Below are 43,647 nucleotides of genomic sequence, written 5' to 3'. Positions count from 1 at the left end.
CGGCTCTTCATCATGTGGACATGTCAACAAAGGTGAAATCCCTGCAACCCTGCCGTTTTGGACAAAACCCCTACAGGTAAATGGAAAATATATCGCGCCTTCAAGACAATCAGAGCGTGCAAGCTACATAGATATGGCTTGTAAACTTCCGTGTTGGCGACGCACAGCTATCTGTGATAAACGTATTTCAAAATTAAATCCATTTTTTGTATCATGCCTGCCTCTCCATGCACGCCTTCGAGCGCACATCTTCCGGCTTACTGCCGGCAGCGGCGGCCCATGGGCGGGCCTGAAGACCCCGGCCGCAACGAATGACTGCCATGACCAACCATCCCTACCCTGTCCTGACCCAGCCGAAGGCCAAAAAGACTGCCACCGGATGGATGGCCGAACCGCCTGCGGCGCTGCGCGCGCTGCTCGACCCGAAGGACTGCGCCGATCAGGTGCTGTCGATCTCCGGCACCTACCGCGACCGCATGCGCCGGCTGACCGTCCTGCTCGACATGGCCTTGCGGGCGGTGGTCGGGCGCTATGTCGCGGACGACCGCATCCGCGCCATCTATGCCCTGGCGCCGGAATTGGATGACATCCTGCGCCGGGCCGCAGCGCGGCCCTATCGGGTCGGCTGGTACCGGCCGGACGTGATCTTCGACCGTGACGGCACGACGCGGATCTGCGAGATCGGCGCCCGCTATTCGATGAACGGCTGGATGGTCAGCCGTGCCCTGTCGAAGGGGCACAGCGACTTCTGGGACGATCTGTGCGCGCCCTACGCGCCCGGCAGCACGCTGGCCCTGGTGCACCGCAAGGAGCCCGGCGGCGAGGTCGACTGCCTGTCGGATCATCTGCAAGGCACCGGCGTCCGCTTCCTGTCGGTGAAGCCGGAGGAGATGGAACTGCGTGACGGGCGCCTGACTGCCCGGGGCGTGGTGCTGGACCGCATGATTTTCCAGATGGACCGCACGGAACTGCTGTTCTTCGCGCCCGCCGTCCTCGACCGGCTGATGGAATCAGGCGACTATTTCAACGATGTCCGCACGCTGATCCTGGTGCATGACAAGCGCGTCCTCGCCGTGCTTTCCGACGAGCGGATCATGCGCGAGGCGATGCCAGCGGACCTGTACGAGGAATTGCGCCGGCACCTGATCCCCTCCGTCTGTCTCGAATCGGCCGAAGAGGCGGAGGATTTCCTGAAACTGGAAGGCGACTGGATCGCCAAGCGGAACAGCGGCGGGAGCGGCATCGGCACGCTGGTGCGGTCGCGGTGCAGTGACGACGATTGGAAGGAACTGGTCCGCCGCGACTGGCGGGAGATGATGTTCCAGCCCTATCTCGACCAGTTCGACTATAAGGACGAGACTGGGCGGGCCATCCACATGGTGGGCATGCTGCTGTGCCGCGACGACGTCTGCTACGGCAATGGCGTGTTCCGCGGCTCCGACGAGGCGGTGATCAACCTGCACCAGCAGCGCGGCAGGCTCTATGCATGCGAACTGGCGACATAAGCGGGAGGACCGCCGGCCTGACGGTCGGCGGTCCGCTCTATAACATGGAGGATCATGTCGGCCGAGCCCCGGCGTCGCCGGCGTGCCGGACGCGCCTGCCAGCGGTCAGGCGGCGTTCTCGCTCAGCACGCCGCGGCGGATCTGGTCGAGTTCGATGGATTCGAACAGCGCCTTGAAGTTGCCTTCGCCAAAGCCTTCGTTGCCGATGCGCTGGATGATCTCGAAGAAGATCGGGCCGATGACGTTCTGGGTGAAGATCTGCAGCAGCAGACCCTGCCCTTCGGTCGGGGCGCCGTCGACCAGGATGCGGTTGGCCTGCAGGCGCTTCAGGTCCTGGTTGTGGCCGGGCACGCGGCTGTCGACGCGCTCGTAATAGGTGTCGGGCGTGTCCTGGAACGGGGTGCCCATGCCGCGCATCGTCTCCACGGTGTGGACGATGTCGTCGGTTCCGAGCGCCACGTGCTGGATGCCTTCGCCCTTGTAGTCGCGCAGATATTCGACAATCTGCGACTTGTTGTCGGCGGACTCGTTGATTGGGATGCGGATCTTGCCGCAGGGGCTGGTCATCGCCTTCGACCGCAGGCCGGTCAGCTTGCCCTCGATGTCGAAGTAACGAATCTCGCGGAAGCCGAACAGGCGGGTGTAGAAGTCGGCCCACTCCTCCATCCGCCCGGTGTGGACGTTGTGGGTCAGGTGGTCGATGTAGGTCAGGCCGGCGCCCTTCGGATGCTGGTCAACCCCCGGCAGCGGCACGAAATCGACCTCGTAGATGCTGCCGCGCTCGCCATAGCGGTCGACGAGGTAAATCAGCGAATCGCCGATGCCCTTGATGGCGGGGATGTTCAGCTCCATCGCGCCGACGCGGTTCTCGACACCCCAGGCGCCGAGATCGACGGCCCGGCGATAGGCGAAGGCGGCGTCGGCGACGCGGAAGGCGATGGCGCAGATCGACGGGCCATGCTGGGCGGCGAAGTTGCGCGGGAAGCCCGACGGCTCGGCATTGACGATGAAGTTCACGTCGCCCTGGCGGTAGAGCGTGACGTCCTTCGACCGGTGGCGGGCGATTGCGGTGAAGCCCAGCTGCTCGAACAGGCGGCCCAGCGCCACCGTATCCGGCGCGGTGAATTCGATGAACTCGAATCCATCGGTCTTCATCGGGTTTTCCCACATGTCGGCCATGATCGTCTCTCCCTTGGTTTGTTCTGCGATCAGTATGCCGGACTATCTGTGGAAATAGCTTTCAAAGTGGGGCAGGCACACCTATGATTTTGGCAGGATTTTCCGTGCTGATCAGCCATACCGGAGAAATTTGCCGTTGTCCGCCGCCCTGTCGGAAATCGACATCAAAATCCTGGTCGCTTTGCAGGAGGATTCGCGCCTGACCGTGCAGGAGCTGGCCGACCGGGTCGGCACCTCGCCGTCCTCCTGCTGGCGCCGTCTGAAGTCGCTGGAGGAAACCGGGGTGATCCGCCGCTACACGGCGCTGGTCGATCCCAAGGCGGCATCGGTCGGCGAGTGCGTCTTCGCCCATGTGACGCTGGACCATCATTCGGCCGAGACTGCCGCCCTCTTCATCGACGCGGTGCGCAAGCGGCCGGAAGTGCTGGAATGCTATGCGGTGTCGGGGGATGCGGACTATCTGCTGCGGGTCGCGGTGCGAGCCATCGCCGATTACAACCGCTTCCTGGAGGAGTTCGTCTTCCAGCTGCCCTTCCAGGTCCGCATCCGCTCCAACTTCGCCCTGAAGGAAATCAAGTTCGAGACGGCTCTGCCGCTGGGAAGCGGGGCGTAGCGCGCCGCCATTGCAGTCACTATTACAAGTTGTCATCCCCGCGAAGGCGGGGATCCAGGTTTCCTACTCAAGCACTTGAAACGCCTGGATTCCCGCCTTCGCGGGAATGACGGCCGAAAGAGGGGGCCTCCCCTACCCCGCCACGCGGCGCTTGGCCGGCACGGCCGCGGCGGCGGCTGTCGGATGCGGGCCGGCGATGCGGTCGAGCAGCAGGTCCAGGCCGGTGCGGCTGGTCTCGTAGGCGACTCTCGCACGGGTCAGCGTCTGCGCCGAGGCGGCGGCGAGCGCCTCGCGGTCGTCGGCCCAGGCCGCCAGAATCGGCAGCGCCGCTTTCACGAAGTCGGTGTTCTGGGGCACCAGCCCGTCGGCCGGAATGTCGGAGCCGATGCAGCCGCGCTCGTAGGCCAGCACCGGCACGCCGGCGGCCATCGCCTCGAACAGGACCAGCGGCTGCGCTTCGTTGCGGTACTGGGTGGGAAAGACGAAGACGTCGATGTCGCGGTAGAAGGCCTCCTTGGCCTCGCCATGGACCGGGCCGTGATACTCGACCGCCCCGTCGAAGGCCATCAACCCGGCGGCCACCATCGCATTGTCCCTTGGCTTCAGCCCCGGTCCGGCCAGCACCAGCTTGGCGTCCACCCCCTCCAGCTGCAGGGCGCGCAGCAGGGCGAACAGCGTGTCCAGCCCCTTCTCGCCGCACAGGTTCGACAGGTGGCCGATGCGCAGGGGGCCGTCGCGCCGCGGACGCGGGGCCGCGCCGGGCGTGGAGAAGATGGCGTTCGACATGGTCATGCAGGTGCGCGCCGCCGGATAGACCGACTGGAAGCGCATCTGCATCGCCGGGCACAGCAGCACATGGGTGCAGCCGGCGCCGGCCACCCGGGTCAGCAGCCGCATCCGCCAGGTCGGTTTGCTGATGGTGGCGAAGGAGTGATGGTGCAGCACCTGCTCGTAGCCGAACAGCCGCGCGGTCCCGGCGAGCGCGGCGGTGTAGAGCGTGCCCCAGCCGGAATCCACCGGCATGTAGAAGCGGCGGTCCGGCTTGCGCAGCCCGGCGGCGAGCCGGCCCATGGCGCCGAACACCCGCGTCATCTTGCGCAGATGGTAAGCGACACCACCACCGTTCCAACCGGGCGACAGGTCGGCGACCTCCACGCGGCCGCGCCCCCGCATGCGGTCCTGCAGACGCTCCAGCACCAGGGCCGTCACCCGGCTCATCCCGTCCACCGGAGGCGGCAGGCGCCCGGAGACGACCACATGGGTGCGCGCGTTCCGTTCCATCGTCAACTCCCGGTCAATGCCGCTCCGGTCGACCGGCCATGCTGGCCACCCTCCGGATCGGCGGAATAGTCGGACACATAGTCCGTGTCCGCGCTGCGCTCCGCCTTCGGGCCGCCCAGCGCCACGACGGCCTTCTCCACCGACTGGGCGAAGAAGCTGGCGTCGGCCAACGCCTGGAAGGGCCGGCCGTTCAGGCTCAGGCGGCGCCACTCGTCCTCGTCCGCCGCGACCGACAGCATGTAGCGCGCCAGCCCCTCCGGGTTGTCCGGCTCCACGATGTGGCCGTTCAGCCCGCTGCGGATCAGCACGTCGCGCGCGCCGCACTGGTCGGACAGGATGGTCGGCACACCCATGGCCAAAGCCTCGTTCACCACCAGACCGAACTGCTCCTCCAGCGACGGCAGAAGCAGGCAGAGCGTCGATCCCAGCGTCTCGGCAATCCCCTTCTCCTGCAGGAAGCCACGGAAGATGATCGACCCGTCCAGCCCGCGCCGCGTCACCTCGGCCCGCAATTCCGCCTCCAGCGGACCGGAGCCGCAGAGGTGGAGCGGACGGGCGGCCGGACCGGCCAACTTCCGGTAAATGTCGTAGGCTTCGACCGCCCGGAACAAGTTCTTCTTCGGGACGAAGCGCGCGATGATGGTGAAGTGGCGGTCGGCGAAGGGTACTCCCCCAGGAGCCGGCTCCATCCCGGACAGTCGTCGGATGCGGTCCAGCGACAGCGTGTCATACCCGATATAGAGCCGATCCTTCGGGAGTCCCAACAGGCGGAAGTAATCCACCGTGCGGTGACTTCCGCCGATCCCCGCCTGATAGGGGGAGTAGAAGACGCTCTTGACCATCTCCCGCCACAGGATGCGCGGCTTGTCGTCGTATTTGGAGGCGTTCATGTTGATGACCTTGCGCCCCATCAGCCGCATGGTCAGAGCGAGGGCGAAGACGTCCGGATCCTCGTAATGGCACAGGAAGACATAGCGGGCGTCGACGCGCCGGCATTCGCGCAGCAGGGCGCGGTACACCGTGGCCGTCGACAGGTCGGCCTTCGACTGGCCGGGGAACAGGGTGATCTTGCGGAAATTCTGACCCGATCCGGTCGAATCCCAGGCGTAGGTGTGCGATTTCGACCCGACCTCCAGCCCGATCACGTCATAGACATGACCCAGCCGGCGGCCGACCGCTTCCAGCCGGTCCATGTGGTAGGGGCCGAACATCTCCCAGCTGAAGACCAGCGCGGGCTTCTTCATGCTGCCTCTCCCAACAGAAGGCGGGCGTAGCGGTCGAGCGCCACGGCACGGGTGGCGTTCGCCTCCACCCAGGCACGGCCGCGGCGTCCCATGGCGGTGGCGCGGGCGGGGTCCGACAGCAGGGCCGCCACCGCCTCGGCCATGGCGCGCGGTTCCTCCGGCGGGGTGCACAGGAAGGCGCCGACCTGCGCCTCCAGCGTGGCGAGCGCCGATCCGGGCAGGCAGGTGCTGACGAAGGGCCGGCCGGCGGCGAGGATGGTCACCGCCTTGCCGGGCATGGCGAAGGCCGCCCCTTCCGGCCGCTGGGGCACGAGATGGACGTCGCCCTCCGCCATCGCTTCGTTCAACTGGTCCTTGGGTGCCAGCGGCTGGAAGATCACGTTGCTGAGGCCCATGGCGCGGGCGCGCGATTTCAGCTCCTCCTCCAGGCCGCCCTGTCCGCGCAGCTTGATGCGCGCATTCGGCATCAGCTCCGCCAGATGACCGGCCATATCCAGCACCTGCTCCAGCCCCTGCTTGCGGGCGAAGGCGCCGCTGTACAGCGCCGTCGGCGGCTGGTCGCGGCGCGGCAGCGGATAGACCGCGTCGGCATCGACATGGGGCGGGATCACATGGATCGGCCGGGTGACGCCCAGCTCCTCCAGCACGCCGCGCATCGGCTCCGACAAAACGACGATGGCGTCGGCGCGGTTCAGCGCCCGGCGCTCCATGGCGCGGATCGCCTTGACAGCCGCCTTGCCGCCCATGCCCAGCGCGCCGGCAAGGCCGGACTGGATGTCGTGGACGATGGCGACGTGGCGCCCGCCCGGTGCCTTGAAGCGGTCGGCGATGCCCACCGACAGGATCGACGGGCAGAGCGACAGCACGGCGCTGTGCCGCCCGACCCGGCCGCGGGCACGGGCGGCGGCGAAGCCGGCATGCAGCACGCCTTCGTGGATCAGCCGGGCCTTCATGCCGCCGCCGGCCGGCGGAATGGTGTGCAGCCGCTCGACCAGCACCCCGTCCACCGTCTTGCTGTCCTGCGACCCGTCGGCGTAGCCGTCATAGACCTTGTTGCCGGGATAGTTGGGACGCGCGGTCAGCACGGTCGTTTCGGCCCCGGCCGCCGCGAAGGCGGTGGCGAGGTCGGTCATCATCGGCGCACTGCCGGCCGGTTCCGGCCAATAGCTCTGCGCCACGAGCAGCAGCTCTTCCGGCACGGGCACGTCCGCCAGGGACTGTGGGCCCGGTGATGCCTTGGACGCCGGCCGGTCGAAGACCGGCGGCCGCAGATGGATGGAATCGTCCGGCATCGGGCTTTACTCCGCTGCCTGCTTGGAGGTCTGGAGGCGTTCGGGGGCCGCGTTCTCCAGGAACCAGTCGTAGGTGCGGCGCAGCCCCTCCTCCAGCGACACCTTCGGGCGCCAGCCGGTGGCGAACAGGCGCGACACGTCCATCAGCTTGCGCGGATGGCCGTCGGGCTTGCTCAGATCGTGGGTCAGCGTGCCGGTGTAGCCGACGGTGTCGCGGATCATGGCGGCGAGGTCGGCGATGGCGATGTCGTCGCCGGGGCCAACATTGATGATCTCCTCGCTGTCGTAATGATCCATCAGATGCAGGCAGGCGTCCGCCATGTCGTCGACATAGAGGAACTCGCGCCGCGGCTTGCCGGTGCCCCACAGGGTGACGGTCGGATCGCCCGCCAGCTTGGCGTCGTGGAAGCGGCGGATCATTCCCGGCAGCGCGTGCGAGGTCTCCGGATCGAAATGGTCGCCGGGACCGTACAGGTTGGACGGCATGGCGCAGATGGCGTTGAAGCCGTACTGGCGCCGGTAGGCCTGGCACATGGTGATGCCGGCGATCTTGGCGACGGCGTAGGGCTTGTTGCTCGGCTCCATCGGGCCGGACAGCAGCGCCTCCTCCTTGATCGGCTGTTCCGCATGCTTCGGGTAGAGGCAGGAGGAACCGAGGAACAGCAGCTTTTTCACGCCGGCGCGCCAGGCGGCGTCGATGACGTTGTTCTGGATCAGCAGGTTGTCGCGGATGAAGTCACCGCCGAAGCGGTCGTTGGCGAGGATGCCGCCCACCTTCGCCGCGGCCAGGATCACATGCTCGATCCCCTCGCGGTCGAAGAAGGCGCGCACCGCCGCCTGATCGGTCAGGTCGAGCTGCGACCGGTCGCGGATCACGAGGTCGGTGTGCCCGGCCTCGGTCAGCCGCCGCAGAACGGCGGATCCGACGAGTCCCCGGTGTCCGGCGACGAAGATACGGCTGTTGCGGTCCATGCGGGCCGTCTCCTGATGAAGAGGTCTAGGTACAATCACTTGCCCCCACCCCGACCCTCCCCCGCTGGGCGGGGGAGGGAGCAGGCGCGTGTTCGGGAGGGCGGCGGCAGTCCCTCCCCCGCCCAGCGGGGGAGGTTAGGTGGGGGTCTAACTCCCCCGGCAGATGCCCCTACTCCGCCGCCTGCCCCATGCGCCCCAGATCGGCACGCGCGCGCTCGGCATACCACTCGACCACGCCGGGCAGGCCGGCGGAGAGCGGGATGCGCGGGGTGAAGCCGAGCGCGGTCAGCTTGGCGATGTCGGGGCTGCGGCGGTCGGTGCCGCCGGGAGCGGCAGGACCCGGCATCACCTGGGCCTCGCGGCCGAGGCAGGCGACCGTCTGGCGGGCGAGGTCGGCGATGGTGACCTCCTCCGGGTTGCCGATGTGGTAGATGCCGAGATGCTCGCCCTTGTCGATCACCGTCACGATGCCGTCGATGGCGTCGTCGATGTGGACGAAGGCGCGGGTCTGACGGCCGTCACCCTGGATCTTGAAGGGCACCGCCCCGCTCGGGTGGCTCGCGATGGCCTCCACCGCCCGGCGGGAGAATTCCGGCACCACATGCTCCCAGCCCATGTCGGGGCCGTAGACATTGTGCGGGCGGAAGATCGCCACGCGGTCGAAGCCGCTGCGGCCCCAGTTGATCGCCAGCAGCTCCGAGATCAGCTTGGAGCCGCCGTAGCTGTAGCGGGCGTTCAGCACGTCCGGCACGACCAGCGGCACCTCCTCCGGCGTCGGCACCATCGGCGGGGTCTGGTAGGCCTCCGAGGAGGAGGCGACGACGAGGTCGCCCACGCCGTCGGCGCGGCAGGCGTCCAGCACGTTCAGCATGCCGCGCACGCCGACGTCCAGAACCACCTCCGGCTTCTCGTAGAAATGCTTGGTGCCGTTGACGGCGGCCAGATGCAGCACGCCGTCGACGCCGCGCACCGCATCGCGCACCGCGGCCGCGTCGCGGATATCGCCCTGGACGAATTCGACATCGTCCAGCACGCCGGCCAGCCGCCCGGTATGACCGCGCGAGTTGTCGTCCAGAACGCGGACGCGGTGGCCGTCACGGACCAGCCGGTGGACCAGGGCGGCGCCGATGAAGCCGCTGCCGCCGGTGACGAGATAGTGTTTCATGTCGGTCAAATTCCTCTTCCCAAACCCCTTTGGCCGGCCCGACGCCGTCAGGCCACGTGCGCGTAGCGGGCGGCGCCATGGCTGCCGAGAGCCACGTAGGCGGTGCCTTCCGGCAGGTCGACATCGCGGCTGTTGAAGTTGTTCCAGAAGTCGTAGATCACGCCCGGCCGGTCCATCCGCTGGGCCAGATCCGGCAGCGGCATGGAGGTGAAGACCGGGTGGTTGTTCAGGATCACCGCCAGATTGGCGCCGGACACCGCCTCGGCCATGTTGGCCGCCGGCTCCAGCCCGAAGGAGCGGATGTCGTCCGGCCGCACCACCGCATCGAAGCCGCGCAGGCGGGCGGTGGGGAAGCGCTGGCGCAGCTCCTCCAGCACCGGCTTGGCCATGGTGCCGCGCAGGTCGTCGGTCGCCGGCCGGCCCTTGAAGGCGAGGCCCATCAGGCTGATGGTCGGCGCCTGGGGGAAGCCCTGCATCGAATTGGCGAGCTTGCCGAGGAAGTCGGCGACCTCGATCGGCTGGCTTTCGTTGACCAGACGGCCGGCGGCGGTGATCGCCATGTCGACGCCGACCTCGCGCGCCGCCTCGATCAGGATGTGGGGGTCCTTCTCCAGGCAGGGACCGCCGACCGGGCCGGGCAGCGGCAGGTTGGTGCGCGGATAACCCAGCTTGCCGGCGCGCGCCACCTCGACCGCCGAGATCTCCATGGCGTTGCACAGCTTGGCGATCTCGTTGGAGAAGGCGAAGGTGACGTCGCGGTAGGTGTTGTCGACCAGCTTGATCAGCTCCGCCGTCTCCAGGGTGGAGACCTTGACGGTGGTCGGCGTCAGGAAGCCGAAGATCTGGGCGGCGCGGGTGGCGACGTCCATGCTCTCTGCCCCGACGATCTGCGGCAGCTGGTTCAACTCCAGCAGCGCCTGGCCTTCCAGCGTGCGTTCCGGGCAGAAGGCGATGTCGAACTGCTTGCCGGTGGCGCGCAGGATCGGCGCCACGATGTTGCGGGTGGTGCCCAGCTTCACGGTGGAGCGCAGGATGACCAGGTCGCCGTCATGCAGGCAGCTGGCGACCTGACGGGTCGCCGCCTCGATCATGTCGGTGCGGACCCGGCCGTCCTTGCTCAGCGGCGTGCCGACCGTGATGATGAAGACGCTGGCCTGGCTGCAATCGTCCTGATTGCGGCTGAAGGTGAAGCGGCCGCGCGAGATGACGTGGCGCAGCTTCTCCGTCAGGCCCGGTTCGTGGAAGTGCGGGTTGCCCTGGCCGAGCTTGTCGAGCACGTCCTGCCGCACCTCGACCCCATGCACCTGGAAGCCGGCGTCCGCCATCGCCACCGCCAGCGTCAGGCCGACATAGCCGAGCCCGAGGACGCAGACGTTACGATCGGAAAAAGTCTTGGGAAGCATCGTCGCTCCTGCCGTTTGCTAAGGCCCCGCCACCGGCGGCGGGTTGCCGAGAGTTTGGAGACGCCCCGACTGCCCAGCCCTGTTGGCAAGGATGCAGACGGAGAAACCTCGAAATTCGAAATTGTTTTCTTATTGTGACTTCGCCGTGACGATGAAGTACCCCGTTACCGGCGTTGTGCAGCGCGAAGTGTTTCAGAAATCACCGTCGGATGAAAAGACTATGATTGCCGATCACCGACGTATTAAGAGTACTAACCCTCGCCGACGCCAAATGAATGCTTGGAGGCACCAACAGAGACGTTCGAAAGTGGTGCAATAGGCGCAATCCGCTTCAGCTGCCGGCATGGATCGGCCCGGCATTGCGAAATTGAGGGTTGCATCTGCCCGCCCTGCCACGACCCGCCCCTCTCAGGCCGTGGCGCTGGTCAGACGGCGCAACCGTTTCAGCTGTACCAGTCCCGTCAGCACCGCCATGGCCGCATAGACCGCGACCATCGCCACGCTGCCGATGACGAAATCCACCAGCGCCGGCATCCGGTCGAACAGCGGGGCGGCGAACCGGTCGAGTGCCAGTGCCGCGGCGACGGCGGCGCCGGCGCACAGCAACGCCTTCGCGGCGATCCCGCCATACAGCTCGCCGACCGTCTGCCGGTGGATCCAGGCGATGGCGACCGTGGCGGCCAGTTCCGCGGTGAAGGTCGCCATCGCGGCCCCCTCGATGCCGTAGCGCGGGATCCACCAGATGTTCAGCAGGGCGTTCAGCGCGCCGCCCGACAGCATGGCGATCATGTAGCCGGTCTGCCGGTGCCAGACGAGCAGCGGGTTGCCCAGGATCATGTTGGCGTAGACCACCGCCGAGGCCAGCATCAGCAGCCGCAGCGCCAGGGTCGCCGGGGCGTAGGCATCGCCGAACAGCGTTCCCAGGATGGACGGCGCCAGGGCGAGGCCGCCGGCGATGACCAGCCCGCCGACCGCCAGCATGACGGAGGCATAGGCCCGCATCCGGTCGCGCATCGGCCCCAACTCGCCATAGGCCGCCGCCAGCTGCGGCAGGAAGGCGTTCATCACGATGTTGCCGACCAGATTGGCCAGGGTCTGGATCTTCACCGCCGCGCTGTACCAGCCGACCTCGGTGTGCGGGGCCAGGAAGCCCAGCATGACCACGTCCAGATGGGTGAAGATCGCCCAGGCGAAGACGCCGACCGCCATCGGCGTCGCCGCCGTCAGGATCTCGCGCCAGACCTTCAGGTCGACCCGCGGGCGCAGCGTGCCGAAATCGCGGCGGAACCGGCCGATCATCACCAGCGCGTTGACGGTGATCGATCCGCCGGTGATGGCGGCTGCTGTGATGGCGTCCTCAGGCCCACGCACCAGCAGAAAGACGAGAAGCATCGAGCCGATGGAGGTGCCGATCTCGCGCGTGGCGATCACCCCCATCTTCTCGGTCGCCTGATAAACAAAGTCGAGCACCAGGGCGTTCCCGAGCAGCTGGACCGCCTGTACCAGAAGAACCGCCTTCACCTCCATTGGCTTATCCAGGGAAAGGATGAAGGCGGCATAGAGGACGCCCACCACCACAGCCAGGACGGTGCGCAGGGTCAGCACATGCTCCGACAGCTCGGCCGCCTGCTCGCGATCGCGGGCGATCTCGCGGATGGCGTAGGTGGACAGGCCCATGTTCACGAACAGCGCCGCATAGGCCATCAGCGAGGTGCCGAAGCCCAGCACGCCGAAACTGTCCGGCCCCAGCACCCGCGCGGTCCAGGCGGCGGTGACCAGACCGCTCGCCATCGTCGCCATCTTGGCGGCGGCAAGGGCGCGGATGTTCCGGAAGATGCGGTGTCCAGCGGACATTCATGGGCTCTTCAGTGGTTCAAAACGTCACGTTGCACGGCGCAAAAACTCCTCTCCCGCCTTTTCGGGGCGGGAGAGAAGGGTCTTCCTCAGTTCGCGTAGTAGCGGCGGTAGCCGTGATAACGGCCGCTGTCCGGGAACTCGTATTGGGCATGGCGGCGGGTATCGACCTGACTGAACAGGACGCCCACCACCTCGCCGCCGGCCTCGATCACCTCCTTCAGGCCGGCCATCGCGGTGCCCCGCTTGGTCATGCCCCAGCGGACGATGAAGACGGTCTGGTCGGCGAGCGCCGCCAGCAGCTTGCCTTCCGACACCGCCAGCACCGGCGGCGAATCCAGCACGATGCGGTCATAGTTGACCGACAGGCGCGACAGCAGCTGGTGCATGGCCGACGACCCCAGGGCATCCTGCGGCAGCGACGGACCATGGCCGGCGACGATGACGTGCAGCCCGGTGCGCGGATCGACCTGGATCGCTTCCTCCAGCGCCGCGGTGCCGGCCAGAACCTCCGACAGGCCACGGTTGTTGGACAGGCCCAGCATCTCGTGCAGGCTCTTCCGCCGCAGGTCGCAGTCGACCAGGATCGTCCGCTGGCCGGCGTTGGCGCAGGTGCGGGCGAAGGCCGCGGCGACGGAGCTTTTGCCCTCGCCCGGAACCGACGAGCTGAACAGGATCACCCGGTGCCGCCCGTCCGGATTGGCGAGCAGGAGCGAGGTGCGCAGGTTCTGCATTGATTCCGCGAAGGCGGAGATCGGCTTGTCGACCACATAGGCGGCCGGCGAGCCGCCGAAGCGCGGGATGCGCGGCACGATGCCCAGGCTGCGCACGCCGGTCGCCAGTTCGAACTGGTGCGGGCTGCGGAAACCGCCGTCGGAGCGTTCGCGCAGCATGGCCAGCAGCACGCCCAGCGTGCCCGACGCCACCAGCGCCAGCAGCAGGATCAGCTTGCGGTTGGGCTGCGACGGATCGAGCGGGATCGCCGCCTCCGACACCACGCGGGCGTCGGGCTGGCGCATATCGGTCTGCGCCGCGATCTGCTGCGAGCGGGTCAGCAGGGATTCGTACATCGCCTGGGCGGTGCTGGCGTCGCGTTCCAGCGTGCGCAGGCCAACGGTCGCCTGCTGCTGCTGGTTCTGCTTGGCCTCGGCCTGGTCCAGGCTGGCCTTCAGCGCCTGCTCGCGACCCTTCGCCAGTTCGACCTCGTTGCTGAGGTTGGCGACGATCTTGCCGACATCGGCCTTGATCTGGCTCTGCAGGTCGCGCAGCTGGCTCTGCAGGGCCTGGAGCATCGGGTGCTTGGCGCCGTAGCGGTTGGTGGCGTCGGCGATCTGGCGCTGCAGGTCGACCTCGCGCTCACGCAATGCCTGGATCAGCGGGGAGCCCAGCACGTCGCCGACCGCCGAGGCGCCGCGCGGCGAGTTCGCCATCGCGGTGACGTCACGCAGCTTGGTTTCCGCCTCCTGCCGCTTGGTGCGGGCCAGGATATAGTCGGTGTTGAGCTGGCTCAGCTGCTGGCCGACAACCGTGCTCTCGTTGTTGGACGAGGTGGTCAGGCCATGCTCGGTGCGGTACTTCTCGACCGCGTCGCCGGTCGTCTGCGCCTCCTTGCGCAGGTCGGCCAGCCGTTCCTCCAGCCACTGGGTGGCGCGCTTGGACGCCTTGAACTTCTCGTCCAGCTGGTCGACCAGATAAAGGTCGGCCATGGTGTTGGTGATCAGCGACGCCTTGCGCGGGTCCTCGCTGTCGAAGCTGACGGCGATGACATAGGAACGCCCCTGCGGCCGGACCGAGGTGTTGTCGAGCACCGCATTGACGACCGAGGTCATCTGGTTGCGCTCGATCTCCTCCGGCGACAGCGGCACGGTGCCGCCGCTCTTCCAGCTGTCGGGGATCCAGTTGCGCGGATTCAGCGCGGCGAGCCACCCCGGCGGCGGCGGACGCAGCGCCGAATTGAACTCCGGATCGTTCATCAGCTTCAGCTTCGCCACCACCTTTTCGGCGAAGGCCGGCGACTTCAGGATCGCGACCTCGCTCTGCAGCGCGCTGATGTCGGGGGTCATGTCGGACACCACGCCCTCGAAATTCAGGACGGTGTTCTTGCGGTGCTCGACCATGATGAGGGTTTCGGCGGTGTAGAGCGGCGTCATCCGGAAGGCGACCAGGGCCGCCAGCCCGGTGCCGAGCACGATCACCGTGCCGATCAGCAGCTTGTGCCGGCGCAGCAGGCCGGTTGTCCGGCGCACCGCACTGGCGGCGCTGGCCGACAGATCATAGGAGATGCCGGGGGAGGCGGAACCGGAGCCCCGCCGAGACTCAGGGGTATTGCGTCGGGGTTGTTCCTGAAGTTCCTGGGTGGCCAAAGGGTCCTCCTCGCGTAACGACCAGAAGCGCGGCCATAGGACCATCCGTTAGCCCGATCCTCCATTCCGGGCAGCTGATGCTGTCCGGCGGGCAGGCTCGGCGGTTCGTCCGATTGGCTGAAACGCAGTGTTAGTCCAGCCGTTGCATCGGCCATCCAGTGCATGAGGTGAGCAATGGGCGCGCAGTGGGTAGCCTTCCTGACCCTGTTGCAGTGCGGTATGGACCGTCGATGCAGGACCGGGGATAATGGGGGTTACTCGGAAGGACAGGTTCCATGACGTTCGATCGTACCGGCCGGTTGGCGGAAATCCCGGCACTTTTCCCGACATTGGCGAAGCTGGACGAGGACTCGGCGACCCTTCTGGGCAACGCCGGGCGGCGGGTGAACGTTCCGCGCGGGACCGTCCTGTTCCGTGCCGGTGACCGATGTCACACCTTCCTGATGGTTCTCGACGGCGCGGTGCGGGTGCAGATGGCATCGGAGACCGGGCGCGAGATCGTGCTGTACCGCGTCGGCCGTGGCGAGACCTGCATCGTCACCACCGCCTGCCTGCTGACCGACAAGCCCTACAGCGCCGAGGCGGTGGCGGAGACCGACATCGACGCGGTGGCGCTGGCGGCCGGCCCCTTCCACGAACTGGTGGCGCGCTCCGCCGCCTTCCGCGACTTCGTCTTCGCGTCCTTCGGCAACCGGCTGACCGGCATGATGATGCTGATCGAGGAGGTCGCCTTCGGCCGCGTCGACCTGCGCCTCGCCCGCTTCCTGGCCGACCGCCGCGACACGACTGGCAGGCTGGACACCACCCATCAGGCGCTGGCGGTGGAGCTGGGCACCGCGCGCGAGGTGGTGAGCCGCCAGTTGAAGGAGTTCGAGCGCCGCGGATTCGTGGCCCTGTCGCGCGGCCGCATCCAAGTGCTCGACCCGGCGGCCCTGCTGGCGCTGGCGGAGGAACGGTGAGGGGCAATCTTTTACCGGAGTCGGCCCCCTGTGACTCCGTCACAGACGCAAGCGGCGGCTCGGCATAAACCGGTGCGATGCGGGACGCGGGTCCCGTGGACATCGCTTCAATACCGGACAGGTGCCGCCATGAATTGCCGCAACATGGGCCCGGTGGATCGCGCGCTGCGCGCCATCGTCGGGCTGATCCTGATTTCGCTGACCGTCGTCGGTCCGCAGACCCTGTGGGGACTGGTCGGGCTGGTGCCGCTGCTGACGGCCGTCGTCGGCTTCTGCCCGGCCTACACGCTGCTGGGCATCAAGACCTGCCGGACGGAAGACCGCACCGCCTGACCGATGCGTTAGCCGGACATGCGAACGGCCCGCTCCCTTCCGGGGCGGGCCGTTCGCGTTTCCTGACCAAGAGCCTCGGCCGGAGCCGCGGATCGTCAGGCGCGCGGGGCGTGCTTGTTCAGGATGCGCTGCAGGGTGCGGCGGTGCATCTTCAGGCGGCGCGCGGTCTCGGAGACGTTGCGGTCGCACTGTTCGAAGACGCGCTGGATGTGCTCCCAACGGACCCGGTCGGCCGACATCGGGTTTTCCGGCGGCTGCGGCAGCGGCCGGCCATCGGCCAGCAGCGCCGATTCCACCGCGTCGGCGTCGGCCGGCTTGGGCAGGTAATCGACGGCGCCGGCCTTCACCGCGGCGACGGCGGTGGCGATGTTGCCGTAGCCGGTCAGCATGACGACGCGGGCGTCGGGGCGGGCGTCGCGCAGGGCCGATACCACGTCCAACCCGTTGCCGTCGCCCAGCCGCAGGTCGACCACCGCGAAGGCGGGGGCGGATTCCTGCGCCACCTCGATGCCGAGCTGGACGCAATCGACCGCGACGACGTTGAAGCCGCGCTTTTCCATGGCGCGGGCCAGCCGCGTGCGGAAGGGGGCGTCGTCGTCGACGATCAGGAGGCTGCGGGTGACGTCGCCAGTGAATGTCAGTTTGACGGCATCGCCCGACAGCAGGTCATCGGTTGTTTTGAGGGTGTCCACCGTGAAACCTCATTTCTTGGCGTTGATGGTCTTCCAGCGCACGGAAATCCGCGCACCCGTTCCGCCCTGGTTGGAATGCCCGCCGGCGGTCTGGTCGGCGGGCGGAGTGCCGGCCGGCGGATTGTTGGTGTAGCGCACGGTCGCGCCGGTCTTTTCCAGCAGCGTCTGCGCGATGAAGATGCCCAGCCCCATATGGCCGCCGCCCGTCTGCCCCTTCGGGCCGGACCGCTCGCCACGCACCGACAGGTACGGCTCGCCGATGCGGCCCAGCAGATGGGGCGGAAAGCCCGGGCCGTCGTCCATCACCGTGATGGTGACGCCGCGGCCGTCCCAGGCGGCGGCGACCGTCACCTTGTGGCGGGCGAACTGGTGGGCGTTCTGGATGAAGTTGCCGATGCCGTGGATGATCTCCGGGCTGCGGCGCAGGAAGGGCTCCTCCGCCTCGCCGACCGGGTGGGGTTCCACGACGAAGTCGATGTGGCCGAGACGATGCGGCGCCGCGGCAGCCTCGATCAGCGTGGTCAGCGGCAGCCGTTCGAACGGGTCGCCGCCATCGGCTTCCGGCTTGCGCGCCAGATCGGCCAGGATCTCGCGGCAGCGCATCACCTGGCTCTGCAGAAGCTCGACATCCTCGCCATAGGGGCTGTCGGGCGGCAGGTCGCGCGCCAGCTCCTTCGCCACCACGGCGATGGTGCCGAGCGGCGAGCCCAGCTCGTGCGCAGCCGCAGCGGCGAGGGCACCCAGCGCGCCCAGCCGCTGTTCGCGGGCGAGCGCCACCTGCGAGGCGGAGAGCGCGTCGGCGAAGCGACGCGCCTCGGCGGCGACGCGGAAGACATAGCCGGCGATGAAGACAGCCGACACCGACAGCGACAGCCAGACGCCGAAGGCATAGAGCGGCGCCATCGAGCGCACCGGCTCCTCCCACGGCAGCGGGAAGTGCCAGAGGGCGAGCGCGGTCAGGCAGATCAGGTTCAGCCCGGTCAGCAGCACCGTGCTGTAGCGCGACAGGATGGCCGCACCGACGGTCATCGGCGCCAGCAGCAGGATGGCGAAGGGATTGCTCAACCCGCCGGTCAGATAGAGCAGCAGCGTCAGCTGCAGCATGTCGTAGCTGAGATACAGCGCGGCGTCGCGGTCGGCCAGCCGGAGCCGGCCGCCGCGCTGGGCCATCGCCACCACGTTCAGCAGGGCCGACGCGCTGATGGCGGCCAGGACCGGCCCCAGCGGCAGCGGGAAACCCAGACCGAGATTGACGAAGGCCACCGCAGCCAGCTGCCCCAGCACCGCGACCCAGCGAATCAGGATCAGCGTGCGCAACGTGATGCGGCCGTCGGGCTGCGCCCAGTGCGGCGGCGAAGCGAGCGGGAGCGGTGCGGTCAGCGCGCTGGCGAAACTCACCATGATCCGTACCCCCGGCCTGCATGCATCTGGAGCGCATGCCCCTGGCGGTTGCGGCGGACACCGCCATATTCTGTGCCCATGACCGAACAGATCGCTGTCTTATCGCCCGCCATAAGGGCCGACGGATTGACCAAGCGCTTCCCGGCTCCGGACGGACGGGACGTGACGGCGGTCGACGCCATCACCTTCACCGTGCCGCGCGGCAGCGTCACCGGCCTTCTCGGCGGCAACGGGGCGGGCAAGACGACGACCATCTCGATGCTGCTGGGGCTTTTGCTGCCGACGGCCGGGACGGTGGAGATCCTGGGCGTCGACATGGCGCGCCACCGGCATGCCGTGCTTCCGCGCATGAACTTCTCCTCCCCCTACGTCGAACTGCCCCATCGGCTGACGGTGCGGGAGAACCTTACCGTCTATGCCCACCTCTACGGTTTGACATGCGTCAAAAAGCGCGTCCAAGAATTGGCCGAGCATCTTGACCTGTCGCGTTTTCTCGATCGCCCCTCCGGCGGGCTGTCGGCGGGGCAGAAAACCCGCGTTTCCCTTGCGAAAGCTTTGCTCAACGACCCGGAGCTTCTGCTGCTGGACGAGCCGACCGCCTCGCTCGATCCCGACACCGCCGACTGGATCCGGACATATCTTGAGCGGTACCGCCTTCGCACCGGCGCCACCATCCTGCTCGCCTCCCACAACATGCTGGAGGTGGAGCGGCTGTGCGACGGCGTGCTGATGATGCGGCAGGGCCGGATCGTCGACCGCGGCGCCCCCTCCGCCCTGGTCGCCCGCTATGGCCGCCAGACGCTGGAGGAGGTCTTCCTCGACATCGCCCGCGCGTCCGACGACGTTGCATCCGACGGCGGGATCCTGGCCGGGGAGGCCGCCGATGCAGCCGAATGAGGAGGCGATCCCCCATGCCATTCCAAGGGCCGACTTCTCGTTGCGGCGGGTCGGCGCCATGGTTCTGCGCTACTGGTATCTGCTGCGCGGATCCTGGCCGCGCATTCTGGAACTGGCCTATTGGCCGACCATGCAGATGATCCTGTGGGGCTACATCAACCAGTTCATGGCCTCGACCAACGGCGGCGGCAGCGGATGGGTGGCGCAGGGTGCCGGCGTGCTGGTCAGCGCGGTGCTGCTGTGGGACGTGCTGTTCCGCGGCCAGCTCGGCGTCTCCATCTCCTTCCTGGAGGAGATGTGGTCACGCAACCTCGGCCATCTGTTCGTCAGCCCCTTGCGCCCCGGCGAATGGGTGACGGCGCTGATGACCATGAGCCTGCTGCGCACCCTGATCGGCGTGCTGCCGGCGGCGGCGCTGGCGATTCCCTTCTTCGGCTATTCGGTCTTCGCGCTGGGCCTGCCGCTCGCCGCCTTCTTCGCCAACCTGATCGTGCTGGGCTGGTCGCTGGGGCTGCTGATCGTGGCGCTGATCCTGCGTTACGGCATGGGGGCGGAGGGGCTGGCCTGGATCGTCGTCTTCATGCTGGCCCCGGTCAGTGCGGTCTATTACCCGGTCTCGGTCCTGCCGGCCTGGCTGCAGCCGGTGTCGCTCGCCCTGCCGTCGGCCCATGTGTTCGAAGGCATGCGGGCGCTGGTGTTCGACGGCGTCCTGCGCTGGGACCATCTGGCCTGGGCGGTCGGACTGAACGTGGTCTACATGGCGGCCGGCATCGCCGTGTTCCTCTATGCCTTCCACCAGGCGCGCGTGCGCGGGGCCTTGCTGCAAACTGGCGAATAGCGGGCCGGCGAATAGCGGGTAGAGTGTCCGCCCAATTCCGTCAGCGACACCGGAGACCGCGCCCATGACCGCCCACACCCGCAGCCCCGACCTGTTCGACCGGCTCGTCGCCGAGGCGCGGCCGGACTGGTCGGCCTATGTCGACCACGCCTTCGTGCACGGGATGGGCGACGGGACGCTGCCGCAGGCGTGCTTCCGGCATTATCTGGTGCAGGATTACCTGTTTCTGATCCATTTCGCCCGCGCCTATGCGCTCGCCATCTACAAGGGCCGCGACCTGCGCGAGATGCGGGCGTCACTGAACGGCCTGAAGGCGATCCTCGACGTGGAGATGGACCTGCATGTCGGTCTGTGCGCCGGCTGGGGCCTGCCGGCCGCCGAGCTGGAACAGGCGGCGGAGGCCAAGGCGACGATGGCCTACACCCGCTATGTGCTGGAAACGGGCCTGCGCGGCGACCTGCTGGACCTGCATGTGGCGCTCAGCCCCTGCGTCATCGGCTATGCCGAGATCGGCCGCCGGCTGGCCGGGCTGCCCGGCGCGCTGGACGAGTCCAACCCCTACCGCGTCTGGATCGCGGAATATGCGGGGGAGGCCTATCAGGAGGTGGCGCAGGCGGCGCGGGAGAACCTCGACCGGCTGGCGGCGGACGGGATGACGGAGGCGCGCTTCCCCCGTCTGCTGACCGTCTTCCGTCAGGCCTGCCGGCTGGAAGCCGATTTCTGGGAAATGGGCATGACGCTGGCGGGGTGAAGGATCACCCCTGCTTGCCGGCCGCACCCTTCTCCCGGTCCACCGCTTCCAGAATCCGCTGCAGCGCCTCGGTGCTCAGCGGCGAATCCATGGTCAGGCCGTCGCCGAACTTGCGGAGGGCACCGATGGCGCGGCGGCGGGCGATGAACTCGTCGTCGCCGGCCTCGAACGGCTCGACCACCGGACCCTTGTAGTAGCTGCCGCGGAAGCTCCACTGGCGGCGCCCGTCGGCGCGCCATTCGCTGCCGTCGGACAGGACCATGCAGCGGCCGCCCTCTTTATAGCGCTCCACCGTTGCGATGGATTGCGGAATGGACTGGCCGCTGCGGATCGTCACGCGGTCGCCGACGCGGAAGCTGGCGGCAGTGAACATGCTGTCTCCCTGAATGGCGCACACCCCCGATGGGGCCGGAGCGCCGCAATATTCGTGAAGGCGCTGTTTTCCACCAGATGCCCCGGCAAATCCAGCGCCTAATCCAGCACCAAGTCCAATTCCCGACTCAGCCGGCCTTCTCGGCGGACGGGGGAGTGCCTGCCGGGGCCGGCGCCTTTTTCGTCAGCTGGGCGATGTAGATCCGGGCCAGCGACTTCAGGATCGGCGGCATCGCCGTCACCGCATCCTCGAAGCTGCGCTTGTCGATGACCTCGCAGATGCCGCCGGCGACTGCCACGGCGGTGACGTCGGGCTGGCGGCCGGTCAGCAGATAGATCTCGCCGAACAGCCGGCCCGGCCCGAGCGTCGCGATGTCGTCGCCCAGCGTGCCGCGGCCGGGGCGGAGCGCCACGCGGCCGGACTGGATCAGGTAGGCGGCGTTCACCGGCTCGTTTGGGCCGAAGAAGACATGCCCCTCGCGGATCATCCGGCGGTCGACCACTTTCTGAAAGGAGTTGGTGGAACGGAAATCCACCGCATTGCCGTACCGTTCGACCGCCGGCAGGCCATAGTCGCGGCGGATGGCGGCGATCAGGCTCTGCAGCAGGAACGACGCCAGCGGCGGACTGCGCTTCAGCAGCCCGCGGAAGGCGTCCCGCGTCACCTCGACGCAAGACACCTCGGTCAGCGAGCGCACGGTGGCGCTGCGCTCGCCATCGTCGATCAGCGCCATCTCGCCGACCACCGCCCCCTTGCCGACGACGCTCAGCCGCCGGGTGCCGCCGTCCGGCAGGGTCAGCAGCACCTCCAACTCGCCGGATTCGATCAGCCACGCCCGGTCGGCGCGCTCGCCCTGACGCATCATCACGATGCCGGGACCGATGGTGTAGCGCTTGGGGCCGATCGCTGCAGGCTGCGTCATGGAATGGCTCGGGACAGGCGGAAGGTCATCGCCGCACTCTACCCCAAGGCCAGGGGATCGTCAGCCGCCGGTCTTCATCACCCCGCGGCGGTCGCGCGCCGGACCGCCACCATGGCCGAGGAACTGGCGGAGAAAGGCGACGACCTCCGGCGAATCCCACTCCACCGCGCCTTCGACGCGGCCAAGCTCGCGCCCTTCCGGATCGACCAGGATGGTGGTGGGCAGGCCGCGCAGAGACAGCACCTTCATCGATTCCGATCCGGGATCGAGGAACACCGTCAGATGCTCCACCCCCGTCTTCTTATAGAAGGGCTCCACCGCCGTCCGCCCGCCGCGGTCCAGCGACAGCGCCACCACCTGGAAGGCGTCGCCGCCCAGCTGGGACTGCAGGCGGTCGAGCGACGGCATCTCCTTGACGCAGGGCCCGCACCAGGTCGCCCACAGGTTCAGCAGGATCACCCGGTCCTTGAAATCGGCAAGATCGACCCGCCGCCCTTCGGCATCGACGAAGGACAGCGGCGGCATCGGCTTCGGCTCCGCCCCCTTGAACTTCTCCAGCTTGTCGGCGCCGGTTGATGCGACCGGCGTGGCGGCATCCGCCGCGCCCAGCCGCACCACCTCGGGGGCGCCCGAGCCGGGGTTCGGCGCCGCACCGGCGCTCCACCACAGGCCGGCCCCGGCCATGCACACACAAACCGTTGCGACGGCCGCCAAAGTCCGCATACTCACGCTTCCTCGCTCCCCTTCACCCGAATGCCCCGGTATCCGTCCCCATGAGCGCCGATCAGACCCCGCCGAATTCCGCCGCCCCCACGGGCTCTGCCGCACCCGCCGCCAGCCAGATGTGGGGCGGGCGATTCGCGCGCGGTCCCGCCGCCATCATGGAGAAGATCAACGCCTCCATCGGCTTCGACAAGCGGCTCGCCGACCAGGACATCGCCGGGTCGAAGGCCCACGCCGCGATGCTGGCCAAGCAGGGCATCATAACCCAGGCCGACGCCGATGCCATCATCGACGGCCTCGACCGCGTGAAAGCAGAGATTGACGCCGGCAGCTTCACCTTCAAGGTGGAGTTGGAGGACATCCACATGAATGTGGAGGCCCGGCTGGCCGAGCTGATCGGCGAACCGGCCAAGCGCCTTCACACCGGCCGCTCGCGCAACGACCAAGTGGCGACCGACTTCAAGCTGTGGGTGCGCGACGCCATCGACCGGACCATCGCCGGCCTGACCGCGCTGCAGACCGCGCTGATCGATCTGGCGGAGCAGCACACCGGGACGGTGATGCCCGGTTTCACCCACCTGCAGGCGGCGCAGCCGATCAGCTTCGCCCATCACCTGCTGGCCTATGTCGAGATGTTCGGGCGCGACCGCAGCCGCTTTCGCGACGCCCGCTGCCGGCTGAACGAATGCCCGCTGGGCTCGGCGGCGCTGGCCGGCACCCCCTACCCCATCGACCGTTTCATGACGGCGGAGGCGCTGGGCTTCAACCGGCCGACCGCCAATTCGCTGGACGCGGTGTCCGACCGCGACTTCGCGCTGGAATACCTGTCGGCGGCGTCGATCTGCGCCATGCACCTGTCGCGCTTCGCCGAGGAGATCGTGATCTGGTGCTCGGCCCAGTTCCGCTTCATCAAGCTGACGGACGCCTTCACCACCGGCTCGTCCATCATGCCGCAGAAGAAGAACCCCGACGCGGCGGAGCTGGTGCGCGCCAAGGCCGGCCGGGTGATCGGCAGCCTGAACAGCCTGCTGATCGCCATGAAGGGCCTGCCGCTGGCCTACTCCAAGGACATGCAGGAAGACAAGGAGCCGGTGTTCGAGGCCGACGACACGCTGGCGCTCTGCATCGCCGCCATGGAAGGCATGGTGCGCGACATGCAGCCCAACGTCCCGGCGATGCGCGAGGCGGCCGACCGCGGCTTCCTGAACGCCACCGACCTTGCCGACTGGCTGGTGCGGGAGTTGAACATGCCCTTCCGCGAGGCGCACCACGTCACCGGCCGTGCCGTGAAGGCGGCGGAGGACCGGCGCGTCGGCCTGACCGACCTGACGCTGGATGAACTGAAGGCCATCGAGCCGCGCATCACCGAAGCCGTCTATCCGGCGCTGAGCATCGAGGCGTCGCTGAACAGCCGCACCAGCTTCGGCGGCCCGGCCCCCGTCCGCGTGCAGGAGGCGGTGAAGGCCGCCCGGGAGCGTTTCCTGTGAACCGCAGCCTCACCCTGACCATCCTCGCCCTGGCCGGCGCCCTGGCGCTGGCCGGCTGCGGCAAGAAGCCGAAATTCGTCGACAGCCCGGTTCCGGAGGGTCAGGTCGATCCCTTCCCGCGCACCTATCCCAACCCTTCGCAGGACCCGAAGCCCGGCAAGCCGGCCGGTTCCGGAGTCCAGTTCCCATGAACGCCGCCCGCACCGGTTCGCCGAATGGTTCCCCGATGAGCGTCTTCGCCTACCGCAACGGCATGCTGCATGCCGAATCCGTCTCGCTGGAGGATGTGGCGCGGGAGGTGGGAACGCCCTTCTACCTCTACTCCACCGCGGCGCTGGAATCGCACTACAACGCCTATGCCGGCGCCTTCGCCGGCCAGGATGCCGGCGTCTGCTATGCTTTGAAGGCCAACTCCAACCTCGCCGTCATCCGCACCCTGGCGAAGCTGGGCGCCGGCGGCGACGTGGTGTCGGTGGGCGAGATGAAGCGGGCGCTGGCCGGCGGCATCCCGGCCGAGCGCATCGTCTTCTCCGGCGTCGGCAAGACCCGCGACGACCTGCGCGCCGCGCTCGAGGCCGGCATCCACCAGATCAATGTGGAATCGGTGCCGGAGCTGGAGGCGCTGAGCCAGATCGCCACGTCCATGGGCGTGGAGGCTCCGATCGCCTTCCGCGTCAACCCGGACGTCGACGCCAAGACCCACGCCAAGATCGCCACCGGCAAGAAAGAGAACAAGTTCGGCATCGATTATGACCACGCGCGCGAGATCTACCGCCGCGCCGCGGCCCTGCCGGGCATCAAGCCGGTCGCCATCGCCGTCCATATCGGCTCGCAGCTGACCGACCTCGCCCCCTTCCGGGCGGCTTACGAGCGGGTCGCGGCCCTGCTGCACCAGCTGCGCGAGGACGGCCACGACATCCAGCGCCTGGACCTCGGCGGCGGTCTCGGCATCACCTACAAGAACGAGGCGCCGCCCGATCTGGCCGACTATGCCGCGATGGTGCGCTCGATCACCGGCAATCTCGGCTGCCGCATCACGCTGGAGCCGGGCCGCTCGCTGGTCGGCAACGCCGGCATCCTGGTCAGCCGCGTCATCTATGTGAAGCAGGGGCTGCACCGCCGCTTCGCCATCGTCGACGCGGCGATGAACGACCTGATCCGCCCGTCGCTGTACGACGCCTATCACGGCATCGTCCCGGTGGCGGAGCCGGCCGAGGGCGTCGCTGCCGAGCCCTACGACGTGGTCGGCCCGGTGTGCGAGAGCGGCGACACCTTCGCCGTGCAGCGCCCGCTGCCGCCGCTGGCCGACGACGACCTCGTCGCCTTCCTGTCGGCCGGCGCCTATGGCGCGGTGATGGCCTCGACCTACAACACCCGGCCGCTGGTGCCGGAGGTGCTGGTCAACGGCGACCGCTTCTCCGTCATCCGCCCCCGCCCGACGGTGGAGGAGATGCTGGCGGCCGAGCGCGTGCCTGATTGGCTTTAGAAAACGCTGGCTGTAACGGTCGGCGGCGCGAAGGGAGTATGCGGCTGGCCGCCGCGGTCGATGGCCCTAGGTCAGGCTCGACCGGTCCCCGCCATGGCGGCGGGCCGGTCCGACCATGACCAGCAAGGGGAGACATCACCATGGCGATGCGGCAATCGGATGCCGAATGGCGCGGCGACCTGAAATCGGGCAGCGGCAAGATGCGGCTGGGCAGCGGCGCCTTCGAAGGCAGCTACTCCTTTCCCTCCCGCTTCGAGAACGGCCAGGGCACCAATCCTGAGGAGCTGATCGCGGCGGCGCATGCCGGCTGCTTCTCCATGGCTCTGTCGGCCGGACTCAGTCAGGCCGGCCACACGCCGACCCGCGTCCACACCACCGCCAAGGTGCATCTGGAGAAGGCCGGCGCCGGCTTCGCCATCAGCCGGATCGAGCTGGAATGCGAAGCCGAAATCCCCGGCATCGACGAGGCCACCTTCCAGGAACAGGCGAACGGCGCGAAGGCCAACTGCCCGGTGTCGAAGGCGCTGGCCGGCACCCAGATCAGCCTGACCGCCAAATTGGTCTGAGCAAGCCGGTCCGATCGGCGCGCGCCGCCCACCGCCGGGTGGCGCGCGCCATGCGCAATTTTGGCTCCAACGATAATAATGAGCGCTGCCGGCGAGCGACTTGCCACAATGGCACTGGTCTTCCGTACCCGCCGCTCGGCCGAAGGGAAGATTGACCCCACCGGCCCCCCCACCCATAGTGCCGCGTTACGCATACGGGAGCCAAATCTTCCGTTTGCCGATCCACTTGAACGACGGCCAATGTTTTCCGCAGCCCTCCACCTGTTCCGTCCAATCCTGGTTCTGTTTGCCCTCGCGCTTTCGCTTGCGGCAGTGCCGGCTGCCGGGCAGACGGAGCGGGACCTTCCCGGGGAGCCGGTGGTGCTGGCGCTGGACGGCGAGTTCGGGCTGACCAACAGCACCTCGGCCGAATCCATCCAGCGCGGGATCCTGACCGCCATCGACGACATCAACCGCAATGGGGGCGTTCTTGGCGGCCGGCCGCTGACGCTGATCACCCGCGAACACCGCTCGATCTCCGCCCGCGGCATCAAGAATATCCGGGAACTGGCCACCATCCCCGGACTGGTCGCCGTCTTCGGCGGCCGGTTCAGCCCGGTGGTGATCGAGGAGCTGCCGGTCCTGGAACAGACCCGCACCCTGTTCCTGGCCCCCTGGTCGTCAGCCGACGACATCGTCGACAACGGGATGGAGCCCAACTACATCTTCCGGCTGTCGTTGCGCGACAGCTTGGCAATGCCCTTCCTGCTGAAGCGCGCCACCGACCGCGGCCTGACCCATGTCGGGCTGCTGCTGACCAACACCGCCTGGGGACGATCCAACCTGGAGGCCGCCAACAGCTACCTCGCCGGGCACAAGACGCCTGATCTGGTCGGCACCGCTTGGTACAACTGGCGCGACCGCTCGCTGATCGACAAGTACCAGGCGCTGGCCGATGCCGGCGCCCAGGCGATCCTGCTGGTCGCCAACGACGACGAGGCCGCCGTTCTGGTGCGCGAGGTCGCCGCCCTGCCGCCGCAGCGGCGGCTGCCGATCCTCAGCCATTGGGGCGTCACCGGCGGCGATTTCGTCGGACAGGCCGGACCGGCCCTGCAGGAGGTGGATTTCAGCGTGATCCAGACGGTCAGCCCCTTCCGCATCCCCAAGGACCGGCTGGCTCCGGTGCTGGAGACCGCCGGGCGCCTGTTCGGCATCCACCGGCCGGAGGACATCGTGTCGCCGGTGGGCTTCCTGCACGCCTATGATCTGACCCGCATCCTGGCGCTCGCGATCGACCGCGCCGGCACCGCCGACCGCGCCGCCGTGCGCGACGCGCTGGAACAGGTCGGCCCCTATCACGGGGTGACCCGCGACTACGACCGCCCCTTCGCCCCCGGCCGGCACGAGGCGCTGGGGCCGGACGACCTGCTGATGGCCCGCTTCCGCGCCGACGGCGTGCTGGTTCCGGTGGATTGAGAACACGGATGAGCGATCCAACTCCCACCGGCCCCACTCCCGACGGCACCATCCCCCGCGCCGCCCAGCGGATGCTGACCTCCGGACGGCTGGCCCGCCGCTTCGCGATGGTGTCGCTGATGCTGGGCGTGCTGATCGCCATCCTGATCGGCGCCAGCCTGTATCTGGTGTCGAGCCGCCATCTGGCGCGCCAGCACCATGCCAATGTGGAGGCGAACGCCAGCCTCGCCGCCCGCCAGACCGAAGGACTGCTGAACACGCTGGTGATGACGGTGCGCGAACTGGCGGAAAACAGCGTGCTCGCCACCGCCCTGGTCGATTCCGCGGGGAAGGAAACTTACCTGATCCCCTTCCTGGGCAGCTTCAACCACATCGCCAGCATGCCGGTGGCGCTGGTCTTCACCGATTTCGAAGGAGAGCCGGTCGCCGACAACGGACGCCATGCCGCCCCGCTGGCCATCGCTCCCTCCGACATGGCCTGGCTGCGCGCCGCCATCGCCGCCGGAAAGCCTGCCGCCCAGGTGGTGCGGCAGGGCGATACCCAGTTCCTGCTGGCGGCGGAGATGCTGATCTATTCCCGCACCACCTCGCCGGAAGGGGCACTGCTCTACAAGGTGCCGCTCGACTCCCTGGTCCTGCATCCGGAGGCGGAGCTTCTCCACGGCAGCGGGCCGCCTCCGCCGGTGCCGGCCGACATGATGGCGGTGACGGTGCCGCTCACCGTGCCGGAACGGCTGGCGAGGCTTGGGTTGAAGCTGCGGCTGGAGGCGCCGGAAACGCCGACCACCGCGCTGCTGTCCTGGATGCTGCCCGCCTATGGGCTGGTGGCCGTGCTCGCCCTGCTGGCGATCTACATCGGCAGCCGCGCCGTCGGCAACCACATGACCCGGTCCCTGCGCGAGCTGGAACGGCTGGCCGGCGCCATCGCCACCGACGGCTTCACCGGGCAGCGCGCCCGGATCCGCGGCAATGACGAGGTTTCGGCCCTGGCGCGCGGCTTCAACGCCATGCTGGACCACATCGCGGCGATCCAGCGCGAGCGCGAGATGCGCGCGGCGGAGGAGATCACCATCCAGCGCACCCTGGCCGAGCGCGCCGAACAGGCCCGCGCCGAGGCGGAAAGCGCCCGCAACGAGGAGGAACGCTCGCGCCAGGAGGCGGTGATGGCGCTGATGGTGGCGGAGCGCGCCAACGCCGCCAAGACGCATTTCCTGGCGGCGGCAAGCCACGACCTGCGCCAGCCGGTGCAGTCGCTGGTCCTGCTGACTTCCGCCCTGGCGATCCGGCTGGGCGACCATCCGGCGGCATCGCTGGTCGGCAGCATCGAAGCGTCGATGGACGCGCTGTGCCGCCTGCTCGACGCCATCCTGGACATCTCCAAGCTGGATGCCGGCACGGTGTCCCCCAACATCCAGGCGGTGTCGCTCGGCACCATCTTCGCCCGGCTGGAGGGCGAATACCGGCTGCGCGCCGCGGAGAAGGGCGTCGCCTTCCGCAGCGTCCCCACCAACGTGACGCTGAACGCCGACCCGGCGCTGCTGGAACGGATCATCCGCAATCTGGTGGAGAACGCGCTGCGCTACACCGACCACGGCCGCATCCTGCTGGGCTGCCGCCATCGTCCGGGGGCCTTGCGCATCCAGGTCCACGACACCGGCATCGGCATCCCGCCCGAGCATCTGGAGCGGATCTTCCACGAATTCTATCAGATCTCCAACCCCACCCGCGACCGCGGCAAGGGGCTGGGGCTGGGGCTGGCCATCGTCGACCGGCTGGCGCGGCTGCTGGGCTACCGCGTGCATGTCGCGTCCCGGCCGAACAAGGGATCCTGCTTCACGCTGGATATCCCCACCTCCGCCCTGCCGGCGGTCGCGGCGGCGTCCGGGGCGCCCGATGCGGAACAGGCGCCGGAGCCCGGACGCGGCACCGCCCTGGTGATCGACGACGATCCGCTGGTGCGCGAGGGGCTGACCCTGCTGATCGAGGATTTCGGCTGGCGCGCGACCGCGGCCGACAGCGCCGCCGATGCGCTCCGCCTGCTGCGGGACCAGCCGCGCCCGCCCGATCTGGTGATCGCCGATTACCGGCTGGAAGCGGGCGCCACCGGGCTGGAGGCCCTCCGTGCGGTCGAAACCGCCCTGCGGGAGCGGGGATTCCCGGCCCCGGCCAGCGTCGTTCTGACCGGCGACACCGCCCCCGAACGCATCGCCGATGCCGAGGCCAGCGGCTACCGCATCCTGCACAAGCCGATCGCCGCCAAGGAGGTCGCGCAATTGTTGAGCGATTCCCTGACGGATCGGCCGGCCGGCCCGCGGGAGACCGGCGACCGGCGCAATTCGGCCATCCTGCAGGACTGATCGCGCCGGTCCGCCCGCACCGTTGCGTCAGCCGCGACTGTAGGGACCGGCGGCATTCACCTGCAGGGCGAGCCGCTCGATGAAGCGCACCGCCATCTCCTGACGCCGGATTGCCGGTTCCGGCATTTCCGGCCGCAGATGGGCAGCGGCGGCGTCCTCGAGCACGCCCCGCGCCTCCTCGACCGTGAGGAGGCCCTTTTCAACCATGGCAATCACCAGCGATTCACAAATCGAGAGAGCGGCCATACCCGCCGCCTCTTCCTCCGACGTCATCATGCCCCCGTTCGATCCGGTTCTCCGCCCCGCCCGGCCAAACCGCCGGTAGGTCCAATTGCATAGGGAACAACACACGGGTCGGCTGCGCGTCACAGGCCGTTCGAGAAAAATATTCAGCCGATTAACCTATGTTGTGGCTGCCTCGCCTGAAAACCCTAAACGTTCGAGACATCGCGGAACCGGTTCAACGGCGCGCCCGTTTATCGAAACGCCAATATTAGGACAAAGAAGGCAAAGAGACGACCATGACTCGCGCCCCGGCGAGCCGCGCCCTAGAGCCCACTCCATTGTGGCTCAAATTGAGCAGCTACCTCGTCCTGTCGGATGAGGAAAAGATGTACCTTGCCGAATTGGAAAGGACGACCGACCGCGTGCCGCCACGCACCGATCTTCTCCAACAGGGCGAAAGGTATCGCGACGTCCGCATCATGCGGGACGGGTGGGCGATCCGCCACAAAGCCTTGCCGGACGGACGGCGCCAGGTCGTCAATTTCGTCCTGCCCGGCGACATCATCGGCATGTACTGCACCCTGTTCGAATCGGCCGACCACAGCGTCACCACCCTGACCCCGGTCGAGGTGGCGAGCTTCCCGCCGGAGCGGATCGGCGAACTGTTCCGGTCCTTCCCGCGCCTTGCCGCCGCACTCGCCTGGTCCGGCGCGCGGGAGGAGGCCATCGTCGCCGAGCGGCTGCTCAGCCTGGGGCGCCGCACCGCGCTGGAGCGCACCGCCCATCTGATCGTCGAGCTTTTGCGCCGCCTCAGCATCGTCAACATGGTGACCAACGGGCATTTCGTGCTGCCGGTGACGCAGGAGATCCTGGCCGACGCGCTGGGTCTCAGCATCGTCCACATCAACCGCACCCTGCGGCGGCTGCGCGACAGCGGCCTGATCGAGCTGAACGGCCAGCGGATCACCGTCAACGACGTGCGCCAGCTCGCCTCCGTCGGCCAGTTCGACGAGTTGTACCTCCACCTGATCCGCGCGCCCCGCCGCCTGGAACGCGCCTTCTCCGGCACCCACCACCGCAACGGCGCCAAGATGGACAGCGAAATCCGCCCGAAGGCGTGACGAGAGTCCGATGCGGCGTGAGGTGGGGGGCCGGCGCCTTCCACCCCCCGAAATTCCCCCCGCCACCCCCTGGCCCTGCCTGCGACCACGCGCCATCATCCCCGTCGACCGACAGCCATGACCGACAGCCATTGAAAGGCCCGACGCGATGAAACAGGTGATGTTCGTGGAACTCGGCATGGGGGTGGATCTGCATGGCCAGGACGTGACCAAGGCCGCCGTCCGCGCCGTGCGCAACGCCATAGAGCGCAACTCCATGCCCGGCATGCGCAGCCTGGTCGACGGCGACACCAGCAAAATGCAGGTGCGCGTCCACCTCGCCGTGCCGGCCGATGCCGACCGGCTGGACCACGAGGCGGTGAAGGCCGTCTTCCCCTATGGCGCCGTCAGCATCCACGTCACCGCCGGCGGCATGCTGGCGCCGAGCGGCATCTTCCTGGCCGACAAGAACGACCGCAATGAGCAAATCTACGTCGTCAACGCGGCGGTGGAGGTCGGGGTCTGAACCGGCGCCGTCAGCCTCGGCTGTTGCGCATCCCGGCAACGACGCTCACGTCCGAGCGGCGGCTCAGGTCGCGGTAGGCGTCGCTCTCGGCCCCATAGGCGGCGACCCGACCGTCGCCGTCATGGTGCAGGCCCCAGCCATACTGCTTGACCAGCGGCGACGCCCGCAGGCAGGCCTGCGGCTTGCCGAAGAGCCGGGCGCGCGCCGCCTCGCGTTCTTCCGGAGGAATGCCGTTGCGGATCATGTGGACCTCCAGCAGCAGTTCGTCGCTGGTCAGGGCATAGGGCCGTTCCAAGAGCAGCGAGAGCTGCAGCGCGCCGATCGTACCGGCTTTGGACGGAACGGTGCCGGTCTTTGCCTTGCAGTCGGCCGCGGCGGTGATGAAGGTGTTGACGTAGTTCGTTGACATCCCGGCACCCCATATGCCCCCAGGCAGCCCCCCAAGCGACGGTGCTGTCGGGACACTATAGACGGTGCGGATGCCGGTTGCAGCCCTGCCGCCGCGCATCCGCGCGGGCGACGGGCCGAACCGCCGGCAGTGTGCCGCGAGCGGCCGCACCCCGTCCGGCCGTGGGTAATTTCATTCAATACCCGCCCCCGTCCGATCCACGACAGTCCCCGGCCTGACCTTCATCCAACAAAGGGAAAGCCGGACGTGACACGCTGTGCCTTCATCATCGACCGCGCGCTGCCGCCCGGGCTGATCGCCAACACCGCCGCCGCCCTGTCGATGACGCTGGGGAAGCTGCGGCCCGAACTGGTCGGCTGCGACCTTCAGGATGCCGACGGCATCGGCCATCCCGGCATCACCACCATCGTGATGCCGATCCTGGTGTCCGATGCCGAGGGCTTGCGCGCGCTGCGCCGGAGCGCGGCGGAACGGGAGGCCGACGGGCTGGGTGTGATCGGCATGACCGACGTCGCCCAGCGCGCCAAGAGCTACGACGACTATCGCCAGCGGCTCGCCGCCGCCCGGCAGGAGGAGTTGCGCTATCTCGGCCTCTGCCTGCACGGCCCGGCGGCGCTGGTGCGCTCGCTGACCGGTTCGCTGCCGCTGCTGAAGTAGGACGGCGGCGATGATGATGCTTTGCCTGTCGATGGCCGGCTTCGCGCTGGCCGCATCGATTTCCCCCGGCCCGGTCAATGTGGTGGCGCTGTCCAGCGGAGCCTCCCACGGTCTGCGCGCCACCCTGCGCCATGTCGCCGGTGCCACCCTGGGATTCGTCCTGCTGCTGGTGTTGGCCGGGCTCGGCCTGGCGGAGCTGTTGCGCGGCTGGCCCGCCGCCGCCACGCTCACCCGTTGGGCAGGCATGGTCTTCCTGCTGTGGATGGGGTGGAAATTATGGAAAAGCGACGGAGAGGTCGCCGCCGGCGAGCCGCCCCCGCCGCCCTCCTTGCTGCAAGGGGCCGCCATGCAGTGGCTGAACCCCAAGGCCTGGGTCGCGGCGCTGGCCGGGGTCGGTGCCTATGCCGGGGACGATCCTGCCCGGCTCTGGATCTTCGCCGGGCTATATTTCGTCATCTGTTATCTGTCGGTCGGCTGCTGGGCCTACGCCGGCGCCCGGTTGCGCCATCTGCTGGCGGATGGGCGGCGGATGCGGCTGTTCAACCGTGCCATGGCCGCCCTGCTCGCGGCGAGCGCCGCCCATATCGGCATCGCCGCCTGATCGCCACGCCCACCTTCGTGCCGGCCTTTCACTCCCGGCGCATGTACTGGCCGGGAGTGGCGGCGACATGACGCTTGAAGGCCCGCTGGAAATGGGCCTGATCGGCGAAGCCGGCATCCAGCGCGACCTCCACGATCGGGCGGCCGCGTTGCAACTCTTGCCGGCCGAACTGGATGCGGCGGTTGATCTGGTAGGCATGCGGGGTCAGCCCGTAGCGGGCCTTGAAGGACCGCACCAGATAGGACGGCGACAAGCCCGACACCGCGGCGATCTCGGCCAGCCGCAGCGGCTGGGTGCAATGGGCGGAGATGAAATCGGCGGCCCGGTCCAGCGCCGCATGTTCGCCGCCGGGCCGGCCCTCCCCATGCCGACCGGACGGTACACCGCCCAGAGCCTGCCTCAGCGCGACGAAGAAAGACCGGACTGCCGCCTCTTTCTCCGCGCTGTCGGCGAGCGGATCGAACAACAGGCTGAACAGCCGTCCCAGCCTGTCCGCCAGTTCCGGATCGCGGCTCAAATGCGGGGTGTGGGGCCGGAACGTCGCCTCCCCCTCCAGCGCCGCCAGCCACGCGGCATCGGCATACAGCATGCGATAGGACCAGGACTGGCCGTTCAGCGGGTTACAGACATGCGCCTCGTCCGGGTTCATCAGAACGACCGTACCGGCAGCGATCCGGTGGCATTCGGCGCCGATGCGGAAGTCGCTGACACCACCGGTCACCAACCCGATGGAAAAGGTCGGGTGGCTGTGCCAGCCATAGCGGACCTCCTGCCCGTCCTCGATGCTCCGCGCCTCAAGATGCGGAAGCGCGGGGTCCCGCCAGAAACGGTGACAACTCCTCGATGCGCGCGCCATGTCCGCCCTGTCCTGCGCCGGTGTATCCCGGAACCGATCTTATGACGGGAGGCTCACGACTGCCATCCTTCAGCCCCTCCCATCGCGCATCTTCGCCGGCGATGCGCCGAACCAGCGGCTGAAGGCGCGGCTGAAGGCGCTGACCTCCGAATAGCCGAGCAGGGCGCCGATGTCGGCGATGGGGACATGGCGCTGGCGGATGTAGACCGCCGCCAGATCGCGCCGCACCCCCTCCACCAGATCGGAGAAGCTCAGCCCCTCGTCGGCCAGCCGGCGTTGCAGGGTCCAGCGGGCGATGCCCAGCCGGTCGGCGATGTCCTCGACATAGGGCGGGCCTTCCGGCAACCGCGCCCGCACCTCCGCCTTCACGCGGTCGAGCAGCGGCGGGGTGCCGGTGCCGCGGGCGATGTCGATCAGCGTGCCGCACAGCCCGGTCAGCCGGGCCATGTCGCCGCCGGGCATGCGGCGGTCGAGATGGCGGTCGCGCAGCAGGATGGCGTTGGTGCGCTGGCCGAAATGGGCAGGCGCGTCGAACAGCGCCTGATGCTGGCGCCAGCCCTCCGGCTTGGGATGTTCGAAATGCACCTCCTCCGGCATCCAACCCGGACCGAGGCAGGCGCGCACCACATTGGCGAACATGCCCATGGTCAGTTCGGCATCCTGCCGCCGCTCGACGATGCGGCCGTCGAGGATGCGGTATTCCAGCCGCAGCAGTTCGCCCTCGCGGACGAAGCGCGTCTCGGTCGCCTGCTGGTGGAAGGGAAACAGCCGGGCCAGATGGTCCAGCGCGGCCCCCAGCGTCGGCGCGGCCAGCGCGATGGAGCCGATCAGCCCCAGCATCTCCGGCTGGAACTGGCGTCCGTAGAGCAGGCCGAAATTGTCGTTGCCGGTCTCCGCCGCCGCCACCTCCATCATCGCCACATAGGCGCGGAGGTCGAGCGCCACCGTCGGCTGGCCCAGCGCCCGCTCCTCCACGCCGGCGCGGTGGAACACCCGGTCGGGACAGCCACCCTGCGCGGCGATGAAGTTCGACACCCCGGACGCGGCGGCGGCCAGGATGTTGTGTTGCACAGAACCTGTGCGCCGGTCGCCGGATCGGTCGCCAGTCTGCCCAATAGTCGGTCGGTGCGGCGTCATGACACAGCCCCTCGCAGCCGTTTTGCCGCAGCGCAGCAAACATCGTGCCGGAGTTCAGGCTGCCAGAGACTATTCGTGTAGGAAATTGTACGATGGAGCTATGAATTGGGAGGGGCTCCGATAACGCCCCCCTCAAACCGCAGCCGTCATCCCGCCGCCACCCGAGACGTTGTTCTCCCGATGGCAGTGCCGCAGCCGGAAGGCGGTCACCAGCGCCAGCACCCCGAAGGCGATCAGGTATGCCGCGACGCCCCAGGCGAGCGCCAGCAGACCCAGCGCCGGCAGCACCCACATGCCGAGCCCGAACAGGATCGACAGCACGCCGGCCACGCCCCAGGCCCATTTCCCATGGGTGCGGTCCATCCGCCACGCCCCCATCACCTCGGCGAAGCCGGTGATGACCGACCAGGCCGCGATCAGGAACACCAGCGCGAACAGGCTGGCGGCCGGCCACAGGGCGGCGACGATGCCGGCGATCAGGCTGACCACACCCTCCAGGATGAAGGGCAGCGAGCGTTCATGATGGCGGGAGGCACGGATCCCGGCCAGGATGGCGAAGACGCCGTCGAGCAGCAGATAGGCGGCGAAGGTCAGCGCCAGCGTCGCCACCGTCACGCCCGGCATCAGCAGGGCCAGCACCCCCAGCAGGATCGCCGCCGCTCCGCGCAGGGCCAGAGCCCACCAGTTGCGCGCCAGCGCCCTGTTCATGCCGTGCAGACGGCCCCCCAGCTCGACTTCCGAGCGGCCGGTTCCAGTCTGTTGTGCCTGATCGGTGGACATGGAACGCCTCCTGTTGCCGGTCCCGCGACATGACAACAGGAGGCGAAGGGCTTAGTTGCCCGGTCTTTATTTCTCGGTCGCGCTTCGGGGCCGATCAGTTGTTGCGGCCGAAATCCGATCCGCGTTGCGGCTCCTTGAAATAGAACATGTCGCGGTCGAAGGTGACGTCGGTGCGCGGGTTCAGCAGCGCCACCTCGGTGGTCATGCCCTGGGCGTCCAGCACCCGCCATTTGCGCAGCTGGAAGGGGTGATCCTCGAACACGAGGGTCAGGGTGCCCTTGCCGGGGTCCTTGGTCTCCAGCAGGCTGACCTCGATCACGCCGGGGGCCTGGAACACCTCGGTGACGGTGACGTCGCCCGCCAGGCGGATGTTCTTGCGCAGGATGAAGTCGGCAAGCGTCGAGCCGATGGGGGCGCTCGACTGCTGGCGCATCTCGCCGTCCCAATAGAAGACGAAGCTGCCGTCGGCGACGATGAAGTCCTTCAGCGGCCGGTCATATTCCAGCCGCATCCGTCCCGGCCGCCACAGATAGAAGGTGCCGGTCGCCTGCCGCCCGTTGGGCGCCACCTGCAGGAACTTCGACTGCAGGGTGGTGATGCCGTTCAGATACTCCTCCACCTTGGCGACGACCGCCTGATCCTGCGCCGACAGCGAGACCGGGGTGGCCGGCGCGGCAGCGGCGGGCGAGGCGAACAGGGCCGGCAGCGGAGCCAGAAGGGCGGCGGAGAGCAGGGCGCCGGTCAGCAGAGAGCGGGAAAGGCGGCGAAGCACGATCTTCATCCTTGGTCGGAGTGGCCCGGGATCCCTTAACCGGGCGGTATGGCGGACATAAGGCGTCCACCCCCCGCTGCCAAGGAGCACCAATGGCGGGACCACCGAAGTCGGGTCAGGAGGGCAGCGTCACAGCGGCTGCCCGCGGATCATCCGCGGCAGGTCGCCGACCACGCCCATCGCGTGCTTCATGAAGAAGCGCTTGACCGGCGGCAGCCGGTTGATCACCGCCATGCCGAGGTCGCGCGCCAGCTTCACCGGCGGGATGTTGTTGGAGAACAGATGGACCAGCCCGTCGCACACCGCCGCCAGCAGCACGGTGTCGAAGCGGCGCCAGCGCTGGAAGCGGGCCAGCACCTCCGGCCCGCCGACGTCGAGGCCGAGGCGATAGGCGTCGACCACCACCTCCGCCAGCGCGGCGACGTCGCGCATGCCGAGATTCAGCCCCTGCCCGGCGATCGGGTGGATGGCGTGCGCCGCCTCCCCCACCAGCGCCAGCCGGTCGGCGATGAAGCGGTCGGCCAGCAGAACCGACAGCGGCCACGCCTCGCGCTTGGTCAGCAGCGTGATCTCGCCGAGATAGCCGCCGGAGCGGCGCTGCAGCTCGTCGACGAACTGGTCGTCGGGCAGCTTCAAATAGGTGTCGACCAGCGAGGTCTTCTCGCTCCACACGATGGAACAGCGGTTGTCCGTCATCGGCAGGACGGCGAAGGGGCCGTTGGGCAGGAAATGCTCCACCGCAACGCCCTTGTTCGGCTCGGTGTGGCGGATGGTGCAGATGATGGCGCTCTGGTCGTAGGACCAGCGCCGCACCTTGATCCCCGCGCTATCGCGCGCCATCGACCGCCGCCCGTCGGCGCCGACCAGCAGCCGGCCGCGCACCGTCCGCCCGTCGGCCAGACGCACCATCACGCCCGACCGCGTCCGCTCCACCGTCACCGCCTTGGCCGGCGCCAGATGGATCAGTCCCGGCAGCTCGGCGGCGCGGGTGAACAGGGCGCGGCGGATGTCCTTGTTGTCCAGGATCCAGCCGAAGGGCTGGTGCTTGCCCTCCATCGCAAGTTCGGTGTGGTCGTAATGGATGAACAGGGGCGAGAACTGGTCGGCGATGCGGATGTCCAGCATCGGACCGGCCTGATCGGCCATGTGATGCCACACCCCCGCCGCCTCCAGCACCATCTTGGAGGCATAGGAGATCGCGGTGGTGCGGATGTCGAAATCGCCGCCGCCCATGCGTTCGGGGCTGTCCTGGTCGATGCAGACCACCGGCACGCCGGCGCTGGCCAGCGCCGCCGCCATGGTCAGCCCGGCCAGACCGCCGCCCAGCACCACGACCTCCGTGGTGATGTCGCCGCCCTGCGGCGGGACGGTCGCGTTGCCCGATTCGGTGCCCGGTACGGCCATGATGCTCGCTGCCCTCTCGCCTTCGATGCCTGTGGCGCGGTCGTCCGCCGGGCTTGAGCCTTGTGCCCAAGCCTTGCCGGCGCCGCCACGCGACCAAACAATTGTCGCACGGGCGCGTCCTGTCCAGTGTCCTGACCCCGGCCGGTCGCGGCCGGCCACCGGACAGATTGTCGCTGAATGTTTTTTAGGCAGATGCCGCCCTTTTGGGCGCCCATTCGACAGGCATATTCCCATCCTTTCAGCGCATTTCAACCGGCACGATTCTTGTAATCGTTGATTTTTGCGGTCGACGCGAACAGGCTTGGGCCATCGGCGGAAGGACGGTACGGTGACAGGCCGGACTGGAACCGCAACGGGGCGGCCACAGCCTTACACGCGGCCGGAACAACGCTTTAAGGGGAAGCCACATGAAACTGGTTATGGCCATCATCAAGCCGTTCAAGCTCGACGAAGTGCGCGAGGCGCTGACGTCGCTCGGGATCCAGGGCCTGACCGTCAGCGAGGTCAAGGGCTTCGGCCGCCAGAAGGGCCAGACGGAAATCTACCGCGGCGCCGAATATTCCGTGAGCTTCCTGCCAAAGGTGAAGGTCGAGGTCGCCGTGTCCGACGACCAGTACGAGCAGGTGGTGGAGGCGATCCAGAAGGCCGCCAACACCGGCCGCATCGGCGACGGCAAGATCTTCGTGCTGGAGATCGCCCAGGCCGTGCGCATCCGCACCGGCGAGACCAACTCCGAGGCGCTGTAAGGCTTCCGGCCAACAGGGTCCGCTCCTTCCGGCGGGAACGGACCCGGCGGGCGCGCCTTCACGCGCCTGCCCGCCTGTTCAGCCGGAAAACGCCCCCTCCGCCAGAGCGCGGGCATAATCGCGCAGCTCCACCGGCCAGTCCGCCGTCAGCGCGTCGAACCGCTCCCGGTCTGCGGCATAGAGCGCCCGAACCGCCTCCTCATAGCCCGACCGGTCACCGGCCAGTTCCAACATGAAGCGATAAGCGGCCTCCTGCGCCCGGCGCACGCGGTCTTTTGCTTCGCTCCCCTTGCGCGCCTCGTCGACCAGCTTGCGCAACGCCACCGACGCTCCGCCCGGCTGGGCGTTCAGCCATTCCCAATGGCGCGGCAGCAGCGTGACCTCCCGCGCCACCACCCCCAGCTTCGGCCGACCGGGGCCACGCGGCGGCGGTGCAAGACGCCATGCGACCTCCTCGTCGCTTCCCCGCAGATCGAGGTCGACCCTCTTACCGGTGGCATCCTCGAACACCAGCACCGGCGGTCCATCCGGCTCCGCCTCCAGCGCCGCCCGCAACGCCCGCGCAACGCTCAGCGCATCCCCGGCGGCAAGCCGGCGCTCGCCCCGGAAGGCGGTGCAGAGGGTTTCGGCGGTGACGGCCATGGTCGGAACTCCGGTTGTAAGGCGCCTATTTTACCCGGGCAAAAACTGGGCGTCAATATCGCCCGGATGAAATAAGGGAGCGACCCGTAAGTACACGTATCTCCTTACCCCTGTGACCGTTCGGCCACCCGCCGCGCCCAAAGGTTCTGGGCGCTTGTGCCCCCCGTGCCCCGCCGATAGGATCGGCCCTTCACGAGACGTGGCCGCCTCCCCGCGCCGGGGTGCGGCATCCGGGGTGCGAAGAGGGTTGCGGTCGTCATGGTCCTCACCGATTTCAGCGTCAACAGCGGTGCCGTCTTTACCGAGGCGATCGGCAACGACCGGCTCGACCTGCTGACCGACTATCCGTTCACCCGGCTGGCCAACCTGCTGGCGCCGATCACCCCGCGCGCCAACGTCTCCCCCATCCTGCTGACGGTGGGGGAGCCGCAGCACACCCCGCCCGCCATCATCGAGGAGACGTTGCGCGCAACGGCGTCCGGCTGGAACAAATATCCGCCGGTCGGCGGCACGCCGGAGTTCCGCGCCGCGGTCGGCGACTGGCTGACCCGCCGTTACGACCTGCCGGCCGGGCTGCTGCACGCCGACAGCTCCGTCCTGCCGCTGTCCGGCACGCGGGAGGCGCTGTTCATGCTGGCGCTGCTGGCGGTGCCGACGCAGAAGGCCGGGCGGCAGCCGGCGGTGCTGATGCCGAACCCCTTCTACGCGCCCTATGAAGGGGCGGCGGTGATGGCGGGGGCGGAGCCGGTGTTCCTGTCGGCGACGCGCGAAACCGGCTTCCTGCCCGACCTCGACGCCCTGACGCCGGAGCTGCTGGAGCGCACCGCCCTCTTCTATCTCTGCACCCCCGCCAACCCGCAGGGCGCGGCGGCGACGCCGGCCTATCTCGCCAAGGCCATCGGTCTGGCGCGGCAGTACGGCTTCGTGCTGGCGGTCGACGAATGCTATGCCGAGATCTGGCTGGACTCCCCGCCGGTCGGCGCGCTCCAAGTCGCCGCCTCCCTGCCCTACGCGGACGGCAAGCCCTGGGCCAACCTGCTGGTCTTCCACTCCCTTTCCAAGCGGTCGAGCGCCGCCGGCCTGCGTTCCGGCTTCGTCGCCGGCGACCCGGCGCTGATCGGCCGCTTCTCCCGCCTGCGCAGCTACGGCTGTGCCGGCATGCCGCTGCCGATCCTGGCCGCCAGCACTGCGCTGTGGCGCGACGAGGCGCATGTGGAGGAGAACCGCGCCGCCTACCGCGCCAAGTTCGCGGCCGCGGAGGCGGAGCTGGGCGGCCGCTACGGCTATTACCGGCCGGCCGGCGGCTTCTTCCTGTGGCTGGAAGTCGGCAACGGCGAGGAGGCCGCGAAGCGGCTTTGGGCGGAGGGCGCAGTCCGCGTCCTGCCCGGCGCCTATCTGTCGCGCAACAACCCCGGCGAGCCGAACCCCGGCGACGCCTTCATCCGCGTCGCCCTGGTGCAAGACACCGACACCGTCGCCCAGGCCTGCGCGTCCATCGTCCGCATTCTCGGCTGACCGGCTCCGGCCAGCCCCTTTTATCTTCGGTTTCTACAGCACGAGGTTCCCGCCCCATGGCCCGACCCGCCGGCCCCTCCTCCGCGCGCCCCCGGCCCAGCCTGGGACGGCCCGCCGCCAGCCCGCGCAAGGGAGCGCCTCGCGACGGCATGAAGGAACCGGGCAAGGACCGCATCCGCGCCGGCCGCGGCCGGCAGGAGAAGCCACCCTTCTTCTCGCCCGCCATGCGCGCCTTCGTCGTTGCCCGCGCGCGCGAGGCGATGGGATTCGTGCTGGGCCTGTTCGGCCTGCTGCTGATGGTGCTGCTGGGCAGCTACGACCCGCATGATCCGTCGCTGAACTCGGTCCCCGCCAATGTGGAAAGCGCGCGCAACCTGTTCGGCACGCCCGGCGCCTATGCCGCCGACCTGCTGATCCAGTCGCTGGGCTGGGCCGCCTTCGTCATCGCGCTGGTGCCGATGTTCTGGGGCTGGCGGCTGGGTGCTCAGCGCAAGCTCGGCAACCCGCTGTTCCGCACCGTGCTGGCTCTGTGGGGTGTGTTCCTGGTGTCGATGGCGCTGGCCGGCCTGACCGACGCCTCCACCGATCCGCTCGCCCCGCTTCCCGGCGGCAGCGTCGGTCAAGTGCTGCTGCGCGGCGTCGGCAACCTGTTCGGGGCTGAGCCGATGGTGGCGACCGCCGCCGCGGTCGGCGGCGGGCTGGTGCTGTTCCTGGCCGCCGGGCTGACCATCGGCGAATGGATCGCCAGCGTCCGCTCGCTCGGCCGCGGCACGGTGAACGGCCTGCGCATGATCCGCCAGGGCGCCCGCAACGGCGTCGATGTCCTGCGCCGCCATGGCCGCAGTGCTGCCAAGGCCGCCTCGGTCGCGGTGGACGACGCGCTGCGCGGCGACGATGCGGCCAAACGCAATCGCCCGCGCTTCGATGAGGCCGTTCAGGTGACCCCGCTGCCCCCGGCTGGTCTTGACGCCGGTCCGGTTCCCCTGTCCGCCGGCCCGGCTGCGGCTCCGAACCCGGCCGACAAGCCGGTCCGCGCCGTCCCGGTCATCGCGCCGCCGAAATCCGCCGCATCGGAGCGCGAAGCCACAAAGTCCGACCCTCGCCAGAGCCGCCTGCCGCTGGGCGAGGAGGACGGTCCGCCGGGATACGAGCTGCCGCCGCTCGACCTGCTGCAGATGCCGCCCACCGGCATCCGCGGCGAACAGCTGGACGAGGCGGCGCTTCAGCGCAATGCCGGCCAGCTGGAAGGCGTGCTGGGCGATTTCGGTGTGCGCGGCGAGATCCAGAAGGTGCATCCCGGCCCGGTCGTCACCTTGTACGAGCTGGAACCCGCCCCCGGCACCAAATCCTCGCGCGTCATCGGCCTTGCCGACGACATCGCCCGCTCGATGAGCGCGGTGTCGGTCCGCGTCGCCGTGGTTCCCGGCCGCAACGTCATCGGCGTCGAGCTGCCCAACGCCAAGCGCGAGACCGTGCTGCTGCGCGAGCTGATGGCGGCGGAAGGCTTCGACAAGCATGGCGGCAAGCTGGCGCTGGCGCTCGGCAAGGACATCGGCGGACAGCCGGTGGTCGCCGACCTCGCCCGCTTCCCCCATCTGCTGGTCGCCGGCACCACCGGATCGGGCAAGTCGGTGGCGATCAACACCATGATCCTGTCGCTTCTCTACCGGCTGCCGCCGGAGCGCTGCCGCTTCATCATGATCGACCCGAAGATGCTGGAACTGTCGGTCTATGAGGGCATCCCCCATCTGCTGACGCCCGTCGTCACCGATCCCAAGAAGGCGGTGGTGGCGCTGAAATGGACGGTGCGGGAGATGGAGGACCGCTACCGCAACATGTCCAAGCTGGGCGTCCGCAACATCGAGGGCTATAACGCCCGCCTGCGCGAGGCGCGCGAGGGCGGCGAGTCGCTGACCCGCCGCGTCCAGACCGGCTTCGACCCCGACACCGGCAAGCCGCTGTTCGAGGAACAGCCGCTCGACCTCACCGAACTGCCCTACATCGTCGTGATCGTCGACGAGATGGCCGACCTGATGCTGGTTGCCGGCAAGGACATCGAGGCGGCGATCCAGCGTCTGGCCCAGATGGCGCGCGCCGCCGGCATCCACCTGATCATGGCGACGCAGCGTCCCTCGGTCGACGTCATCACCGGCACCATCAAGGCCA

The 43,647-nt window shown here is 68.4% G+C and carries 42 protein-coding genes; 20 read left to right on the top strand and 22 right to left on the bottom strand.

What is annotated here, in order from left to right:
• Positions 1 to 320 precede the first annotated feature (320 nt).
• Complete coding sequence (locus TSH20_RS25100) at positions 321 to 1,505, top strand: hypothetical protein (RefSeq protein ID WP_109157174.1); 1,185 nt, start codon at positions 321 to 323, stop codon at positions 1,503 to 1,505.
• Between the two features lie 105 nt (positions 1,506 to 1,610).
• Here the strand turns inward: TSH20_RS25100 and hppD are convergent, their stop codons facing one another.
• Positions 1,611 to 2,684 (bottom strand): 4-hydroxyphenylpyruvate dioxygenase, encoded by a 1,074-nt coding sequence (hppD, locus tag TSH20_RS25095; RefSeq protein ID WP_109157173.1) that lies wholly within the window; start codon positions 2,682 to 2,684, stop codon positions 1,611 to 1,613.
• A gap of 136 nt (positions 2,685 to 2,820) precedes the next feature.
• Between hppD and TSH20_RS25090 the strand changes: the two genes are divergently transcribed.
• Positions 2,821 to 3,297: an Lrp/AsnC family transcriptional regulator gene (locus TSH20_RS25090; protein ID WP_109157172.1), complete on the top strand. Its 477-nt coding sequence runs from the start codon at positions 2,821 to 2,823 to the stop codon at positions 3,295 to 3,297.
• Positions 3,298 to 3,429: 132 nt separating this feature from the next.
• On the opposite strand, the gene TSH20_RS25085 is transcribed toward TSH20_RS25090, so the two are convergent.
• The 8 genes from TSH20_RS25085 to TSH20_RS25045 all read right to left on the bottom strand — a co-directional run bounded on the left by TSH20_RS25085 (position 3,430) and on the right by TSH20_RS25045 (position 14,871).
• Positions 3,430 to 4,578, bottom strand: a complete 1,149-nt coding sequence (locus tag TSH20_RS25085; protein WP_109157171.1) for a glycosyltransferase family 4 protein — start codon at positions 4,576 to 4,578, stop codon at positions 3,430 to 3,432.
• Between the two features lie 2 nt (positions 4,579 to 4,580).
• A complete protein-coding gene (locus TSH20_RS25080) occupies positions 4,581 to 5,822 on the bottom strand; it encodes a glycosyltransferase family 4 protein (protein ID WP_109157170.1) in 1,242 nt (413 codons plus the stop codon).
• Positions 5,819 to 7,114 (bottom strand): glycosyltransferase family 4 protein, encoded by a 1,296-nt coding sequence (locus TSH20_RS25075; RefSeq protein WP_109157169.1) that lies wholly within the window; start codon positions 7,112 to 7,114, stop codon positions 5,819 to 5,821. The genes TSH20_RS25080 and TSH20_RS25075 overlap by 4 nt, the downstream gene beginning before the upstream one ends.
• A 6-nt stretch (positions 7,115 to 7,120) precedes the next feature.
• Positions 7,121 to 8,086, bottom strand: a complete 966-nt coding sequence (locus TSH20_RS25070) for a GDP-L-fucose synthase (RefSeq protein WP_109153925.1) — start codon at positions 8,084 to 8,086, stop codon at positions 7,121 to 7,123.
• Between the two features lie 169 nt (positions 8,087 to 8,255).
• Positions 8,256 to 9,251, bottom strand: coding sequence for an SDR family NAD(P)-dependent oxidoreductase (locus TSH20_RS25060; protein WP_109157178.1), 996 nt, complete (start codon positions 9,249 to 9,251; stop codon positions 8,256 to 8,258).
• A 47-nt stretch (positions 9,252 to 9,298) separates the two neighbouring features.
• Positions 9,299 to 10,654, bottom strand: a complete 1,356-nt coding sequence (locus TSH20_RS25055; RefSeq protein WP_109157168.1) for a nucleotide sugar dehydrogenase — start codon at positions 10,652 to 10,654, stop codon at positions 9,299 to 9,301.
• Between the two features lie 408 nt (positions 10,655 to 11,062).
• Positions 11,063 to 12,508 carry a flippase gene (locus tag TSH20_RS25050; RefSeq protein WP_109157167.1) on the bottom strand — a complete coding sequence of 482 codons (1,446 nt, stop codon included), beginning with the start codon at positions 12,506 to 12,508 and terminating at the stop codon, positions 11,063 to 11,065.
• Between the two features lie 89 nt (positions 12,509 to 12,597).
• Positions 12,598 to 14,871, bottom strand: a complete 2,274-nt coding sequence (locus tag TSH20_RS25045) for a polysaccharide biosynthesis tyrosine autokinase (protein WP_109157166.1) — start codon at positions 14,869 to 14,871, stop codon at positions 12,598 to 12,600.
• Positions 14,872 to 15,146: 275 nt separating this feature from the next.
• On the opposite strand from TSH20_RS25045, the gene TSH20_RS25040 reads away from it, so the two are divergent.
• Together TSH20_RS25040 and TSH20_RS25035 are read left to right on the top strand one after the other, a co-directional pair.
• Positions 15,147 to 15,830 carry a Crp/Fnr family transcriptional regulator gene (locus TSH20_RS25040; protein ID WP_109157165.1) on the top strand — a complete coding sequence of 228 codons (684 nt, stop codon included), beginning with the start codon at positions 15,147 to 15,149 and terminating at the stop codon, positions 15,828 to 15,830.
• 129 nt (positions 15,831 to 15,959) lie between these two features.
• Positions 15,960 to 16,163, top strand: a complete 204-nt coding sequence (locus TSH20_RS25035; RefSeq protein WP_085092153.1) for a DUF2892 domain-containing protein — start codon at positions 15,960 to 15,962, stop codon at positions 16,161 to 16,163.
• Positions 16,164 to 16,258: 95 nt separating this feature from the next.
• On the opposite strand, the gene TSH20_RS25030 is transcribed toward TSH20_RS25035, so the two are convergent.
• Both TSH20_RS25030 and TSH20_RS25025 read right to left on the bottom strand, forming a co-directional pair.
• A complete protein-coding gene (locus TSH20_RS25030) occupies positions 16,259 to 16,828 on the bottom strand; it encodes an ActR/PrrA/RegA family redox response regulator transcription factor (RefSeq protein ID WP_044553362.1) in 570 nt (189 codons plus the stop codon).
• Positions 16,829 to 16,864: 36 nt separating this feature from the next.
• Positions 16,865 to 18,256 (bottom strand): ActS/PrrB/RegB family redox-sensitive histidine kinase, encoded by a 1,392-nt coding sequence (locus TSH20_RS25025; protein ID WP_109157164.1) that lies wholly within the window; start codon positions 18,254 to 18,256, stop codon positions 16,865 to 16,867.
• Positions 18,257 to 18,334: 78 nt separating this feature from the next.
• Here TSH20_RS25025 and TSH20_RS25020 point away from each other — a divergent pair, with 78 nt between their 5' ends.
• The 3 genes from TSH20_RS25020 (at position 18,335) to tenA (ending at position 20,742) form a co-directional block, all read left to right on the top strand.
• Positions 18,335 to 19,153 carry an ABC transporter ATP-binding protein gene (locus TSH20_RS25020; protein ID WP_109157163.1) on the top strand — a complete coding sequence of 273 codons (819 nt, stop codon included), beginning with the start codon at positions 18,335 to 18,337 and terminating at the stop codon, positions 19,151 to 19,153.
• Positions 19,140 to 19,991 (top strand): ABC transporter permease, encoded by an 852-nt coding sequence (locus tag TSH20_RS25015; protein ID WP_109157162.1) that lies wholly within the window; start codon positions 19,140 to 19,142, stop codon positions 19,989 to 19,991. The genes TSH20_RS25020 and TSH20_RS25015 overlap by 14 nt, the downstream gene beginning before the upstream one ends.
• Before the next feature lie 64 nt (positions 19,992 to 20,055).
• Complete coding sequence (tenA, locus tag TSH20_RS25010; RefSeq protein WP_109157161.1) at positions 20,056 to 20,742, top strand: thiaminase II; 687 nt, start codon at positions 20,056 to 20,058, stop codon at positions 20,740 to 20,742.
• A 4-nt stretch (positions 20,743 to 20,746) separates the two neighbouring features.
• Here the strand turns inward: tenA and TSH20_RS25005 are convergent, their stop codons facing one another.
• From TSH20_RS25005 to TSH20_RS24995, 3 genes are all read right to left on the bottom strand, one after another.
• Complete coding sequence (locus TSH20_RS25005; protein ID WP_109157160.1) at positions 20,747 to 21,115, bottom strand: hypothetical protein; 369 nt, start codon at positions 21,113 to 21,115, stop codon at positions 20,747 to 20,749.
• A 127-nt stretch (positions 21,116 to 21,242) separates the two neighbouring features.
• Positions 21,243 to 22,037, bottom strand: a complete 795-nt coding sequence (locus tag TSH20_RS25000) for a cyclic nucleotide-binding domain-containing protein (protein WP_109157159.1) — start codon at positions 22,035 to 22,037, stop codon at positions 21,243 to 21,245.
• Positions 22,038 to 22,097: 60 nt separating this feature from the next.
• Complete coding sequence (locus tag TSH20_RS24995) at positions 22,098 to 22,721, bottom strand: TlpA disulfide reductase family protein (RefSeq protein ID WP_247871583.1); 624 nt, start codon at positions 22,719 to 22,721, stop codon at positions 22,098 to 22,100.
• Positions 22,722 to 22,810: 89 nt separating this feature from the next.
• Between TSH20_RS24995 and argH the strand changes: the two genes are divergently transcribed.
• The 6 genes from argH to TSH20_RS24965 all read left to right on the top strand — a co-directional run bounded on the left by argH (position 22,811) and on the right by TSH20_RS24965 (position 30,111).
• The gene (gene argH / locus TSH20_RS24990; RefSeq protein ID WP_109157157.1) at positions 22,811 to 24,247 is read left to right on the top strand and encodes an argininosuccinate lyase; all 1,437 of its coding nucleotides are present in this window, start codon (positions 22,811 to 22,813) and stop codon (positions 24,245 to 24,247) included.
• Positions 24,244 to 24,438: a hypothetical protein gene (locus tag TSH20_RS24985; RefSeq protein ID WP_109157156.1), complete on the top strand. Its 195-nt coding sequence runs from the start codon at positions 24,244 to 24,246 to the stop codon at positions 24,436 to 24,438. The genes argH and TSH20_RS24985 overlap by 4 nt, the downstream gene beginning before the upstream one ends.
• Positions 24,439 to 24,473: 35 nt before the next feature.
• Complete coding sequence (gene lysA, locus TSH20_RS24980) at positions 24,474 to 25,733, top strand: diaminopimelate decarboxylase (RefSeq protein WP_109157177.1); 1,260 nt, start codon at positions 24,474 to 24,476, stop codon at positions 25,731 to 25,733.
• Positions 25,734 to 25,873: 140 nt separating this feature from the next.
• Complete coding sequence (locus TSH20_RS24975) at positions 25,874 to 26,299, top strand: OsmC family protein (protein ID WP_109157155.1); 426 nt, start codon at positions 25,874 to 25,876, stop codon at positions 26,297 to 26,299.
• A 240-nt stretch (positions 26,300 to 26,539) separates the two neighbouring features.
• Positions 26,540 to 27,754, top strand: coding sequence for an ABC transporter substrate-binding protein (locus TSH20_RS24970; RefSeq protein WP_109157154.1), 1,215 nt, complete (start codon positions 26,540 to 26,542; stop codon positions 27,752 to 27,754).
• Between the two features lie 8 nt (positions 27,755 to 27,762).
• Complete coding sequence (locus TSH20_RS24965; protein WP_109157153.1) at positions 27,763 to 30,111, top strand: ATP-binding protein; 2,349 nt, start codon at positions 27,763 to 27,765, stop codon at positions 30,109 to 30,111.
• Between the two features lie 27 nt (positions 30,112 to 30,138).
• Here TSH20_RS24965 and TSH20_RS24960 read toward each other — a convergent pair whose 3' ends face one another.
• Complete coding sequence (locus tag TSH20_RS24960) at positions 30,139 to 30,387, bottom strand: hypothetical protein (protein ID WP_247871582.1); 249 nt, start codon at positions 30,385 to 30,387, stop codon at positions 30,139 to 30,141.
• Positions 30,388 to 30,686: 299 nt separating this feature from the next.
• Here TSH20_RS24960 and TSH20_RS24955 point away from each other — a divergent pair, with 299 nt between their 5' ends.
• Complete coding sequence (locus TSH20_RS24955) at positions 30,687 to 31,457, top strand: Crp/Fnr family transcriptional regulator (protein WP_158282055.1); 771 nt, start codon at positions 30,687 to 30,689, stop codon at positions 31,455 to 31,457.
• A gap of 148 nt (positions 31,458 to 31,605) precedes the next feature.
• Positions 31,606 to 31,962 (top strand): Lin0512 family protein, encoded by a 357-nt coding sequence (locus TSH20_RS24950; protein WP_109157150.1) that lies wholly within the window; start codon positions 31,606 to 31,608, stop codon positions 31,960 to 31,962.
• Positions 31,963 to 31,972: 10 nt separating this feature from the next.
• Here the strand turns inward: TSH20_RS24950 and TSH20_RS24945 are convergent, their stop codons facing one another.
• Complete coding sequence (locus TSH20_RS24945; protein ID WP_109157149.1) at positions 31,973 to 32,371, bottom strand: DUF6157 family protein; 399 nt, start codon at positions 32,369 to 32,371, stop codon at positions 31,973 to 31,975.
• Between the two features lie 246 nt (positions 32,372 to 32,617).
• Between TSH20_RS24945 and TSH20_RS24940 the strand changes: the two genes are divergently transcribed.
• Complete coding sequence (locus TSH20_RS24940; RefSeq protein ID WP_109157148.1) at positions 32,618 to 33,028, top strand: DUF2000 domain-containing protein; 411 nt, start codon at positions 32,618 to 32,620, stop codon at positions 33,026 to 33,028.
• A 10-nt stretch (positions 33,029 to 33,038) separates the two neighbouring features.
• On the top strand, positions 33,039 to 33,629 hold the full coding sequence (locus tag TSH20_RS24935; RefSeq protein WP_199232098.1) for a LysE family translocator: 591 nt from the start codon (positions 33,039 to 33,041) through the stop codon (positions 33,627 to 33,629).
• Between the two features lie 28 nt (positions 33,630 to 33,657).
• On the opposite strand, the gene TSH20_RS24930 is transcribed toward TSH20_RS24935, so the two are convergent.
• From TSH20_RS24930 to TSH20_RS24910, 5 genes are all read right to left on the bottom strand, one after another.
• On the bottom strand, positions 33,658 to 34,485 hold the full coding sequence (locus TSH20_RS24930; protein WP_109157147.1) for an AraC family transcriptional regulator: 828 nt from the start codon (positions 34,483 to 34,485) through the stop codon (positions 33,658 to 33,660).
• A gap of 69 nt (positions 34,486 to 34,554) precedes the next feature.
• Positions 34,555 to 35,556 carry an AraC family transcriptional regulator gene (locus TSH20_RS24925; RefSeq protein WP_109157146.1) on the bottom strand — a complete coding sequence of 334 codons (1,002 nt, stop codon included), beginning with the start codon at positions 35,554 to 35,556 and terminating at the stop codon, positions 34,555 to 34,557.
• Positions 35,557 to 35,754: 198 nt separating this feature from the next.
• Positions 35,755 to 36,402, bottom strand: coding sequence for an HdeD family acid-resistance protein (locus TSH20_RS24920; RefSeq protein ID WP_109157145.1), 648 nt, complete (start codon positions 36,400 to 36,402; stop codon positions 35,755 to 35,757).
• A gap of 94 nt (positions 36,403 to 36,496) precedes the next feature.
• Positions 36,497 to 37,183, bottom strand: a complete 687-nt coding sequence (locus tag TSH20_RS24915; protein WP_109157144.1) for an outer membrane lipoprotein carrier protein LolA — start codon at positions 37,181 to 37,183, stop codon at positions 36,497 to 36,499.
• A gap of 120 nt (positions 37,184 to 37,303) precedes the next feature.
• Positions 37,304 to 38,578, bottom strand: a complete 1,275-nt coding sequence (locus tag TSH20_RS24910; RefSeq protein ID WP_109157143.1) for a UbiH/UbiF/VisC/COQ6 family ubiquinone biosynthesis hydroxylase — start codon at positions 38,576 to 38,578, stop codon at positions 37,304 to 37,306.
• A gap of 407 nt (positions 38,579 to 38,985) precedes the next feature.
• Here TSH20_RS24910 and glnK point away from each other — a divergent pair, with 407 nt between their 5' ends.
• Positions 38,986 to 39,324: a P-II family nitrogen regulator gene (glnK, locus tag TSH20_RS24905; protein ID WP_014189833.1), complete on the top strand. Its 339-nt coding sequence runs from the start codon at positions 38,986 to 38,988 to the stop codon at positions 39,322 to 39,324.
• A gap of 78 nt (positions 39,325 to 39,402) precedes the next feature.
• On the opposite strand, the gene TSH20_RS24900 is transcribed toward glnK, so the two are convergent.
• On the bottom strand, positions 39,403 to 39,966 hold the full coding sequence (locus tag TSH20_RS24900; protein ID WP_109157142.1) for a DUF2239 family protein: 564 nt from the start codon (positions 39,964 to 39,966) through the stop codon (positions 39,403 to 39,405).
• A 258-nt stretch (positions 39,967 to 40,224) separates the two neighbouring features.
• On the opposite strand from TSH20_RS24900, the gene TSH20_RS24895 reads away from it, so the two are divergent.
• Both TSH20_RS24895 and TSH20_RS24890 read left to right on the top strand, forming a co-directional pair.
• The gene (locus TSH20_RS24895; RefSeq protein ID WP_109157141.1) at positions 40,225 to 41,481 is read left to right on the top strand and encodes an aminotransferase class I/II-fold pyridoxal phosphate-dependent enzyme; all 1,257 of its coding nucleotides are present in this window, start codon (positions 40,225 to 40,227) and stop codon (positions 41,479 to 41,481) included.
• Positions 41,482 to 41,705: 224 nt separating this feature from the next.
• Positions 41,706 to 43,647: DNA translocase FtsK (locus tag TSH20_RS24890; RefSeq protein WP_109492998.1), on the top strand; the 1,942-nt coding region annotated here is incomplete at its 3' end.

This window comes from Azospirillum sp. TSH20, from assembly GCF_003115935.1.
GTDB lineage: Bacteria > Pseudomonadota > Alphaproteobacteria > Azospirillales > Azospirillaceae > Azospirillum.
This window is presented reverse-complemented; position numbering and strand designations above follow the sequence as displayed.

Excerpts from the sequence above, each read along its gene's own strand:
- TSH20_RS25100 (WP_109157174.1), top strand. The coding sequence starts at position 321 with ATGACCAACCATCCCTACCCTGTCCTGACCCAGCCGAAGGCCAAAAAG.
- hppD (WP_109157173.1), bottom strand. The coding sequence starts at position 2,684 with ATGGCCGACATGTGGGAAAACCCGATGAAGACCGATGGATTCGAGTTC.
- TSH20_RS25085 (WP_109157171.1), bottom strand. The coding sequence starts at position 4,578 with ATGGAACGGAACGCGCGCACCCATGTGGTCGTCTCCGGGCGCCTGCCG.
- TSH20_RS25080 (WP_109157170.1), bottom strand. The coding sequence starts at position 5,822 with ATGAAGAAGCCCGCGCTGGTCTTCAGCTGGGAGATGTTCGGCCCCTAC.
- TSH20_RS25075 (WP_109157169.1), bottom strand. The coding sequence starts at position 7,114 with ATGCCGGACGATTCCATCCATCTGCGGCCGCCGGTCTTCGACCGGCCG.
- TSH20_RS25070 (WP_109153925.1), bottom strand. The coding sequence starts at position 8,086 with ATGGACCGCAACAGCCGTATCTTCGTCGCCGGACACCGGGGACTCGTC.
- TSH20_RS25060 (WP_109157178.1), bottom strand. The coding sequence starts at position 9,251 with ATGAAACACTATCTCGTCACCGGCGGCAGCGGCTTCATCGGCGCCGCC.
- TSH20_RS25055 (WP_109157168.1), bottom strand. The coding sequence starts at position 10,654 with ATGCTTCCCAAGACTTTTTCCGATCGTAACGTCTGCGTCCTCGGGCTC.
- TSH20_RS25050 (WP_109157167.1), bottom strand. The coding sequence starts at position 12,508 with ATGTCCGCTGGACACCGCATCTTCCGGAACATCCGCGCCCTTGCCGCC.
- TSH20_RS25040 (WP_109157165.1), top strand. The coding sequence starts at position 15,147 with ATGACGTTCGATCGTACCGGCCGGTTGGCGGAAATCCCGGCACTTTTC.
- TSH20_RS25035 (WP_085092153.1), top strand. The coding sequence starts at position 15,960 with ATGAATTGCCGCAACATGGGCCCGGTGGATCGCGCGCTGCGCGCCATC.
- TSH20_RS25025 (WP_109157164.1), bottom strand. The coding sequence starts at position 18,256 with ATGGTGAGTTTCGCCAGCGCGCTGACCGCACCGCTCCCGCTCGCTTCG.
- TSH20_RS25020 (WP_109157163.1), top strand. The coding sequence starts at position 18,335 with ATGACCGAACAGATCGCTGTCTTATCGCCCGCCATAAGGGCCGACGGA.
- TSH20_RS25015 (WP_109157162.1), top strand. The coding sequence starts at position 19,140 with ATGCAGCCGAATGAGGAGGCGATCCCCCATGCCATTCCAAGGGCCGAC.
- tenA (WP_109157161.1), top strand. The coding sequence starts at position 20,056 with ATGACCGCCCACACCCGCAGCCCCGACCTGTTCGACCGGCTCGTCGCC.
- TSH20_RS25005 (WP_109157160.1), bottom strand. The coding sequence starts at position 21,115 with ATGTTCACTGCCGCCAGCTTCCGCGTCGGCGACCGCGTGACGATCCGC.
- TSH20_RS25000 (WP_109157159.1), bottom strand. The coding sequence starts at position 22,037 with ATGACGCAGCCTGCAGCGATCGGCCCCAAGCGCTACACCATCGGTCCC.
- TSH20_RS24995 (WP_247871583.1), bottom strand. The coding sequence starts at position 22,721 with ATGGCCGGGGCCGGCCTGTGGTGGAGCGCCGGTGCGGCGCCGAACCCC.
- argH (WP_109157157.1), top strand. The coding sequence starts at position 22,811 with ATGAGCGCCGATCAGACCCCGCCGAATTCCGCCGCCCCCACGGGCTCT.
- lysA (WP_109157177.1), top strand. The coding sequence starts at position 24,474 with ATGAGCGTCTTCGCCTACCGCAACGGCATGCTGCATGCCGAATCCGTC.
- TSH20_RS24975 (WP_109157155.1), top strand. The coding sequence starts at position 25,874 with ATGGCGATGCGGCAATCGGATGCCGAATGGCGCGGCGACCTGAAATCG.
- TSH20_RS24970 (WP_109157154.1), top strand. The coding sequence starts at position 26,540 with ATGTTTTCCGCAGCCCTCCACCTGTTCCGTCCAATCCTGGTTCTGTTT.
- TSH20_RS24965 (WP_109157153.1), top strand. The coding sequence starts at position 27,763 with ATGAGCGATCCAACTCCCACCGGCCCCACTCCCGACGGCACCATCCCC.
- TSH20_RS24960 (WP_247871582.1), bottom strand. The coding sequence starts at position 30,387 with ATGATGACGTCGGAGGAAGAGGCGGCGGGTATGGCCGCTCTCTCGATT.
- TSH20_RS24950 (WP_109157150.1), top strand. The coding sequence starts at position 31,606 with ATGAAACAGGTGATGTTCGTGGAACTCGGCATGGGGGTGGATCTGCAT.
- TSH20_RS24945 (WP_109157149.1), bottom strand. The coding sequence starts at position 32,371 with ATGTCAACGAACTACGTCAACACCTTCATCACCGCCGCGGCCGACTGC.
- TSH20_RS24935 (WP_199232098.1), top strand. The coding sequence starts at position 33,039 with ATGATGATGCTTTGCCTGTCGATGGCCGGCTTCGCGCTGGCCGCATCG.
- TSH20_RS24930 (WP_109157147.1), bottom strand. The coding sequence starts at position 34,485 with ATGGCGCGCGCATCGAGGAGTTGTCACCGTTTCTGGCGGGACCCCGCG.
- TSH20_RS24920 (WP_109157145.1), bottom strand. The coding sequence starts at position 36,402 with ATGTCCACCGATCAGGCACAACAGACTGGAACCGGCCGCTCGGAAGTC.
- TSH20_RS24915 (WP_109157144.1), bottom strand. The coding sequence starts at position 37,183 with ATGAAGATCGTGCTTCGCCGCCTTTCCCGCTCTCTGCTGACCGGCGCC.
- TSH20_RS24910 (WP_109157143.1), bottom strand. The coding sequence starts at position 38,578 with ATGGCCGTACCGGGCACCGAATCGGGCAACGCGACCGTCCCGCCGCAG.
- glnK (WP_014189833.1), top strand. The coding sequence starts at position 38,986 with ATGAAACTGGTTATGGCCATCATCAAGCCGTTCAAGCTCGACGAAGTG.
- TSH20_RS24900 (WP_109157142.1), bottom strand. The coding sequence starts at position 39,966 with ATGGCCGTCACCGCCGAAACCCTCTGCACCGCCTTCCGGGGCGAGCGC.
- TSH20_RS24895 (WP_109157141.1), top strand. The coding sequence starts at position 40,225 with ATGGTCCTCACCGATTTCAGCGTCAACAGCGGTGCCGTCTTTACCGAG.